Below are 51,100 nucleotides of genomic sequence, written 5' to 3'. Positions count from 1 at the left end.
GGCGGGTGCCGGCCGTGCCGCGCCCGGGGGCCGGGCCCGGCCGGCGGGGGCGGCCCGGCGGTCTCGGAGGGTGCCGGAGGTCAGGCCAGGTGGAAGACCTCGGTGAGGGGCTTCATCGCCTCGTCGGGCGCCGCGCCGTCCAGCGCCTCGAAGAACCCGCCCATCTCGGCCTGCCAGCGCTCGTTGACGGAGGTGGCGGCCATGGCCTCGCGCGCGGCGTCGAAGTCCTCGGTCTCCAGGTAGCCGACGAGCAGTCCGTCCTCGCGCAGGAAGAGGGAGTAGTTGTGCCAGCCGGAGTCCGAGAGGGCCGCCAGCATCTCCGGCCACACCTCGGCATGGCGCTCGCGGTACTCGGCGACGCGGTCCTCGCGGACCTTCAGCAGGAAGCAGACACGCTGCACTTCGGGCACCGCCCCACGGCTCGTCATCGTCGGGCCGCGCCCAGCCGAGCCGGCACCCTTGATGAAAGGTTTCAATCGATCACAGCGGACGCTAACCGGGCGGCGCCGCGGCGTCAATGGGAGCGCGACAGCGACAGAACGACCACCCGCCCGCCAGGGCCGCTCCACCCTGCCGACGGGCTGCCCGCGCGACGCATCCGACTTCGACCCGAATGAAACGATTCACGACTCCGCGCCTCCCGCACCGGAACGCACGCCCCCTCGGGCGCGCCCCGATCCGGAGGACAGCCCGTAGACTCGCCGGATGGCGAAGTACTTCGACGTGCACCCCGAGAACCCGCAACGGCGCATCATCGGCAACGTGGTCGACGACATCCGCTCCGGCGCCCTCGTCGCGTATCCCACCGACTCCTGCTTCGCACTCGGCTGCCAGATCGGCAACCGCGCGGCACTGGACCGGATCAGAACGATCCGGCACCTCGACGACAAGCACCACTTCACCCTGGTGTGCCGGGACTTCGCGCAGCTCGGCCAGTTCGTGCACGTCGACAACGACGTGTTCCGCGCCGTGAAGGCGGCGACGCCCGGCAGCTACACCTTCATCCTGCCCGCGACGAAGGAGGTGCCCCGTCAGCTGCTGCACCCGAAGAAGAAGACGGTCGGCGTGCGCATCCCCGATCACGTCGTCACGCAGGCACTCCTCGCCGAACTCGGCGAACCGCTGCTCTCCAGCACCCTGCTCCTCCCCGACGAGGAGGAGCCGCTGACGCAGGGCTGGGAGATCAAGGAGCGGCTCGACCACGTGGTGGACGCCGTGGTCGACTCGGGCGACTGCGGTACCCGGCCGACCACGGTCATCGACTTCTCCGGCGGGGAGGCCGAGATCGTGCGCCGCGGCGCGGGGGACACCACCCGCTTCGAGTGACGCACCGGTGCGCAGCTCCTCGGACGGCGGGACGGCGGCGGCATCAGTAGGCGACGGGCCAACCACTGCTCCAGTTCAGGAGGTTGACGCCGAGCTTGGGCGTGCCGTTGTCCAGGCCGTCGTAGTAGTGATAGACGATCAGGTCCCCGTCGACGTCCTTCATGACGGACTGGCCCCCGGGCCCGACGACCCTGCCGTGCGACTCCAGGACCGGCGTCCCGCCGTTGTTCGTCATCGCGACGCCGTTCCTGTCGCGATAGGGCCCGGTGACGCGGGTGGCGCGGCCGACCTTGACCTTGTACGTGGAGCCGGTGCCGGCACAGCACGTGTCGTACGAGGCGAAGAGGTAGTAGTACCCGTTCCGCTTGACGATGTACGGGGCCTCGACGGCCTTGGTGCCGCTGGGGCGTGAGGCGAGCGAGCGCCGGGTGGTGTCGGAGGCCGACTGCTTGCCGGTGGAGGGGTCGATCCGGATCATCTTGATCCCGGTCCACCAGCTGCCGAAGGACAGCCACCACGACCCGTCGTCGTCGACGAAGAGGTTCGGGTCGATGGCGTTGAAGTCGCTGGAGGAGTTCGAGGTGTACACGATGCCGTAGTCGCTCCAGCTGCCCGGCAGACCGGTGGTGGAGCCCGCGAGCCCGATGGCGGAGGTGTTGGAGCCGAACGACGAGACGGAGTAGTACATCAGGTACGTGCCGCCGTGGTACGAGATGTCGGGTGCCCACGCCTCCGGGACCGAGGAGTAGCGCGACCACCAGCCCGGCCGGGAGGAGAAGGCGTCCGCGCTCGCGGTGAACGCGATGCGGTCGGACGACGCCTTGCCGGCGATGCCGCCGCCGGTGGCGTAGAGCAGGTACTGCCCGGAGGCGGTCCGGATCATCGTCGGATCGTGGGTGATGACCGAGCCGGTGACATGACCCGGATTCGGGTATGCGGACGCCGTACCCGGGATCAGCGCGAGCAGGACTGCGGCGGGTAAGGCGACAAGAGCGGTTCTCCTGCGCATCATGGGATCCCCTTTGTTCGACATATTGAACAGCGATCGCCTATCTGAACGGACGGTAGGAGTGGAGCCGCGCTCCGTCAACAGCCCGCGCGGCACATCCTCGACGCCGCCCCGGGCTCGGGTTCCGCGCGGTGGCGGCCTGCTAAGGTAGAAAGCGCTTGCCATCCCCATGGCATCCGCCGAGCAGCCGCTCCGGACCCCCAGTCGCGCCGGGCCCGGAGCGGCGAACCATCCGCCGCCCCCGCGCGTGACGACGCGGTCGCCCGCGGCGCGCACCGGGAGGTCGCCGCCCCCCGATTCCGGCAGTTCCCGCCGAGCAGGACGCCGCGATCGTCACGATCGACAATCCGATTACTCACCGTCAGGAGTGACACGAAGAGTAATCACCCCGGGGGCCGGGGATGACGCCGGAGCACCGTGTTCCCCGCCCTCACCCCGGGATGTGCCCATGCGCCTGCCCACCGCCGCGACCGGCGTCGCCGCCCTCGTCCTCGCCCTGTCCGCCGTCCCGGGCCCGGCCGCCGCCGCGCCCGGTCAGGCGTGCTTCTGGTCCGGGCCCGGGCAGACGGGGCAGGTGTGGTGCTACTCCCCGGGCGGGTACACGGAGGCCGAACCGCCGGTCCGGCGGCACGCCCGCTCCTTCGACAACCGCTCGGCCGGCAGCGTCTACGCGATCCACTTCGGTGACCGCGGCTGCTTCCACCGGGAGCTGCGCACCGACGACTACGACGACGACTGGACGGCCTGGGCGGCCCGCCTGGACGGGGTGAGCGACAGCACGATGGGCTGCGCTCAGGGCTGACACGTCGATGCCCCGCCCCCGCTCCCGACCGCGTCCGCCGCGCGCCGCGGCGGCCCTTCTCCTGCTGCTGGCCGGTGTGGCGGCCTGCGCCGCGCCCCAGGGCCCCCCGCACCCCGACGACCTCGTCAAGGCCGCTCAACTGCGGCTCACCGACGCCTGCCTGACCCGGCAGGGGCTCACCCCGCCCCGGCCCGGCCCCACGCCGCCGTCCGAGCGCGAGGCCCTGCGGGTGAGCGACGCGCTGTTCGGGACGGGGCGCGCCGAGCTCTCCCTCACCCTGGCCACCGGACACGAGATCCGCGCCCATACCGACGGCTGCCTCGCGGCCGCCCACCGCAGGCTCTACGGCGACGAACGGGCCTGGTTCCGCGCGTCGGCCGTCGTCAACAACCTGAGGCCGGAGGCCGCACACCGCGGCACCGATCTCGCCTCCGTCCGCCGCACCCACGGCGCCGAGATCGCCGACTGGGAGCGGATGCGCGCCCATGCGCTGCGGCAGGCCGAGGCACTGCTCGACCGGCCGCCCGGCCGGTGACACCCCTCCGCACGACGTCAGGAGACACCCTCGTGATCCACCGCACCGCTCTGCTGACCGCAGCCCTGCTCGCCGCGGGCGCGGCTCTCGCCACCACGGGTTCCGCCCAGGCGGCCCAGTGCCCGAGCGGCCACTTCTGTGCCTGGACCGACGCCGACTACGGCGGACAGCGCACCAACTGGTCGGGCGACGACCACGACTGGGAGCCCGGCATCCAGGACCTGGACTCGTCCTGGGCCAACCACGGCATCTCCGGCCCGGGGATCAAGGACCATGTCCGGGTGTACGAGAACCCGGGCCTGATCGGCCTCGGCACGGTGTGTCTGGCCCCGGGGCAGGAGATCGCGCACGACGGCTGGGGCAACGACAGCGGGGACTCCCACACCTGGACCATGGGCTGCTGACGGATCCGCCCCCCGCCCGCGTGTCACGCGGGCGGGGGGCGGCGTCGTCTCAGCCCAGCCGGACGGTGATCCGCTGGGTGGCGCCCGCCGCGCCGGTCAGGCTGCCGAAGGTCAGCCGCAGGGAGCCGCCGGTGGCCGCCGAGGTGACCGTCGCCGGGCGGGAGAGCACGGCGGCGACGGGCCGGTTCCAGGTGACCGTCACGGATGTCGCCTGCCGGGCCGGGTCCGCCACGCACACCACCGCGGTGCCGTCCCCCCGTTCCCGGACCATCACCGCGCACGGCGCGCTCGCGGTCAGCGTGCCGGCCGTGCCGGCGGCGAAGAAGTTGGCAGCGGTGAACCCCGCCGACGGCACCCGCACGCCCTGGACGTCTCCCGTGTTCGCGAGCACCTGCATCCAGGAGCCGTCCGCGGCGCGCCGCGCGGTCCTCGCCGCGTCCGCCCCGGGCAGCATCTGGTACGCGTAGGACGCGTTCACCGGGTCGGTGCCGTGGTCGGCGTAGAGGGTGAGGTAGCGCCGGGTGACCGGGGTCGTCGCGCAGGTCTTGTTGATGTCGCTCCAGCGCCCGGTGCGCTGCTCCCGCAGGCCCCTGACACCGGTGGTGCCGCCCAGCACGTAGCCGCCGAAGCCGCCGATGTGCGCCCAGCGGGCGCCGGTGAGCGGGGCGGACCAGGGCGCCGCGGCGGGCGCCGCGATGCCGTCGACGGTCAGCGGGTGGACTCCGCTCGCCCCCAGATTCCGGTTGTCGATCACCGACTCCACGGCGGTCCCGTCGGTGCAGGTGATGCCCGCGCCGAGGCAGACGACGGTGTCGTCGACGAAGAACCACGACTTCTTGGCCTGGAGTGTGCTGCCGAGTCCCCGCAGGTGCTGTCCGACGCCTGCCATGGTGCCGTCGGTGGTGCCGCCCACCCAGTCCACGGCCGGTCGCGAGGCGCCCCAGTCGCCGCCCGCGGCGTCGGCCAGGCGCTTGGCGGAGACGGTGGTGCCGGGCAGCCGGTAGGGGTCGACGGTGGCCCAGAAGGCGTCGGAGTACTGCCCGTTGGCGTAGCTGTCGCCCCACCAGTAGAGCATTCCGCTGCCGGTGTGCCAGCCGCGCAGGTTCTCGGTGTTGCCGGTCTCGTAGTGGGTGATCCGCCGGGAGGCCATGCTGACGGATCCGGTCCAGGTCGGCCGCCGGTGGACGGCGCGGTCCATCGCGGCGAAGAGGCGGTGCCCGGGCGGATGCACGGCGGCGGGGACGGAGGTGTCGTTCTGCACCCCGGCGAGCCAGGCGAGCGAGGCCAGGGACAGGGTGCGGTCCTCGAGGACGGGACTGTAGTAGTCGCGGCGCATCCATCCCTTCACCAGGCCGCGCCAGCGGGCCCGTTCCGCGGCGCTCGCCCCCTCGGCGAGCAGCACCACGGAGGCGAGGATGCCGTGTCCCCGGGTGTGGTCGTCCTGCTGGATGCCCCGGGGGTCGGAGAGCATGACGCCGCGGCTCATGCCGCGCCCGCTGACGCCGTCCATGACCAGGCCGTTGTGGATCAGCGGGGCCCAGGCGTGCTCCACCGCGTCGAGCACGATCTGCCGGGCGGGGTCGGTCACGGCCCAGGGCGAGCCGGTGAGCAGTGCGAGGAGCAGTCCGATGCCGCCGAGCAGCACGGCTCCGTAACTGCCCGTGTAGGGCACGTAGGTGTGCTGGACGAAGGATCCGTCGGTGTAGAGGCCGTCGCCCGCGGTGACGTACGGGAAGACGGGCGAGAGGGCGTCCCTGGCGAGGGCGGTCTTCGCGGGGTCCTGGCCGACGACACCGCGCAGTGCCAGCACGCGGCACAGGTCGACACGGTTCGCTCCGGTGCTGGTACCGGTGTAGGAGGCGACGGCGGAGTCGGGGACGAAGTGGTCCACCGCGGCGCAGTACGCGGCGAGCCGGCCGGCCGGGATGTCGTCGTACATCAGCACGCAGAGGTCGAGCAGCCGCTGGGGCGCGCCGATCTGCCAGCTCCACCAGTTGCCGTAGGGCGGCTGGGCGGCGTTGTACGCCGTGTCGTGGAGGTGGTCGAGCCCGGCCAGGATGCCCGTGGCGAGCGCGGGGTCGCCGGTGAGGCCGGTCCCGGTGCGCACATAGGCCTCGGCCATGGTCCGCAGCCGTGCGTAACTGTCCACCAGGCGCGCGGAGTAGCCGTAGGACTCGGTGTCCTTGTCGGGCTCCGGGTCGGCGTAGGCGAGGTCGGGCCAGAGCGATCCGTCGGCCGGTGCCATGGCGGCGAGGTGGCCGGCCGCCTCCGTGCCCAGCTCGCGCAGACGGGTGGCGAAGGGCTCGGCGGTGGGGCTGAAGCCCGCCCCGAGGACGAGGTCGCGCCAGACGGCGCGCAGCGCGGCGTAGTCCTCGGCGGTGGCCTGTGCGGTCGCCGCCGGGGTGGGGGCGGACGGCGCGCGGGGGACGGCGGCGGCCGGGCCGGCGGCACCCAGGGCGAGCGCGGCGCCGCCCGCGGCGTGCAGGACTCCGCGGCGGGTCCAGGAAGGGGTCATCAGGTCCTCCGGTGGCAGGGAGAGCAAGTGACCGCTTTCTAGCAATGGATCAGTTTTCAATCAATGGATACGACACGATCATTTTTCGATCCTTACAGATCGTTCGATCACTCACCCGTCCCGGGCAGCGGCCGGGGGTGCGGTCCGGCACAGGAGCGCGGACACGCCGAACCGGCCGCCGGGGCCCGGCAGCCGGTTCGTTCCGGGGTGCGGAAGTGGCCGGTCAGCGGCGGAGCAGCGCCAGTTCGCGGTTCATCTCGGCCAGGAAGCGGACGACGACGCGGAGTTCGGCGGGGGTGAAGCGCCCGCGCGCCGCGTCGGTGCCACGGGCCAGCGGCATGAAGTAGTCGCGAGCCAGCTCCTTGGCCGCTTCGGCGTAGTGGAGATGGACCACGCGGCGGTCGTCGGCGGACCGGACGCGCCGGATGTGCCCCGTCCGCTCCAGCCGGTCCAGGCAGGCGGTCATGGCGCCGGAGGTGAGGTTGAGGCGCTTGCGCAGCCTGCCGGGCGTCATGGGCAGCCCGGCCTCCCCGCCCGCTTCGGCGTCGCTCTCGCTGTCGGCGTCCAGGATCGCGATCAGCGCCTGCACGTCGGTCAGATGCAGGCCCTGCGCATGGGCGAACTCCTGGGCGATCCGGTTGAACTCGCCGTTCATGCGGCGCAGCAGCACGGCGAACTCCTGGAGCCCGGTCGGGTCCGGGGAGGGGAACGGGGAGGAGGAGCCGTCGGCGGTGCGCATTGCTGCAGTCTAATATTTCTCCACAACGGACATACTTCCCTATCGAGACATTCGCCCCGAGCGGGCGTCCGGAAATCGCCGGACCGGCGGAGGGCTGCCCGAAAGGGCGGCCGGCGCCACGAAGCGGACCGGCGGCGGTCGGTGACGGTGGCCCGAGACGGCGGCCGCCCGGTCACGGACAGGGGTGCCCGGCCTCACCCCAGGTCCGGCGCACGTCGCCGCGCGCGACCGTCCCGCACAGCAGCATCGTCCGCGCCCCCCGGGCCCCGCCGCGCTCGACCGCGATCAGCTTGCGCTCGCTCACCCGGCCGCCGCCCGCCGCGCCGTGCGCCTCGATGCGCCCGGTGGCGCCGTCGAAGCCGCCCCCGCCCAGCCCCTGGTAGAGCACCGCCTGGAGAAGACCGCGGTCGAGCCGCTCGTCGTGCCCGCCGGTGCTCCGCCATGCCTGGTCGACGCCCTCCGCGAGATAGCGCATGGCGTCCCAGGCCAGCGCCACATGGGCGTCCTGCCGCATCGCGCCCGTGCGGGTGCCGTGGTCCTCGGCGTAGGTGCGGTCGTACGCCGAGAGGAAGGCCGCCGCCTCCCCGCTCACGTCGGCCAGGGCGGGGGCCCGGCCGTGCGAGACGTAGTGGAGGGTCAGGCCCCCGAAGACCTCCCACGGGCGCCGCTCCTCGGTGAGGGCGTTGGTGACGTCGTCGCCGCCGAGCACACCGAGCCGGGGGCAGTCGCGGGCGTCGCGGCTCAACTCCTCCAGGAACAGCTGGAAGTGGCTGCCCCGGCCGGCCCACACCACGGCGGTGCGCGGCTCCTCGGCGACGGCCCGGCAGACCTCGCGGGCCAAATCCTCCACCGCGGCCACGTGCGTCCCGGACGGGGCCCCCGGCAGGGGCGAGGGTTCGGGCGCGTCCGTCGGCGTGTACAGCAGCGACTCGGTCCGCGACGCGCCGTACGCGGCACGGAAGGACGAGGCGAGACTCGCGCTGTACGCGTCCGACGGGTCGGCGACCAGCCGCACCCGGACGGCCGGCTTCCCGTCCACCATGGGGGCGTGGGCGGCGAACGCCGCCATCACCTTGCCGGCCCGGGTGTCCGTCGGCGCGGTCTGGTAGTAGTGGCCGCCCTGGCGCAGCAGTTCGTCCGCGGTCCCCGAGGTGCCGACCATCGGAAGCCCCGCGCGGTCGAAGACGCGGATCGCGTCGTAGGTGCGCCGCCTGCTCTGGCCGAAGCCCACGACACCGACGATCGAGCGGTCCCGGGCCGCCAGTTCGACGATCCGCTGGGCCACGGCGGGCGCGTCCTTGAAGCGGTCGCCGGCGTTCGCGGCGAGGACGCGCAGCGGCACCCGTTCGCCCGAGCGCAGCGCCTGCGCGTTCGCGTAGGCCTGGGCGAGCGCGAGTCCGCGCAGTTCGGCGAGGGTGCCGCCGCGGACGGGGTCCTCGGCATCCTTGCCCCCGCTGAGCGGGCCGAAGTAGACGACGGTACGGGCGCCGGGCCGCGGGTCGTCGCGGTCGCGGCCGGCGAGTTCGCTCTCGACCTCCTTGTTCTGCCGCTCTATGCGCTGCAGCACGTCCCGTACGGCGCGCTCGCTGTCGCCGGCGGAGAAGGACGCCGCACCTTCCGCCACCCCGACGCACTGCCCGTCCGTGCCGAGGAACGTGGAGCCGAGGCACGGGTCGGGACCGGTCCGGTCGAACGGGACGCCGGCGACCAGCCCGGCCACCACGGCCAGGGCGATCAGGCCCGCGACGGCGGCCATGCCCACCTCGGTGCCCGGTCCCCAGCGCGTCGCCGGCGGGGCGAGCGTGGGCCAGCGCCCCAGCCAGTACGTCGCGGCCTGGTCGTCCGCCGCCTCCTCGGCCACCGGCACGACCATCCCGGAGGGGCGGCCGGGCGGGGTGCCGCGCTGGGCGATGTTCGCCAGGTCGGCCCCCGCGGCGGCGAGGCCGGGCACCTCGATGTCGGGGATCCGGCTGGCGAGCGTGCGCACACCGGCCGCGACCACCACCACCGACGTGCACCGCAGGTCCTCCATGGCGGCGCGCAGTTCCCGCAGGAAGCGCTGGAGGCGCGACTCGGCCGGTCCGGCCTCCTCCACCAGGATCACGAAGCGGCTGACACGCCGGCGGCGCCACGGTCCGAACAGCCGCTTGCGGGCGGCCGATTCGAGGTCGGCGAGGAGGGCGTGCACCAGGATCCGGTCGAGCTGCTCGGGATCGCCGTCGGGGCCGCCGCCGACCAGGTCGACGGCCGAGCGGAAGAAGTCGGACGGCGGTGTGCCCTGCTGCTGGCGGACCCATTCCGCGTACCAGCGCCGTCCCCCCGCGCGGCTCCTGCCCAGCATCCGGCGGCCCGCGCGCCTGCCGTACAGGGCGCGCGGCAGCCGCTGGAAGAGAGGGCCCGCCACGAAGTTCCACAGCAGTTCGAGCAGGGTGCCGCCGCTGGCCTGGTCCCGGCCGCCCAGCCACCACAGGCCGCGGGCCGGACCGGAGACCTCCCGGTGCGCGGCGTAGCAGTGGTCCCGCAGTTCCCCCGGGCGCCGCTCCATCAGACCCTCGACGGCGGGCGCGGTGACCACCGCCCGCAGCAGGCGGTAGGACGGCAGCCGCAGCCGTCCGGTGCCGCGCGGCATGGTCGCGTCCAGCTGGTAGGCGATCTGCTCGTAGAGGTCGAGCGGCGGCGCGGCCGGGTCCGCCGAGGTCCCGTCGAGATACGCGTGCGGCGCGAGTCGGCCCTCCCGGCCGCGCAGCCGGGACCGCAGTCCGGCGACGATACGGCGGCCGGCCTGCCCGTCTCCCGGCTCGCTGAGCAGCACCACCGGCACGCGGCTGCGGGTGCGGCGCGGCTGCACCACGAGTGTGTCGAAGGCGTCGACGAATTTCTCGACGCCCGGATAGGCCGGCACCCGGCTCTGGTCCCCCGCGGACATGTGTTCCTCCCCCGTCACGTGATCACGTGAGTGTCAAGGGTCGTGCCCCGCACGGAGACCGCGCAACCTCCCCGTCACCGGACCGTGGCCCGCCGCTACGATGGCGATCATGGTGGACTGGGAGCTCACCGCGGCCGCTGCCGCGGACGTCGAGGCCCTGGCCGGGATCCGCGCACGGGTGATGAGGGCGGATCTCGAACGGCTCGGCCGCTACGACGAGCAGCGCGTGCGGCAGCGCCTGCGCGACGGGTTCGAGCCCGCCCACACCTGGACGGTCCGCGTCTCCGGCGCACTGGCCGGCTGTGTGGCGCTGAAGCCCGCCGGGCACGGGTACCGGCTCGAACACTTCTATCTGGCGCCGGAGCTCCAGGGCCGGGGCGTCGGGACCGCCGTGCTGCGCCGGCTGCTGACGCGCTGCGACGCCGAGAACGCGCCCGTCCGCCTGAACGTGCTGGTGGGCAGCGCGGCGGCGCGGCTGTACGAGCGGCACGGCTTCACCGTCGAATCCGCGGATGCGGTGGACGTGTTCATGGTGCGTGCCCCGTCCGGTGACCGGGCCGGGGCCGGGCCCGGCCCGGCGCTTCGCTGACCCTTTGGGCCGCCCCGGCGCGGCAGGCAACCGGAGGGCGGCGAACGGCGTCCTCCTCTCCGAGCAGACCCCACCACGGACACCGGGAGACGAGCGTGAGCGAGAAGGCGCGCAGGCTGTTCGACGCGCTCGACCTCGACGGCGACGGGACGCTGACCCGGGCCGAGGTCATCACGGCCCTGCGCACGAAGGGGCCCTCCCTGGCCGCCTCGGGCGACCTGCCCTTCTGGGGCGTGACGGACGCGGACGCCTCCTCGGCCCTCTTCGACGCCGCCGACCAGAACGGCGACGCCGTGCTGACGCCGGAGGAGTTCGCCTCCGTCGTCGACCGCAGGTTCGGCTGGCACTGACCCGGCGCCGGCCGGCCGCACGTCCCTGCCGCGCGGCGCTTTCCGGCCGTGGCCGCCGAAGCGTCGTTGACCGGGTGCGCGGGGCGTTCCACCATGCGGTGGCCGCCCCGCCGCGGGGTGGCCGTCGATTGGGGAGGGACGATGATCCGAGGTGGATCCCGTGTGCTGTCCGCCGTCGCCGTGGCGGTGGCGTCCGGCCTGCTGGTGGGCACGGTCGGCGCCGGAGCGGTGCAGGCCCGTGAGGCGGAACGGACGGTGTCCGTCACCGGCGCCGCGCCGGCCGCGGTGCCGCTGAGCGATCCGACGCCCGAGGAGCAGGAACGGCTCCGGGAGGTCGCGGGCGCGATCTGGACGCCGGAACTGGCCGCGGGCTGGAACATGAACGCCGAGGTCGAGGCGGTGCTCTCGACCGTGACGGGTGAGATCCTGCGGTGCTCGGAGGCGTTCGCGCTGGTGCCGCGCCCGCCGGCGTTCTTCCCGGGCCCCGGCTATCTGCGCCAGTACTGGAAGCAGGTGCGCGACTACTTCCTCGTGGTGAAGGAGAACCGCAGCTACCGCGCCTGTGTGGTGACGGCCGCGGCGAACCACCGGTCCGCGATCGAGATGGCGTCGATGGGCATCTGAACGGACGGGTACGGGGGCCGTCACGCCCGGGGCGGCCCCCGCTACAGCCGGACGGTCAGCTCCACGGACACCGCGTCCCCCGCGACGAGACCCTGCGGCCGGCGCACCGCGCTCTTCACCGGCAGCAGGTATCCGCCGTCCTTCGGGAAGAGCGAGGTCGTGAACACCGTCCCGCCGATGCGCGCCTCGACGGGAACGACTCCCCAGCCGTAGGTGGCGGCCGCCGCCACGTCGCGGACCTCGTCGGCCCGCTCCGGCGGAAGGGGCACGAACCAGTACGGGGACGGCCCGCGCCATTCGATCACCCTGCCGGTGAACACCATGTCCATGAGGCCGATCACCCGTTCTTCCGGCGGCAGTCGGGCCCAAGCGTACCCAGGCACCGTCGCCTGCACGCCCGCGCCGGGGACGGGGGCGCGCGGTGCCGGGGACCGCCCCGGGGCGGTCAGGGCGTGGCGCCCTCGGGGGCGCCCGTGTCCACCAGGGTCCGGGCCAGCTCCGTCCTGGCGAGGGCGAAGACGCCGATCGCGACCAGGGCGACGCCGCACGCCTGCGGGACGACCCACCACCCGGTCCGGACGTGCTCCTCGTACAGGGTGATGCCGAGGGCCAGGCTGACGGTGGCGTCGCCGAGGGTGAGCGCCGGCTGGGAGGCGACCAGCGGGCCGGCCTGCATGGCGTGCTCCAGCAGGAAGAGCGCGCTCGCGCCGAAGGCGGCGAAGGCATAGGTGTGCCAGGTGGTGAGGAAGGCGAGGATGCCGTCGTCGTCGAGGATGTGCATCGAGGACTTCATCAGCGCGGCGGTGACGGCATAGCCGATGGCGGTGGCCGACGCCAGGCACGCCGCCCGCGTCCGTCCCTCGGGCTGCCGCAGTGCGGCGGCCACCAGCGCGGCCATGGCCCCCGCGCACACGGCGAGGGCGACGATCCAGCGGTCCAGCGGCACCTGTGTCCGGTTGCCGGACGGGTCGGCCGCCGCCAGGGCCACCCCGAGACCGACGACGACCGCCGCCACGGCCGCCCAGGCACGGGCCGGCAGCCCGGTGCGGAACATCAGCGAGGCGATCATGAGGGCGAGCGGCAGTTCGAGGACGAAGAGCGGCTGCACGATCGTCAGCGGCCCGGTGGCCAGGGCGACGGCCTGGCAGACACCCGCCGCGACGACCGCCACGATGCCTGCCAGCCACACGGGTCTGTGGAGGAGGTCGAGCAGCAGACCGGCCCGCAGCCCGTCCGATCGCGGCACGCTCAGCGCCGCCTTGCGCTGGAGCACGGTGGCGAGGGCGTTGCTGAGCGCCGCGAGCAGTGCGAAGAGGACCGGCAGCAGGAGGTGCACGGTGAGGGCCTTCCCGGGTCGAGGAACGGGGCCGCCGCCGATCGGGAGGCGGCCCCCGGTACACGATGGGCCGCCGGCGGGGCGGGCACCGCGGATTGCTCCGACAGCGGGCAGGGGCGGACGGGGCGCGGACGACGGCGCGGTGCTGCGCGGACGAGGGCGCGAGGACAGGGGCGGACGCGGCGCGGGTGGGGCGCGGGTCCGGGGCACGGTGCTGCGCCGGCGGWCCGCCGGGCGGACGGGTGCCCGTTCGTCCAGACTCGTAGGAGAGGGGGAGCCCGGTTCCGCCGGTCGTCTGTGAGGTCCGCCCCGTGCACGACGTGCCGTACTGGCTCTGGCTCGTCTTCGCCGCCACCGTCCTGGTCTCGCTGGCGGTGGATCTGCTGGCCCACCGGGAGGCCCATGTCATCGGCTTCCGGGAGGCCGCGGCCTGGAGTTGTGTGTGGGTGGGGCTGGCGCTGCTCTTCGGCGGGGTCGTCTTCGTCGTGGTCGGCACGCAGGCGGGGGTCGAGTACTCGACGGCGTGGCTGCTGGAGAAGAGCCTGTCGGTGGACAACCTCTTCGTCTTCGCGCTGATCTTCGCCTACTTCAAGGTCCCGCGGGCGTATCAGCACCGGGTGCTCTTCCTCGGCGTTCTCGGGGCCCTGGTGTTCCGCGGGATCTTCCTGGCCGCCGGTGTGGCCGTCGTCAGCCGCTTCACCGCCGTGCTCTTCGCCTTCGCCGCGATCCTCTTCTACAGCACGTACAAGATCCTCAAGGGGGAGGAGGAGAGCTTCGACCCCGGCAGGAGCCTCGCCGTGCGGCTGCTGCGCAGGATCGTGCCGGTGACCGACGACTACGCGGGAACGAAGTTCTTCGTGAAGGAGGCCGGCAAGCGCCTCGCCACCCCGCTGCTCGCGGTGGTGGCCGCGATCGAGGCGGCCGACCTGGTCTTCGCCGTCGACAGCGTGCCCGCCGTACTGGCCGTCAGCAGCGACGCGTTCATCGTCTACACCAGCAACGCCTTCGCCATTCTCGGCCTGCGGGCCCTCTACTTCATGCTGGCGGGCCTGCTCGACCGGTTCCACTACCTGAGCAAGGGCCTGGCGCTGATCCTCTCGTTCATCGGCCTCAAGCTGATCCTCCAGGCGAGTCACGAGCTCTTCAGCACCGCCGTCCCGGAGATCCCCTCTCCCCTCAGCCTCGCCGTGATCGTGGTGGTGCTCGGCGCCTCCGTCGCGCTCAGCGTGCTGAAGCCACCGGCCGGGGAGCGGGAGGGCGGCCGGGAGAACGGAGGGGAGCGCTGAGCCGAGGCCGTGCTCTCCTCCGGCGGGCCATCAAGAGGCGTTCAAAAACACGCAAAGCGGGCGTAAAGTGGCCGTATGTCCGAAAAGCACGCGGCGGCCTCGGCGTCCGGGCATCTGTGCCCGTCCTGCCGGCGTCCGCTGCCCGCCACGGTGGAGCGGCACAAGACGATGGGTGTCTTCGTGCCGGTGTACAGCGAAGGGCCCTGTGACAACAGTGCCTGCTCCCGCGGGCCGGCCGCGAAGCGGCCCTCGCGGACGTCCGAGGCGTCGTCGAAGGAGGGCGGCCCCTGACCGATTCGCCCCGCGGTGGTGCCGCCCGCTGCACGGCGGACGCCGCCGCGGGGCGGTTCACCGCTCCGTCCCCGCCCCGAAGCCGTGAACGGCGCGTCCTGCCCCCGCCCCGGCGCGAACCGGAGCGGGGGCCGGGAGCTGCCGCTCAGGGAGTGAGATGCCCCAGGGTGCGCTCCAGGCGGGGCAGATACACGCCCGCGACCTCCTCCCCCATGGCGGCGATGTCCGCCATCAGCGCGCGGACGCGTCCGGCCGCCTCGCCCCCGAGGTCCAGCTCGCTCTCGGTCCAGGCGGCGCGGACGGCGCAGCGGACCCGCTCGTCGAGCACGGCCTCGCCGAGGGCGGCGAAGGCGGGGACCGCCAGGTCGAGGAGGGCGAGGGCCTCGCGGCGGACACCGGCGGCGTCCGCCGCGCTGCGCGTCACGGCGCCGTCCTCCGTGCCGTCCTCCTCGGACTCCTCCCCGCCCACGCCGTCCAGCAGCAGTTCCGCCGTCTGCGTCCAGGTGCGGGCGCGCTCCAGGAGGTGGGGGGGCTCGTCGCCGTCCGCCACGGCCGCGAGGGCTTCCTCCATGAGCGTGCGGGCCGTGGCGGAGTCGTCGTCGCGGACGTGCAGCCAGGCCAGCGACCGCAGCGCCCTGGCCAGCGGGACGGCTTCGCCGACCGCCTGCCAGAGCTCGATGGCGCGACGGTAGGCGGCCACGGCCTCGCCGCCCATGCCGGCCGCCGCGAGGCTCTCGGCGGCGAGGGTGGCGGCCTGGGCGTGGGGACGGTCGTCGTCCCAGCCCTTGGCCACGTCCGCGGCCAGCAGGTACTGCTCGGCCGCGCCCCGGTGGTCGCCGAGGTCGCGCAGGCAGCGTGCCAGGGTGTCCCGCGCCCGGACGGCCGTGTCCTCGCCGTGCCCGGTGAGGGCCGGCAGAGCCGACTCCAGCACCTCGGCCGCCTCCGCCGCGCGGCCGGCCCCGGCGTACGCCTGGGCGAGGGTGAGCCGGGCGTACGCGCCCGGGCCCGCGGACTGCCCGGCCTCGTCGAACCAGTGGGCGGCCTCCAGGGCGTGCTCCGCGGCCTCCCCCTCCCTGCCGTCCTGGGCGAGGACGGCTTCGGCGAGGGTGAGGCGGATCCTGCCGAGCTGCTCGCCGTCGACGAGTTCGGCGCCCAGCACGAGCGCCTCGCGGGCGAACTCCTCCGCCTCGCCGGGACGCCCGAAGGCCATCCGCAGCTGTGCCCGGCGGGCGAGCGGCCCGGCCGCGTCCCAGGGCCGGCCGGCCTCGGCGCAGCGGCGGGCGGCGGAGGCGTAGAGGGAGTCCGCGCTCTCGGGGTCGCCGGTCTGCCATGCCCGGTCGGCGCGGGTCTGCTCCGCGTCGGCGACGAGGTCGCAGACGTCGGGCACGTCCGCGTACTCCCCAGCGAAGGCGGCGAGCGCCGCGTCGAGCCGGGCGTGGGCCTCCTCGTGCCCGCCCTCGTCCTCGGTGGAGGTGAGGACGACGGCCAGTTTGGCCCGGGTCAGCGCGGCCGTGGCGATGCGCCGGGTCCTTTCGGGGTGGGCGGGGCCGAGTGCGCCGGCGGCCGCGGCCGCCGCGTCGAACAGACGCAGCACCTCCTCGGGGGCCTCGCCGGCCTCGAGGGCCGCGTAGACGATCCGCAGGTCGTTCAGTGCCGCCCGGCCCTCCTCCCCCACGGCCCGGTAGCCGGCCGCGACGTCCTCGAACCGCGCGCGGGCGTCGTCGGCGCCGGCGCGGCCGGCCGCCAGGGCGTGCTGCTCGCGCAGTTCGAGGGCGAGGAGCCGGTCCGGCTCCTCGCCGGTGCGCTCCAGCACGGCGCCGGCGCGCTCCCACAGGGCCGTCGCGCCGGGGTGTCCGGTGGCACGCAGCTCGCGGGCGCGTGCGGCGAGCGCGGTCACGTCCTCATCCGCCGCGGCCTCGCTCACGGGCGCGGGGCGGACGACGGGGCGAGCGGTGCCGACGCCGAGCGGCAGCCGGCCGGTCAGCGGGGCGGCCTCCAGGCGGCGCCGGAGCCCGGAGGAGACCGTGTCGTTGCCGTTGCGCAGGTCGAAGGCGGCCGCGAGCGAGGCGGTGAAGGTGTCCAGCGCGTCGTGCAGTTCGCCGACGGTGTGCGGGCGGCCGCCGTAGGGCACGGCGGGCTGCCCGGCCAGACCGAGGGCGACGAGCCGGCGCAGCAGGACGAGGGTGCCGCCGCACAGCTGGAGCCGGGTCCACGGGTTGCCCTCGGTGTCGAGGTGCGCCGCGTGCTCGGCGAGCAGTTCCAGGCCGCGGGCCTCGTTGCCGGTCAGGGCGCAGAACTCGATGTGCTTGCCGACGGAGGCGAGCAGGCTCTCGTTGCCCTTGGCCATGCGGTAGCCGCGCAGGTGGTGCGCGCGGGCCTCGTCGGGACGGCCGGTGCGGACGAGGGGCAGCAGGGAGTGGGCGAGGACGCGGTGGGGCTCCTCCATGCAGGAGGTGCTGCCGTCGAGGACGGGCGCCCAGGTGGCCAGGGCCCCCTCGTCGTCGCCCTGGTCCATCCGGTACATGCCCTGGTCGTTCAGCTCGCAGGCGTGGCAGTTCGCCATGCTGTCCCGCTCCGCCGCCGTCCACGCGGCGAAGGCGGCGGCCGCCCGGGCGCTGTCGCCCACATGGTCGGCGAGCTCGAACTCCGCCTGGCGCACCGCCCGTTCGCTGTGTCCGGCGGTTCGGTAGCGGTACTCCATCTCGGCGAGCCACTTCTCCATCGTGGCCAGCGGCATCTCCGGCAGGGTGAGCATGCCGGAGCTGACCCACTTGAACAGCCAGTGGAACGTGTGGGTGTCGTGGGCGTCGAAGGCCGAGGGGTCGTCGTCCCATTCCCGCATCAGGCGGGCGAACGGGACCATCATCTTGCCGCGTTCGGTGCTGTACTCGTACGCCTGGATCAGGCCGAACAGGGCCGCGCGCAGCAGGTCGCGGTCCCCGGACGCCTCGGCGGCGGCGACCAGTTCCTCACCGCGGGCGTTGCGCAGGAGGCCGTTGGGGGCGGACCTGTTCTCCCACAGGGCGCGGCGGATCTCGTCGGGGGTGGGTGCGGTGGTCACTTGTCGTCCTCCTCGGCGGCGGCCGGCGCGGGGGTGGTGGCGTGGGTGGCCCATTCCAGGAGTCCGAGGAAGGCCCGGTTGAGCAGGGAGGCGTCCGAGGGGCGGAGCGGGCGCTGGGACATCAGCAGCGCCTGGCCGTAGAGCGACTCGACGGCGGTGCCGGCGAGTTCGGGATCGGTGACGGCCGCGATCCGGCGGACGAGGGGGTTGTTGTGGTTGAGCACGAGCCGGGCACGGGGCGCGGAGCCGCGCAGGGCGCCGAGGATGTCGGTCCACAGGCTGTCGGCGCTCTCCTCGGCCGCCGCGCGGTCGCGTTCGTGCCGGGCCTCGCGGTCGTCGAGGAAGAGCGCGGGCACGGTCACGGGCTGGAAGGCGCGCAGGGCGACGTCGCAGCCGAGGGCGTCGAGCCGGGCCCGGGCCGTCGCGAGGAAGCCCGCGAGTGCCAGTTCCTGGGCGGGGTCGACCGGGTCGAGGTGGGCGGTGACGGCACCCGCGTCGAGCTCGCCGACGGTGACGCCGTCCCGGATCTGCGGCAGCAGGGCGATCAGGTCGGCGTCGTAGGTGTATCCGCCGTTGACGACGCCGAGTCCGTGCGCGGCGGCGATCGGGGAGACCTGGCGGAACTCCTCGACGGTGCGGGTGAAGTGCACATGGGGGTGGGCGCGCACGAAGTCGTCGAGGGTGGTGCGGCCGTCGGTGGTCTCGAACGGCAGCCAGGGCAGCATCAGCGCGAACAGGTCCGGATCGTGCCGGGCCATGGACTTCACGCCGAGGTGGTGGACGCCGAGGAAGGCGGCGAGCCGGTCCGGGTCACCGGCGGCCAGCTCGGCGAGCCAGTCCCGGATGCGGGCGCCGAGCGCCTCCCGGACGGCGGCGAGGGTCTCGTCGTCGTAGAGGTTCTCGCGGGACGCCGTGGGGCGCAGGGTGTCGGTGTCCAGGACGACGCGGACGAAGAAGGCCCAGTCGGGCAGGAGGTTGTCCGCGCGGTCGGTGAGCAGCATGCCCTTGAGGTAGACGCGGTGCGCGGCGCGGCCGGCGGGGCTGGTGGCCTCGGGCAGGACGTAGGCGACCCCGCGGACACCGGCGACGGGCAGGTCGAGGTCGATGGAGTCGAGCGGGGTGAAGCCGAACTGGCGCGCGCAGTGCCCGGCGAGGGCGACCCGGCGGGCGGTGGGCGTCGGGTGGGGGCGGTCCCAGACGGCCGGCCGGTCGGTCAGCGGCCGGCCGGTGACCCCGGGGCCGCTGAAGGTGACGTCGTACGGCAGCAGGGAGCCGTAGTCGGTGGCCAGCTGGGCGACGCGGTCGGGGCCCGTCCACTCCTCCGCACCGGGACGCGGTTCCAGGCGGACGGTGGTGCCCGGTTCGGGGCGCGCCTCGTCGGGCAGGGTGCGCACGGTGTAGGAGCCGTCGTCGTTCGCCAGCCATTCGACGGGAGGTTCGCCGGGCCTGCGGGCGGAGCGGGTGACGACGCGGATCTGGCGTGCGACGACGAAACAGGCGAGCAGGCCGATGCCGAACTGTCCGAGGAACTCCGCGCGGGCGCTCTCCAGCGCGTCGCGCTTGGAGCTGCGGCCGATGGTGGCGAGCAGGGTGTGCACCTCGTCGGCGGTGAGGCCGACGCCGCTGTCCTCGATGACGACGGCGTCGCCGGTGGCGCTGAGCCGGATCGTCGCGGGGGCGGCGGGATCGTGGGCCCGGCGGGCGGTGACGGCGTCGACCGCGTTCTGCAGGAGTTCGCGGACGTAGACGCGGGGGCTGGAGTAGAGATGGTGGGAGAGGAGGTCGACCAGGCCGCGCAGGTCCACCTGGAAGGAGTTCACCGCGGGATCACCGGCGGTGTCGGGCGTGTGCAGATTCATGGGCATGAGGGGGCTGCCGCACGGCCGGCACCGGCCGCGGGAGCGGGTCGGGCGATCGCGGGGTCCCCCCCTCACGATGCGCGATTGGCCCGGCCCTGACCTCGGCCGGAGCACACGAAGGCGCAGGTCGAGCAGGACTCGGAAGGTGATGACCATGGTAGGGAGCACCACCGACAATGCCCAGGGCTTTCCCCGCCCGGAACGACGGCCGCCGCCCGCCCGTCCCGGCGCTCGGGGCGCCGGGACGGGCGGGCGGCCGGTTCGGGCACCGGGTCAGGCGGGGTTGCGGATGCTCTCGAAGATCCGGGCGAAGCCCTCCTTGCCGTGTCCGGCGTCGATCTGGCGCCGGATGAGCCGCTGGACCATGGCGACGGCGTCGGGGGCGACGCCCTGCTCGGCGCCGGCGGCGAGGATGTCGCCGAGATCCGAGAACTCCAGGCTCTGCTGCCCGGGAACGGTGTAGTCGCCGCCGTCGACGACCTCGGCGAACCCCTGGAAGCCGCCGGTCATCGCGGCCAGCCAGGGCGCCGCACGGCCGGCGAACTCGGTCGCCGTCACTCCGGCCGGCGCGACCATGGCGGCGCCGTGCAGGAAGCCGGCGAACATCACGTACATGCCGGCGAGCAGGGCGAGGTCGTACAGCGGGGCCAGGCCCGCGTCCTCGCCGAAGTAGTCGGCGTCGCCCCAGCGTTCCAGCAGGGCCCGGTGCTCCTCGAACACCGGGGCCGAACCGCTGTAGAGCACGGAGGAGCCCGGGCGGCCGATCATCGCCGGCACCGCCATGATCCCGCCGTCCAGGTAGGCGATGCCGTGGGCGGCCGCCCACGCGCCGAGTTCGCGGGACTGCTCCGGGGACGTGGTGGTCAGGTTGACGACCGGCCTGCCCGACAGGTCGCCGGCGAGGGGGTCGAGCACCTCGTGGACGGAGGCGTGGTCGAGCAGGCAGACGACGACGGGACCGCCGGACCGGACGGCCTCGCCGGCGGTGCCGGCGGCCACGGCGCCTCGCGCGACGAGGGCCTCGGCCTTCCCCGGCGAGCGGTTCCAGACCGTGGTCCGGTGCCCGGCGTCGACCAGCGCCGCCGCGAGCGCGCTGCCCATCGCTCCCAGTCCGAGAACGGTCACCCGGGTGTGGTCTTCGGTGGTCATGTTCGGGTTCTCCCCCGTATTTCCTTGGTTTTCCGCGATGTCTTCGCTTCGTGGAAATCCTCTCGCGCGCCGGTAGTGTTGACGAGTACGCACTGAATAGTCGGATACTCACCTTCCGGTAAGTGACCCTGGGGGAACGATGGCGAGCGCGGGACGGCGCGGCCCCTATTTCTGCGGAATCGACGCGGCCATGGACGTGGTCTCGGGAAAATGGAAATCGCTGATTCTCTGGGAACTCCATCAGTACGGGGCACGCCGCTTCGCCGAATTGCGGCGGGGTCTTCCGGGGGTCAGCGAGAAGATGCTGACCCAGCATCTCCGGGAGATGGAGGAGGACGGGCTGGTGCACCGCGAGGTGTTCGGGGAGGTGCCGCCGAGGGTGGAGTACTCCCTGACGGAGCACGGCGTCACGCTCAACACCGCGCTGGAGTCCCTGGCGCAGTGGGGTTCGGCACGCATCGAGCGGATCGGGGCGGTACGGCTCGACGCGCAGGGGGATTCGGGCGCACCGCCGGCCCCCGGCGCGGCGGTCGCGGGCCGGGGGCCGTCCCGGCTGTGACGTCCCGTCAGTGGTGGTGCCGCCGCGACCTGCGGAAGGCCGTCACGGCGAGAAGGGGGAAGCACAGCACCCCGACGAGGCCCGGCAGCGCGGTGGTGGCGGAGGCGCCGGTGCCCAGCAGGCCCGCAAGCAACTGGGCGGCGGCCAGGGCGCCGAGGGCGGCGTAGATCCAGCCCGTCCAGGCGGGGTCGTCCGGAGTGCCGCTCCCGCGGCGGGTCGTGGTGACGTGGTGTCGGTCCATGGGAGGTCTTCTGCCCCGCCGTCCGCGTTTCAGCGCCGGGACGGCCCGAGGCGGCGTGTCCAGGCTGCCGGGCGCCCGGCGCGCGCTCCCGCGCACGTCCCGGCGCGGACGCGGCTGCCGCGGCGTCCGCGCCGGGGTCCGCGTCAGCCCGTTCGGGTGGGGACGAGGTCGCCGGTGACCCGGGGCGTGGGGTGCGGCGCGGGCCGGCAGGGTCCGGCGCGCGCCGCACCCCACGTAACCGCCCGGCCCCGTCCCGCAGCGCCCCCGGGAGCCCGCCCGGGCGCCGGGAGACCGCCGGGACGGGTCCCGCCGGGACGGGTCCGGGCGGTGCCCGGCGGGCGCCCGCCCCGGTCGGCGTCGTCGAACGCCTCGGCGGCGCGCAGCAGCGCGTCGTCGAGGGCGCGCAGGCCGGGGGCGGTGCGCGGGGGCGCCGGGAGCGGGCCGCACGGGGCGCCGGCCCGCACGGCCGCCGCCAGCCGCCGTGCGCCGCGGACCGCGCGCCGCGGCACGGGCTCCCCCGTCCACGCCAGCGCGGTCGCCGCCTCGGCGAGCGCCGCCGCGGCGCCGTACCGGGCACCGAGTCTGAGCTCCTCCGGCGAGGCACGAGGTCCGGACCGGATGCCGCCGAGCGCGTCCTGGGCATGGTCGAGCGCGGCGGTCAGCGCGGCGCGCCGGGCGGTGGCCGTGGCGCCTCCCGCCGCCTCCAGCAGCGCGGCCGTGCGCTCGTAGACCACGGCCACCGCCTCGTACTCGCCGTCGAACCGGTACGGGATCCGGCCGCGCCGCCGGGGAGCCGGCACCAGCCTGCGCAGCAGCAGCGGCCAGGCCGCACCCGTGAGATAGGACAGGCAGCGCAGCCAGGCCGGTTCGGGCAGGTCCATGCCCGCGCCGATCACGGCGGCGATCAGCAGCTGGGTTCCGCAGGCGGAGGCCAGCGGGCCGGTGGAGCTGACCGCACCGGCCACCAGGCCGAGCAACCCGAGGAGGACGGGCAGCACCGGCGTCGCGAGGCCCTGCGGGACGGCCGCGGCGGCGAGCGTCCCCGTCAGCAGTCCGCAGGCGCCGGCGGCCGCCGGTACACCCAGGGCCGTCACGGCGGTACGCCGGCTCCCGGGCCGGTCGTTGATGCCGGCGAAGAGCGCCCCGATCGCGGCCGGCACCCCGGCGGTGGGCGCCCCGGCGAGGACGGCGACGAGCAGCGGCAGCACCGCCGCCGCGCCCCGCGCCATCGCGCTCCACGGGACGGGCCCGGCCTGGGCTCGCAGGGCGTGCCGGAGCCAGAAGGGTACGGCGGGCCGTTCGACGGGCATCGGGTGCACTCCTGTCCGCGGTCTTCGTTCGGTGCGGACGTCGTCGGCCTGGCCGTTTCCCGCACCGTACGGGGCCGGTACGTCGCCCTCGTTACCCCGGCATGACGAGACGATGATCTCCTCGCGGCGGCGGGCGCGGCCGGGCTCCGGGGGCGGATGTGCGCGGGGGCGCCGGAAGATGCCAGGATGCAGACATGAGCAATGTGTTCTTCGACATCACCATCGACGACCAGCCCGCGGGCCGGATCGTCTTCACCCTGTTCGACGACGTCGTCCCGAAGACGGCGAGGAACTTCCGCGAGCTCGCCACCGGCCAGAACGGCTACGGCTACGAGGGCTCGTCGTTCCACCGTGTCATCCCGGACTTCATGCTCCAGGGCGGTGACTTCACCGCCGGGAACGGCACCGGGGGCCGCAGCATCTACGGCGAGAAGTTCGCCGACGAGAACTTCCAGATCAAGCACACCAAGCCGGGTCAGCTCTCCATGGCGAACGCCGGCCCGAACAGCAACGGCTCGCAGTTCTTCATCACCACCATCGTGACCGACTGGCTGGACAACAAGCACGTCGTCTTCGGCGAGGTCGTCGAGGGCATGGACCTCGTCAAGCAGATCGAGAAGCTGGGCTCGCGCTCCGGCGCCCTCAGCTCCAAGGTCACCATCGCCAAGTCGGGCGTGCTCGACGCCTGAGCCGGCAACGACCACGGGACGGCCGTGGCCAGGGAGCGCAGCCCGCTCCCGGCCGCGGCCGTCCGTCGTCCCCGGCCCGTCCGGCGGGGGATCACGCGCCCGGGCGGCGGGGGACCACGCGCCCGGGCGGAAAAGCCCGGCCCGGAAAGCAGCGCCCGGAGTCCTCCGGGCCTCATATCGGGCACGGTGGCGAGGCGGTGAATACCTTGCGCGAAATCCGGTCCGTTTGGCGCGCGCCTCAGCGGACAACCGTACCTTCGGGAACGTCAACCGGAGGACGAAATGATCATTCTGGGTCTGATACTGCTCATCGTGGGTGCTGTCGCGGGCATCGGTATTCTGTGGACCATCGGCATCGCGCTGATCGCGATCGGCGCGGTTCTCTGGATTCTCGGGGCCGTGGGGCGCCCGGTCGGCGGCCGCAAGACCTATTGGTGACCTGTACGTCACCTGCCGCGACACGCGTGTGCCACGGCGTGACGCCCACGTTTGCCGTGGGATCCGCCGGGCAACCCACTGAAGGCAAGCAAGCGAAAGGGTGCTTCTCATGGGCGGACACGAAAAGGCCAAGGCAAAGGCCGAACAGGCCAAGGGAAAGCTCAAGGAAAACACCGGACGCTCGGTGGGGAACGAAAGCATGGCCGCCGAAGGCCGTGCCGAGAGTTCACAGGGCGCTCTGCGTGACGCGAAGGAAAAGGCGAAGGGGAGCGTACGCAAGGTGGGCGACGCCCTCAAGAACGACTGATTCGACGACACGCCACCCGCCTGCACGGCCGGCGTGATCGGGCGCAACGAGAAATGGTGYGGGGCCCGGGAWTCCCGGGCCCCRCACCATTTCTCGTTGCGCCCAGCGTTGCGCGTCGCGCTCAGCCGGGTTGCGCTCAGCCGGACGGCTCGCCCGGTTCCGGCCCCTCGGTGGGCTCGGTGTCGTCCGCACCCGGGACCTTCTCCCTCTGCTCCCGCTGCGCGTCAGATTCCGCGTCCTTCGCGTCGTCGTCCACGTCCGGCTCCCAGAGGTCGTCGTCCCCTCCTGCCTGCTGGTCCGGCATGTCGCGCGGCAGCGGGTTCTCGGTGTCCTCGAAGCCCTCGGGCCTGTACTCTCCGCTCACTTCGTTCTCCTGTGACGTGTCTCGGGGGCGGGTTCTGGCGCGTACCCGGAAGGGCGTGGCCCACACCGTGGGCCACGAGGGCAGAGGCGGATCTCACCTCCGGACCCGGTCCGCCTCCTCTTCCTCCTCGTCCTCGTAGCCGTCCTCGGCGTCGCCCTCCTCGTCCTCGTAGTCGTCGTCCTCCTCGTCCTCGTAGCCGTCCTCGGCGTCGCCCTCCTCTTCCTCGTAGTCGTCGTCCTCGTCGTCCTCGTCGCCCTCTTCGCCCTCTTCGCCCTCGCCTTCCTCGCCTTCCTCGCCTTCCTCGTCCTCGTAACCGTCCTCGTCCGCGTACTCCTCGTCGCCCTCCTCGCCTTCGCCTTCACCCTCCTCTTCCTCGGCGCCTTCCGCCGCCTCGGCTTCCTCCGCCTCCTCCGCCTCGACGGCCTCCTCGTGGCTTCGGACGACCTCACCGTCGCGGATCTCCCCACGCCAGCCCTCGGGCTCGTCCTCGGTGAGCGTCACGTAGCGCTGGAAGTGCTTGAAGTCCAGGCGCAGACGGCGGCCCTGGGCACGCCAGATGTTTCCGGTCTTCTCGAAGAAGCCCGACGGGTAGTACTCGACGACCAGCACGATGCGGGTGAGTTCAGGCGCGAGTTCATGGAACGACACACAGCCCCGCGTGGTGCCCTTCGCACCCTCGGACGTCCAGACGATGCGCTCGTCGGGTATCTGCTCCTGGACGGTCGCCTTCCAGCCACGGGTGGACGGACCCACCTTCACCTTCCAGTCGCTGCTGACCTCGTCACCCTTCGAGACATTGCGAACTCCCTTGGTGAAGCTGCCGAACTGCTCGAACTGGGTCCAGTGGTCGTATGCCCTGCGCAGGGGAACACCGACGTCCAGGACCTCGACGATGTTCATCACCTTGGTGCTCCCGGACTTGCGCCCGCCTCCGCCGCCCCCTCCCCCTCCGCCGTCGCCGTCGCCGTCACCCTTGCCGAAGAGGCCCCCGACCTTCGAGAACACGTTGTCCTTGATGCTCTTCGTCTTCTCGCCGACGATCGCCTTCAAGGGGTTGTCCCCCTTGAGGACGCGCAGACCGGCCCGTGGCAGCGGTCCGCCGTTCTCGGCGGTGTCCATGAGCTGGTCCGTCAGGCCGGCGAGCTTGTCCCCGGCTTTGTCCGCAAGCCCTTCGACCCGGGCACTGAGGTGATCGATCAGCTCGTCCCGCAGCCTTTCCAGCCCCGAGTCCTCTCCGCTGCCGTTGTCGCGCTCCTTGGTGGCCATGGCCCTACCTCCGTCGCGTCGACGTCTTCTTGGCCGCGGACTTCTTCGCGGGTGCCTTCTTCGCTGCCGTCTTCCTGGCGGGAGCCTTCTTCGCCGGCTTGCCGGCCGTCGTCTTCTTGGCCGCCGCCTTCTTGGGCGGCGCCTTCTTCGCCGGGGCCTTCTTCGCCGCCGTCTTCTTCGCCGCCGTCTTCTTCGCAGGGGCCTTCTTCGCGGGGGTTCTTCCGGCTGCCGACTTCTTCGCCGGCGCCTTCCTCGCGGCGCCGCCCGCACTCGCCCTCCGGCCACCCTCCGGCTCGTCGGCCGCCCGTCGCGGACGTCGCCGCCCGGCAGCGGGCTCCTCCGGCTCCTCCGGCTCCTCCTCCTCTTCCGGCTCCTCCTCGTCCTCCTCGTCCTCTTCCGGCTCCTCCTCGTCCTCCTCGTCCTCTTCCGGCTCCTCCTCGTCGTCGTAGGCCTCGTCCTCGCCCTCTTCGCCCTGCTCCTCGTCGCCCGCCCCCCGGTCCTCGTCCGCGTCCTCGGCCGCCCGCTCGTCCTCGTCCTCGCCCTCTTCCTCGTCCTCCTCGCCGAGCTTCAGCGTGCGCTCGTGGAGCGAGTCGGCCAGACCTGCGAGGCGGCGGTCAGCGGTGGCCGTGAGCGCCTTGCGTCCGGCCTCGAACACTTCACCCTTCAACTGATCGTTCAATTCGGCGACCTGCGGTATGTCCTTGAGCCAGCGCACGCCCTGGGTGAGCAGTTGCTGGGGGTCGAGGCCGATGCGGCGTCCGGCGACGAACGTCGCCAAGGAGAAGGCGAGTTTGGCCTTCTTCGTCCGCCCGAGCACATAACCGCCCGCAACGGCGGCCGCGAGCGTGATCTTGGTCGTGTCGTCCATGGAAAGTTCCCTTCGGATGGCGGGGGACGGGCTTGCGCCGCGCACCCCTCGCGCCACGGCCCGTCGGAGCGGGACCGGCGCGCCTCACCGGATGCCCCAGGGCCTCGGGTAGGCCGATTTCAGCCGGTTTAACCCGACTGTCATGGAGCAAACTTCCCCGCGACGTACTGAACATCCCTCTATGATGTAATTGTCCGCTTGTGGGTGGAATGTTGCCCACGCTGCGACCGGAGAGGAGACCATGGCCTCCGAAGCAGGACACGAACGCCGCTCCGGCACCGGCCGCGCGCGGAGCGGATCCGGCAGATCACGGAGCGGGTCAGGCAAGGGAACGGCGGCCGGGGCCATGCGCTCGGCGGCGGTCCAACTGCAGGAACTCCTCGGCCGGCCACCGGAGTCGGTGTCGGCCCTGCGCCCCACCGACGACGGGTGGGAGGCGTACGTCGAGGTGCTGGAACTGGAGCGCATCCCCGAGACCACGAGCGTGATGGGCAGCTACCGCGTCACGCTGGACACGGACGGCGATTTGGTGAGCTACGAGAGAACCCGGCGCTACACACGTGGGCAGATCGACCGGCGCGACTGAGCGCACGGTTGCGAAGGGAGGCACCATGACCGTGGTGCCGCAAGGCAACAGCAGCGTTTCCCGCGGCGGTACGGGCAGTCTGTACGACGTCCTGGAACTGATCCTCGACCGCGGACTCGTCATCGACATCTTCATCCGGGTGTCCCTGGTCGGCATCGAGATCCTGAAGATCGACATCAGGATCGTCGTGGCCAGCGTCGACACCTATCTGCGGTTCGCGGAGGCGGTCAACCGGCTCGACCTGGAGGCCGGGAGCAGGCAGCCGGCCCAACTGACCGACATCGTCGGCGACACCCTGGAGAGCGGCGCCAAGGGCAAGTCCAAGGGCGCGCTGTCCGGAGCGGTGGAAGCCGTCACCGATTCCGTCAAGGGCGTCACCGGGCGTGACGACGACGCCGAGGACGACGGGGACGAGGACGAGGAGACCCGGGAGAAGGAGCCCGCCGAGCGGCGTCGCCGCCCGGCCAGGCGCACCTCGCGCCGGGAACGGGAGCCGTCCCGCGAGAAGGAATAGGACATGGCCGTCTACATCTACTCCGTCATCGGCAAGCAGCACCCCGCGCACCTCGACGACCTGCACGGGGTCGGTGATCCGCCCGCCGCGCTGCGCGTCGTGGCAGCCGGACCGCTGTGCGCGGTGGTCAGTGACGCCCCCGACGACCTGCGCGCCAAGCGCCGCGATCTCGGGGCCCATCAGCAGGTGCAGGACGCCCTGATGTCCGACGGCACGGTGCTGCCGCTGCGGTTCGGGCTGATGGCTCCGGACGACGAGGCCGTGCGTCTCGCGCTCGAGGAGCGGGCCGACGAGTACCTGGACCGCCTGCGCGCCCTGGAGGGGTGCGCGGAATACAACCTGAAGGCCGCGCAGGAGGAGGAGTCGCTGCTGCGGCAGATCCTCGAATCGTCGGGGGAGGCCCGCCGGCTCAACGAGGAGATCCGAGGCGGTTCCGCCGGCCCCGACGCCCCGGTGCGGCTCGGTGAGATGGTCGCGGCCGAGGTGCAGGCCCGTCAGGAGGCGCTGGCCTCCGGGGTGGTCGAGGCCCTGCGCCCGTTCGCACGGGACCACATGCAGACGGCACCACTGGGCGAGGACTTCCTCAACGTCTCCTTCCTCGTGCCCGCGGACAAGGAAGAGCTCTTCCTCGCCACGGAGTTGAGCGTGGCCAACCAGATGGGGGAGGACCTGGACTTCCGGCTCACCGGGCCTCTTCCGCCGTACAGCTTCGTCTGAGGGATCACCATGGGACTGTTCACCCAGCTCGTCACCCTGCCCCTGGCGCCCGTGCGGGGCGTCGTGTGGGTGTCCGAACGCGTTCTGGAGGCGGCGGAGGACCAGTACTACGACCCCGCGCCGATCCACCGGGCACTCGCCGGCCTGGAACAGCAGCTGCTCTCGGGTGAGATCGACGAGGCGACGTTCGACCGGCGCGAGGACGAACTGCTCGACCGGCTCGACGAGATCAGGGCGTTCAGGGCCGGCGAACGGACCTGACCGGCGCCGGCGGGAGGCCACACCCCCGACCACGCGGCGTACCTGCGCGGAAAGGCGAGGACACATCGTGAGCGACCAAACCCCCGGCGGACTCGGCTCGTATCCGACCAGGGCGGGCCCGTCGGCCGTGTCGCCGTACGCGCAGCAGGGCTCGTCCGCCAATCTCGCCGACATCCTCGAACGGGTCCTGGACAAGGGCATCGTCATCGCGGGTGACATCCGGATCAACCTGCTGGACATCGAGCTGCTGACCGTGAAACTCCGTCTCCTCGTCGCATCCGTCGACAAGGCGAAGGAGATGGGCATCGACTGGTGGGAGCACGATCCCTCGCTCTCCTCGCGGGCGAGGGACGAGGAGATGACGTCCGGGCACCGGGCCGGCCGGCAGTCCCTGGCGGAGGAGAACCGCCGGCTGCGGGCGGAGATCGAGGCGCTGCGCGGCGAGGCGGAGCTCCCCGCACGGGAGAGCCGCACCCGAGGCGAGCGGGACGCCGATGAGTGAACGGGTCGTCTACGCGTACGCCGTTCTCCGTGCCGCCGACGGGACCGAGGCGGTGGCGGACACGCTCAGGGGTGTCGCCGGTGCCCCCGTGCGTCTGGCGGCCGGCAGCCGGGAGCCCGCGGTGCTGCTCGCGGTGAGCGACGTCCCCGCCGACGACTTCCGGGAGGAGGCCCTGCGGCGGCGTCTGGAGGAGCTGGAGTGGCTGGAGACCGTCGCCCGCGCCCATCACGCGGTCGTCGAGGCCCTGACGGCGGTGACCACCGTGCTGCCGCTGCGGCTGGCCACCGTGTACGTGGACGACGGCAGCGCGCGCACGGCGCTGGACGAGGGGGCGCCCGCGTTCGCCGAACGTCTGGCGCTGCTGGCCGGGCACCGGGAGTGGGGAGTGAAGGTGTACGCGGACCCGGCGGCGGCCGCCCCTCCCCCGGCGCCCGTGGAGGACGGCCTCTCCCCCGGCCGCTCGTACCTGCGCCGGCGGCGCGAGCAGCGGAGCGGGCGGGAGGAGGTCTACCAGGACGCCAGGACGGCCGCCGGACGTGCGGAGGAGACCGCTCTGCGGTACGCGACGGGCCGGGCCCGCCACCGGGTGCAGCAGGGGTCGCTCGCCGGTGGCGCCGGCGAGAACGTGCTCAACGACGCCTATCTGGTGCCCGACGGCCGCGGCGAGGCGTTCCGTGCCGACGTGGAGAGTGCCGCGGAGGGGCTCACGGGCGTGCGGGTGGAGGTCACGGGGCCCTGGGCGCCGTACTCCTTCGCCGTGCCGCCCGAGGAGCGGGAACAGCAGGAGCGGGCGGCAGAGGGCGGGAGCGGACCGTGACCGGGCCGGAGGCCGGCGGCGGGGCGAGGCGGGCGGAGACCCGCGGGCCCCTCCCGGACCGGCCGGTCACGGCGTCCACCCCTCGGACGCCCTCCGCGCGCCGGTCACCTGCCCGGGAGCCGCTGCCCGAGCGCCGGGCGCCGGCACCTCCCCGGGAGCCGCTGCCGGAACGGCAGGTGGCGCTGATCGACCTCCTCGACCGGCTGCTCACCGGCGGGGTCGTGATCACCGGGGACGTGGTGCTGTCGATCGCGGACATCGATCTGGTGCGGGTGTCGCTGCGGGCCCTGATCGTCTCGATCGGGCCCGACACCCCCTCCCCGTGGCCCGCGTCCCGCCCGCCGGAGGACCGCAGCGACGAGGACCGCAGCGACGAGGACCGTGATGACGGCTGACCGGCCGGACGGCCGCCCCCCGCCGCGCTTCGACGAGGTCGCCGAGGCCGCCGCGCGTGCCTTCCGCCTGCTGCCCGCCATGGAGGGCGACCTGCCCGCGCCGGGCGACCGGGCCCGCACGCCGTCCCGCCGGATCGCCGCCGACCCCGACACCGTGGAGCGCGACCTCGTCCGGCTCGTCCTGACCCTGGTGGAACTGCTGCGCCAGCTCATGGAACGGCAGGCCCTGCACCGCGTGGACCAGGGCGACCTCACCGATGAGCAGGAGGAGCGCCTCGGGTCGACGCTGATGATCCTCCACGACCGGATGAGCGCGCTGTGCGCGGAGTACGGGCTGACCCTGGGCGATCTGAACCTCGACCTCGGTCCGCTCGGCCCGCTGCTGCCCCCGGACGACCCGCCGCGCTGACGACGGCTCCGCGCCCCGCCGGAGAACGCCGCGTCCCGTCTCGCCCGAACGGGCTCCGGGTACGCCATAATTCTCCGGTGAAAGACGATCAGGTGCTGCGTCCGGCCGGGCGGGAACACGTGCCCGGCAGTGCGCATCCGCTGCCGCCCCGGGCGGTCGCCTGGCCCCAGTGGCGCGAGGACCATCCGGTCAACTCACCCGCGGGCCATGCCTATGTGCTCGCCGCGCTGCGCATGACCGTGCCCACGGGCCGGAGTTGGCAGCAGCACCGGCTGGTCGAGAACGACGCGCTGCGCACCCGGCTGGCCCCGCTGTTCGGCGCGCTGCCCATGAGCCATTCGCTGCTCCAGGAACCGCACGGGGGCCAGCACTGCCGGCACAGCGCGGGCGAGCTGCGGATCTGGCACGACACCGACCCCGACCGCTGGCCGAACACCCTCTACCGGATGCTCGCCGAGGCGGACGGGCCGCGTTCGGGCCTCGGCGAGGTGACGGTGACGCTGCGCCTGACCGCGCGGGACGGGGAGACCAGCACGGCCGAGCGGGTCATAGCGGAGTGCAACGTCCGGTCGGACGGCCGGCTGCTGCTGACCCAGGTGCCCGAGCGGCTGCCCCCGGCGCGCTGACGGTCCGCGCCGCGGGGCGCGCAGGCCGCTCCAACTCCCCTGACCGGGCTGTCGATCAAGGGCTTCACCAGGCCGTATCGCGGTCGGTGACCGTTCGACATGCGCGGTGACCGGAGCCCTGTTTCTCTGATGTGGCCCGCTCACCCCCATCACAAAGGAGTGATCATGAGCGCTGCAGACGAGTTCCAGGCCCGTGCCCAGCAGGTCCGCCGCAAGGCCCAGGAGATGGAGCAGGCGGCCGAGCGCACGTCCGACCCGCAGGAGCGCAGGCGGCTCCAGGACAAGGCCCGCCAGCTGCGCGAGCAGACGGAGCAGCACGAGTCGCGTCGTCGCACCGAGGACCTCGACCCGATGATGTAGGGCCTCCCGCAGCACCGTACGGCCTCCGGTCGGCGGCGTCCCGCGCAACCCTTCCGTGCGCGCGGCACGCCGCCGGCCGGCTGTCGTTCACCCGTGACCCCCGCCGGGATCGGCGGGGGCCACGGGTGCGGTACGGAGTCCGGTCACAGGGACCGCAGTTGCGGCAGGAGCTTGGCGCCCGCCCACTCCAGGAAGTCGTGCTGGGTGTCGCCGCCGATCTGGACGAGCGCGACCTCGGTGAAGCCGGCGTCCGTGAACTGCCGTACGGCCTCCACGACGGCCTGCGGGTCGTCGCCGCAGGGGATCGACTCCGCCACGTCCTCCGGTCGTACGTACTGTGTCGCGGCGTCGAAGGAGTCGGGGTGCGGCAGTTCCGAGTTGACCTTCCAGCCCCCGCTGAACCAGCGGAACTGGTCGTGCGCCCGCTGCACCGCCCGGTCGCGGTCGGTGTCCCAGCAGATGGGGAGCTGCCCGACGCGCGGCTTGCCCCGGCCGCCCGCCCGGTCGAAGGCGTCCACCAGGGAGGACTTCGGCTCGGTCGCGACGAGGACGTCGGCGAGTTCGCCCGCAAGGCGGCAGGACCGGCCGCCGGAGGCGGCGACGCCGATGGGCGGGGCGACGTCGGGCACGTCCCACAGCCGGGCCGACTCCACGGTGAAGTGGCCGCCGCGCCTGCTGACGTGTTCGCCGCGGAAGAGCGCCCGGATGATCTCGACCGCCTCCCGCAGCATGTCGATCCGGACGTCGGCCGGCGGCCAGGCGCCGACGATGTGCTCGTTGAGGTTCTCCCCGGAGCCGAGGCCCAGCCGGAAGCGGCCCTCGGACAGCAGCTGCACGGTGGCCGCCTTCTGGGCGACGACCGCCGGGTGGTAACGCATCGTCGGGCAGGTCACGTACGTCATGAGCGGGATCTCGGTGGTCGCCTGCGCGGCGGCGCCGAGAACGCTCCAGGCGTACGGCGAGTGGCCCTGCGACCGCAGCCAGGGGAAGGCGTGGTCGGAGGTGACCGAGAAGTCGAAGCCGACGTCCTCGGCGTGGACCACGTGGTTCACCAGCTGCCGCGGGCCGGCCTGCTCGGTCATCATCGTGTATCCGATTTGCACCATAGGCGGCGAGTGCCCGGGCTCGGTCGCCCGAAACACGCGCCGCCTCTCAGACGGCCAGCGGTGCGGTGTCCATGCCGGCCCGGTCGCGCAGCCCGTCGAAGAACTGCTGCATCGCCTCCACGGCCGTCCAGCGCGGCTGCCAGTCGAGCTCCGCGCGCGCCCGTGAGCTGTCCAGCAGCGGCAGGCGCAGCACGGCGTCGAAGAGGTCGGGCGACGCGCCCACCATCCGCAGCCGCCACGCCGCGGATATCGCGGCCCGCACCGGCGGCGACGGCAGCCGCAGCGGCCTGGCGTGCAGCAGCCGCCCCAGTTCGGCCGCGTTCAGCGGCGGGTCGGCGGCCAGGTTGAACGCGCCGCGGACCGGCCGCAGCACGGCCTCGCGGTAGGCGTCCGCCGCGTCGTCGGTGTGCAGCGCCTGGAAGGCCAGCCCGGGCAGATCGGGCACCGCGGGCAGCAGACCCCGGCGCACCAGCTGGGGCGGGAGGAGCCTGTTGCCGAAGATGCGCAACTGCTCGGCGGCCGCCTCCCGCTTGAAGAGGAACCCCGGCCGCATCCGGACCACCCGGACGTCCCGGTGCGCCTGCTCGTAGGCGTCGAGGAGGCGTTCGAGGTAGGCCTTCTCCCGGCAGTAGGCCGCCTGGGGCCAGCCGTGCGTCGGCCAGCTCTCGTCCACCCTGCGGTTCTTGGGGCCGGGCGAGTACGCGCCGACGGAGGAGGCGTGGACCAGCGCCGGCACACCCGCGGCGGCGACCGCGTCGAAGACCCTGACGCTGCCCAGCACGTTGGTGCGCCAGGTGGTCGCCGGGTCATGGGTGGGCCGGAACTTCCAGGCCAGATGGACGACGGCGTCCGCGTCCGCGAAGTGCGGTACGAGGTCCTCGCCGCCCGGCTCGATGTCCACCGCCGCCCAGCGCACCCCCTCCGGACGCCAGCCCGGCACGCGGCGCGCGATGCCGAGCACCGAGGAGACCCGCGGGTGCGCCGCGAGGGCCTGCACCACGCTCGTGCCGGCGTTGCCGGTCGCGCCGACGACCACCACGCGCAGGCCGTCCGTCCTGTGGTTCGCACCGCCGCTCATGTCGGCCGCCTTTCCGTCGTGATCGCCGGGATGTCCGGGAGAGCCGAGGGGGACCGGCCCGGGACGGACCGGGTACCCGGGGGCGCGGGCACCATGCGCCGGGGGCCGCTCAGGCCGGGTCGCCGGCGCTGACGCGGATGGTGCGCAGCGCGCCGTCCGCCGTGTCGGGGATGTTCATTCCCGCGTCGACGCCGGAGCGCAGATAGCGCAGCACGGGCTCGGTGAGGACCTCGCCCGGCAGCACCGCCGGGATGCCCGGCGGGTACGGGGTGACCATCTCCGCGGCGACCCGGCCGGCCGCCTTCTCCAGGGGCACGTCCTCGGTGGCGGCGAAGAAGGCGTCGCGCGGCAGGCACGCCTGCTCCATGCGCAGTGCGGCGGGGTCGGGCACCTCCACGCGCGGCGGCGGCCGGAGGTCCTGCGCGTGGCGCACCAGGTCGCGCAGCGCGGTCAGCAGGATGCCGGTGGTGTCCTCGTCGTCGGCGTGGGTGAGCTGGGCGCTGATGCGCCGGTGGTCGAAGAGGTGCATGTCGATGCGGTGGTGCTCGCGCAGCCAGTCGGCGGCGTCGTAGCCGCTGATGTCGAGGTCCGCGATGTCCATCACCACGGGCAGCGGATCGAACTCGGCGGCCAGGCCGGGCCCGCAGAAGTCGGCCGCGTCGTGGACGTGCAGCCCCTCGATCGCCTCGATGTCCCGCCGCACCCGCGCGGCCAGGTCCAGCGTGCGGGAGAGGATCCGTTCGCCGTCCAGGGCCATCTGGCGCCGCCAGCCGTCGATTCCCGCGTACATCAGCACCGACGGGCTGGTCGTGCCGAGGAGGTCGGCGCGGGAGGCGAGGGCGTCCGGGTCGACGAGATCGCCCTGGAGGTGGAAGACCGAGCTCTGCTCCAGGCCGCTGCCCATCTTGTGGACGCTGGTGACGCAGACGTCCGCGCCCGCGTCCATCGCCCAGGCCGGCAGGTCGGGGTGGAAGGGCAGATGGGCGCCCCAGGCCTCGTCCACGACCAGCGGCTTGCCGCGCCGGTGGCACACCTCGGCGACGGCGGGGAGGTCGGCGGCCGATCCGTAGGGGGTGGGGCTGGTGACCAGGGCGCCGCGGGCGTCGGGGTGCTCGCGGAACGCCTTCTCGTAGGAGTCCGCGGTGGGCGGGTGCGCCAGGTGCCGTTCGGCGTCCCAGGCGGGCTCCACCCACACGGGCTCGATGCCGCAGAGGATCAGGCCGGACACCACCGACTTGTGGGCGTCGCGGCCCACGAGGAGCTTCTCGTGGGGGTGGGCCACGGTCAGCATGGCGGCCTTCACCGACAGCGAGCTGCCGCAGGTGGTGAAGAAGGTGTGCTCCGCGTGCACGGCCTCGGCCATCAGCCGTTCCGCGCGCTCCAGCACCCGGTTGCGCTGCCGCCGGTCGTCCAGCCCGCCGCTGGCGAGGACGTCGCCGTGGAAGACCGCGTCCCCCAGGATTTTGCGCACCTCCGGGTCCGCGCCGCGGGCCCGTTTGTGGCCGGGTGGCGTGAAGCCGATCTCGTCCGCCGCGGCGTAGGCCGCGAGGGCCTCGAGTACGGGTGCCTCGCGCTGGTCCAGTGCTTGTCGCCGTTGTCGCCGTTCCATACCCATGCCGTTACCCCGATCCCGGCGCTCCCCACGTCCCTTTCGTCACGGGCGGCGCCCCGGAGGCCGGACGGACCGGCGCGCTCATGAAAACCGGCATACCGGGTACTCGGCGCCGGGAGACGAAAGCGCCGGGCGGCGCCGCCGCCGAACGAGACCACAGCGGGAAGCGATCATGAAAGCTCTGACCTGGCACGGGAAGCGCGATGTACGCGTGGACACCGTCCCCGACCCCGCCATCGAGGACCCGACGGATGTGATCGTGAAGATCACCACCACGGGACTGTGCGGCTCGGACCTGCATCTGTACGAACTGCTCGGGGCCTACCTGGATCCCGGCGACATCCTCGGGCACGAGCCCATGGGCGTCGTCGAGGAGACCGGCCCCGAGGTCACGGCACTCGCACCGGGCGACCGGGTGGTGGTGCCGTTCAACGTGTCCTGCGGAACCTGCCACATGTGCGGTCACGGACTGCACTCGCAGTGCGAGACGACGCAGGTGACCGCCTACGGCAAGGGCGCCTCCCTGTTCGGCTACACCAAGATGTACGGGCAGGTGCCGGGCGGGCAGGCGGAGTACCTCCGCGTACCGTTCGGCGACCACCTGCCCGTCAAGGTCCCCCACGGCCCGCCGGACGACCGTTTCGTCTACCTCTCCGACGTGCTGCCCACGGCCTGGCAGGCCGTGGAGTACGCCGCGATCCCGCCCGGCGGCAGCGTCGCCGTGCTCGGACTCGGGCCGATCGGCGACATGTGCGCCCGGATCGCCATGCACCGGGGCGCGGGGCAGGTCATCGGCGTCGATCTGGTGCCGGAGCGGCTGGAGCGCGCCAAGGCGCGCGGGGTGCACGTCTTCGACCTGGAGAGCTACGGCGACAAGCTGGCCGACGCCATCCGTGACGTCACCGACGGACGCGGACCGGACGCGGTCATCGACGCCGTCGGCATGGAGGCGCACGGCAGCCCGGCGGCGAAGGGCGCCCAGCAGCTGACGACACTGCTGCCCGACGCGCTGGCCACCAGGATGATGGAACGGGCGGGGATCGACCCGCTGCCCGCCCTCCGCCTCGCCATCGACCTCGTCCGCAGGGGCGGGACGGTCTCGCTCTCCGGCGTCTACGGCGGCATGGCCGACCCGCTGCCGCTGCTCAAGATGTTCGACAAGCAGATCCAGCTGCGGATGGGGCAGGCGAACGTACGGCGCTGGATCGACGACCTGCTGCCGCTGGTCACCGACGGCGACCCCCTCGGAGTCGAGGACTTCGCGACCCACCGGCTGCCGCTCGGCGACGCGCCGGCGGCCTACGAGATGTTCCAGAAGAAGCGGGACGGCGCGGTGAAGGTGCTGTTCCAGCCCTGACCGGGGACACCCCGCCCCTCGCCCGTACCCCACCCCCCATCGCCCGAGAGGCAGGAGAGCATGACGGAGACCTCGTCGCGGACCGCCCGTCCGCCGGACCACCGGCCCGCGGACGGCTCGGAGGTCTATGCACCCCAGGCCGACACCCGACTGCTCGCCGAGGCGGTCCACCGGGCACCGCCCCGGCCGGGGTCGGACGTGCTCGACCTGTGCACCGGCAGCGGCGCGCTGGCCCTGGTCGCCGCGGCCTACGGTGCGCGGGTCACCGCGGTCGACCTGTCGGAGCAGGCCGTGGCGGCCGCCCGGCTCAACTCGGCCCGCGCGAGCCTGCCCGTACGGGTGGTGCGCGGGGACCTGTTCGAGCCGGTCGCCCGGTGCCGCTTCGACCTGATCCTGTGCAACCCGCCCTATGTGCCCGCGGATTCGCCGAGGCTGCCGACGTCCGGACGGAGTGTCGCCTGGGACGCGGGTCCCGACGGCCGGGCCGTCCTCGACCGCGTCTGCGCGGGCGCGCCGCGGCTGCTGAAGCCCGGCGGCGCGCTGCTGCTGGTGCACTCCGCGCTGTCCGGCACAGTGCCGACCCTCACCCATCTGAGACGGCAGGGCCTGAAGGCCGAGGTCGTCTGCCGCCGGCAGGTGCCGTTCGGCCCGGTGCTGCGCTCCAGAGCGGCCTGGCTGCAGAGCCGGGGCCTCATCGCCCCCGGCGAGACCATGGAAGGACTGGTGATCATCCGTGCCGAACGCCCCCGCTGACCCGACGCCGCCGCGGCGGATGGTGCTGACCGGCGAAGGCCCGCTGCTCGTCGACGGCCCCGTGGAACTCACCCTCGACGACGGCACGGTCGTCGCGTCGGACCGGTTCAAGGTGGCCGTCTGCACCTGCCGCCGCAGCCGCACCTATCCGTGGTGCGACACCAGCCACCGCCGCAGGAGCCGCTCATGACCAGCGCCCCGACGACATCCGCCGCCCCGGCCATCCGGAGCGCGCCGCTGCCGGACGGCCGCGGGGAGGTCTCGGCCGGCCTGCTCGGCGCGCTGCGCGGCCCGGTCGGCCGGGCCGTGCCCGGCCCGGCCCTCGCCGCGCGTGCCGACCCCCTCGGCGACGACCTGCAACTCGCCCTGTACCTCTGCTACGAACTGCACTACCGGGGCTTCACCGGCGTCGATCCGACCTGGGAGTGGGACCCGGAACTGCTGCGCCTGCGGGCCGCCCTGGAGCGCCGGTTCCTCGACGCCCTGCGGGAGGGGACCGCCGGGCACCCGGATCTGGACGCGGTGCTGGACGCCATCCTCGTCGAGCCCGTGTCGGGCACCGGCGTCTCGTACCATCTGCGCGACGAGGGCACCCTGGCGCAGATGCGCGAGTACGCGGCCCACCGGTCCCTGTACCACCTCAAGGAGGCCGACCCGCACGCGTGGGTGATCCCGCGGCTGCGCGGCAGGGCCAAGGCCGCGTTCGTCGCGGTCGAGTACGACGAGTTCGGCGGAGGGCGCGCCGAGCGGGTGCACGCCGAACTCTTCGCCGCGCTGATGCGGGACCTCGGGCTCGACGACTCCTACGGGCGCTACGCGGACGCCGCGTCGGCCGAGATGCTGGTCACCGTCAATCTGATGTCGCTCTTCGGGCTGCACCGGGCGCTGCGCGGCGCTCTCGTCGGCCATTTCGCCGCGGTGGAGACGACGTCGTCCCCGGGCTCCCGGCGGCTGGCCGGGGCGATGCGGCGTCTGGAGGCGGGGCCGGCTGCCGAGCACTTCTACGCCGAGCACGTCACCGCCGACGCCGTGCACGAGCAGGTGGTGCGCAGGGACGTGATCGGGGGGCTGCTGGAGGACGAGCCCGCCCTGGCCCGGGACATCGCCTTCGGAGTGGCGGCCACCGGATGGGTGGAGGACCGTTTCGGGGTACAGCTGATGTCCGCCTGGCAGGCCGGCCGCAGCAGCCTGCGCGTGCCCTTGGACCGGGCCCCCGCCGGCGCGTGATCCGGGCGGGCGCCCTCGGCCACGACGTTCGAGAAGGAGGAGAGACGTGACAGCGCACCAGGACGGGGACGACCCCGTCACCCGGCACCCCCGCCCCGACTTCGCCGACCAGGAGCAGTCCCCGCCGGGCTGGACGGGCCCGATGGACCCGCCGCCGGACCACGGCGAGGACACCTATGTGGGCCATGGGCTGCTGGCCGGCCGCGTCGCCGTCGTGACGGGCGGCGACTCCGGGATCGGGCGGGCCGTCTCGCTCGCGTTCGCCCGCGAGGGCGCCGATGTGGTCTTCACCCATCTGGCCGAGGAGAAGCAGGACGCGGCGGAGACCACCCGGCTCGTCGAGGAGGCCGGGCGGGAGGCGGTGGCCGTCGAGTGCGACATCCGGTTCGAGGAGAACTGCGACGCGCTGATCGAGGCCGCCGTCGACCGGTTCGGCAGGATCGACGTGCTCGTCAACAACGCCGCCTACCAGATGTCGCAGCCCGGCGGCATCGAGGACATCGGCACGGAGCAGTTCGACCGGGTGGTGCGGACCAACCTCTACGGCATGTTCTGGCTGTCCAAGAAGGCGCTCCCCCACGTCCCCCGGGGCGGCTGCATCATCAACACCACGTCGGTGCAGGCCTACAAGCCCAGCCCGCATCTGCTGGACTACGCGACGACGAAGGGCGCCATCGTCACCTTCACGCAGGGTCTGGCCCAGATGGTGGCCGAGCGGGGGGTGCGGGTGAACGCGGTGGCGCCGGGCCCGGTGTGGACGCCGCTCATCCCGGCGACCATGCCCGACACCACGGAGTTCGGCAAGCAGTCCCCGCTCGGGCGGCCCGCGCAGCCGGCGGAGATGGCGCCGGCGTACGTCTTCCTCGCCTCGCCCGCGGCGAGTTACATCACCGGGGAGATCGTCAACGCCACCGGGGGCACTCCGCTGCCCTGACGCCGCCCTCGCGCACACCGCGGCCCCGGGCGGGGGACCACCCCCGCCCGGGGCCGCGGTGTGCGCGCCGCCGTCCGCCCCGTGCGGGGCTGTTGACACCCCTCGGCGATCTCCTTACTGTCACGGCAGCATTTCGAACGTCAGTCGAAATATCGAACGAGGAGGGAAACGCCGTGCGCATCACGGGCATCAGCACGCATGTGATCGGAACGCCGTGGCGGAATCTGACCTATGTCCAGGTGCACACGGACGAGGGGCTCACGGGCATCGGGGAGACCCGGATGCTCGGGCGCACCGACGCGCTGATCGGCTATCTGCGCGAGGCGGAGGCCAACCACGTCGCCGGGTCCGACCCCTTCGCGATCGAGGACCTGGTGCGCCGGATGAAGTACGGCGACTACGGGCGGGCCGGCGAGATCGTCATGTCGGGCATCGCCTGTGTCGAGATGGCCTGCTGGGACATCAAGGGCAAGGCGCTCGGCGTGCCGGTCTGGCAGCTGCTCGGCGGCAGCGTCACCGACCGGGTGAAGGCGTACGCCAACGGCTGGTACACCACCGAACGCACCCCCGAGGCCTACCACGCGGCGGCGCGCGGCGTGATGGAGCGCGGCTACCGGGCCCTGAAGATCGACCCGTTCGGCACCGGCCACTACGAACTGTCGCACGAGCAGACGCTGTACGCCGTGTCCCTCATCGAGGCCGTCCGCGACGCGATCGGGCCGGACGCCGAACTCATGCTGGAGATGCACGGCCGCTTCTCCCCCTCGACGGCGGTGCGGCTCGCCCGTGAACTCGCCCCCTACCGGCCGGCGTGGCTGGAGGAGCCGGTGCCGCCGGAGAACCTGAAGGCGCTGAAGAAGGTCGCCGACAGGGTCGACCTGCCGGTGGCCACCGGCGAACGCATCCACGACCGGATCGAGTTCCGCGAGCTGTTCGAGTCCCAGGCCGCCGACATCCTCCAGCCGGACGTGGGCCACATCGGCGGCATCCTGGAGACCCGCAAGCTGGCGGCGACCGCCGAGACCCACTACATGCTGCTCGCCCCGCACAACGTGGGCGGCCCGGTGCTCACGGCCGCCTCGCTCCAGGTCGGCTTCTCCACCCCGAACTTCAAGATCCTCGAACACTTCAACGACTTCGCCGACGCCGAGATCAAGAAGGCGGTCAAGGGCGCCCCGGAGGTCGTCGACGGCCACTTCGAGCTGTCCCACGCCCCGGGACTCGGCGTCGAGTTCGACGCGGAGGCTGCGGCCGAGTTCCCGCAGCAGCAGGCCAGGTTCGACCTCTGGGCCGAGGGCTGGGAGAAGCGCGACCCCAGCGGCGGCCGGTGATGGGCACCGGCGCGCGGGCCGCGGTGCTGGACCGCCCCGGGGCCTTCCGGCTGGCGGAGCACACCCCCCGGCCGCCGGGGCCCGGCGAGGCCCAGGTCGGGATCGCGGCCGTCGGGGTCTGCGGCAGCGACCGCGAGGTGTACCGGGGCAGCCGGCCGGCCGGCTACGTCCGGTACCCGGTCACGCCCGGCCACGAGTGGTCGGGCACCGTCGTCGCGGTCGGCGAGGGCGTGCCGTCCGCGCTCGTGGGCCGCAAGGCGGTGGGCGAGGGGTTCCGCAACTGCCAGGTGTGCGAGCGCTGCCACGCCGGTGAGACGACCCTGTGCGAGGCCGGGTACGAGGAGACCGGCTTCACCCTGCCCGGCGCCATGGCGCCCACGCTCACCCTGCCCGCCCGGCTGCTGCACCCGCTCCCCGACGACGCCGATCTGACGGCGGCCGCGCTGCTGGAGCCCGCCGCCTGCGCCGCGGCCGCCGCCCTGCGGGCCGCGGTCCGGCCCGGTCAGCGGGCGGCCGTCGTCGGCACGGGCACCCTCGGGATGCTGGCGGCCCAACTGCTCGCGGCCTGCTCCCCGGCGGAACTGCTGATGGTGGGTCTGAGCCGGGAGAGGGCCGCGCTCGCCCGGACCTCGGGCGCCACCCGATTCCGCACGGCGGACGAACCGACCGGTGACGTCGGCGGCTACGACGTGGTCGTCGAGGCGGCGGGCGCGCCGACCGCGGCGCGCACGTCCGCCGCGCTGCTGCGGCGCGGCGGCCGCCTGGTGCTCACCGGGATCCCCGCGCCCGGCGCCCACGGGCTCGACCCCACCGATCTCGTGGTGCGGCAGCTGGAGGTGCGCACGGTGTTCGGCGCGACGCCCGCGGCATGGGCGCACGCCGTGCGCGCCTTCGCCTGCGGACTGCTGACGCCGCTGCCGCTGGTCACCCACGAGCTGCCGCTCGACGGCTTCGAGCAGGCGATCGCGCTGGTGGGATCCGGCGATCCCGGTGTCGGCAAGGTCCTGCTGCGCCCCTGACCCGGGGCGGCCCCCGCGGGGGCCGCCCCGCACCACACGTTCCGAACACGATCCGACATGTCGAACGACTGCCCGCGAGGAGCCCCATGTCCCCGTCCTCCACGCCCCGCCGCCCCGGCGAACCGGCACTCGCCGCGCTCGGCCTGGGCGGCCCGGACCCCGACCCCGCCGACGCCTCGCCGCACACGTTTCCCGACGGCGGCCGCTGGCGCGTCGAGATCCCCTCCGTCGAGGGACCCGAGGCGCTGACCGCCGTGCTCGCGGAGGCGTCCGCGCTCGACGTGCCGGTGCACCGCGTCAGCCAGGGCAGCGGTGTCTGGATGCTCACCGACGCCGAGATCGCGGAGATGGCGGCCGCCACGGCCGAACGCGGAGTCGAGCTCTGCCTGTTCACCGGTCCGCGCGGCACCTGGGACACCGGTGCGGCCACCCGGACGGACTCGGGCGGCGGCGGTCTGCGCGCCCGGGGCCACGACGCGCTCGCCGGCTGCGTGGAGGACGCGGTCCGGGCGACCTCCCTCGGCGTCGGCTGTCTGCTGGTCGCGGACGAGGGCGTCTTGTGGACACTGCACCGGGCGAGGACGCGGGGCATCATCCCGGCCGGCACCACGCTCAAGGTGTCCGCGCTGATCGGGCCGGTCAACCCGGCGGCGTACGCGGTGTTCGAGGGGCTCGGCGCGGACTCGCTCAACGTGCCCAGCGATCTGACGCTCCAGCATCTGACCGAGATCCGCCGGGTCAGCGCGGCGCCCATGGACATGTACGTGGAGGCCCCGGACGACCTCGGCGGGTACGTCCGGATGTACGAGGTGGCCGAGCTGATCCGGCGCGGCGCGCCGCTCTACCTCAAGTTCGGCCTGGCGAAGGCCCCGTCCGTCTACCCGTCGGGCCGGCATCTGCGCGAGACGGTGCTGAGCACCGCCACGGAGCGGGTGCGGCGCGGGCGGCTGGTGCTGGACCTGCTGGCGCGGCACGGCGCGGACGACGGCATGTCGCCGCTCGGCTCCCGTCTGCCGGGCGAGCTGCGCCGCTTCGCCGACACGGCGGGCCGGCCCCCCGGCTGACGGCTGACGGACGGCGGGCGGCGGGTTCGGACGGCTGACGGCCGCGGCCGGCGCGCGGCCGGCGGACGGCGCGCGGCCGGCGGACGGCGCGCGGCCGGCGGACGGCGCGCGGCCGGCGGGCCGGGTTGCCGGACCGACGGCCGGACGACGGGTGCCGGGACCGGGGAGAGCGGGTCCCGGCGTCCGTCGGCGTGCGTCAGGCGTTCCGGGCCAGTCGGATCACGTTCCACGACAGGGGTTCGAGGGTGACCTCCAGGGTTCCCGCCGCCAGCACGGCCCCCTCCCCCGCGTGCGGCGCGACGCGTCCGGGGTCGGCGAGGGTGTTGCGGGCGTCCGGGTCCGCGTCGGCCAGCACGCTGTGCTCCACGACCGTGCCGACGTCCAGTCCGCTCAGCGCGACCCGCAGCGGCAGCGGCCGCAGCCGGCTGCGGTTGACGGCGAAGACCGTGACGTCGCCGGTCTCCGGGTCCCGCACGGCGGTGGCGTGCAGCAGCGGCACCTCGCCGTAGCGGGCGGTCTCGTACGTGGGCGAGTCGACGCGCACGTCGAGGACCTCGCCCCGGCCGTGGCGCGACGCCTGGGCGAACGGGAAGAACGTCGTCTGCCGCCACGCGGGGCCGCCGGGCTCGGTCATGATCGGCGCGATCACGTTGACGAGCTGGGCGAGGCAGGCGACGGTCACCCGGTCGGCGTGCCGCAGCAGCGCGATCAGCAGGGAGCCCACGACCACCGCGTCGGTGACGCTGTAGCTGTCCTCCAGCAGCCTGGGCGCCTCGGGCCAGTCGAGAGGCGCGGCCTCGGACTCGGCCTGGAAGCGGGTCATGTACCAGACGTTCCACTCGTCGAAGGAGAGCTGGATCCGCTTCTTCGACTTCAGCCGGGCGCCCACGTGGTCGCAGGTGGCGACGACGTTCTCGATGAAGGACTCCATGTCGACGGCAGAGGCGAGGAACGAGTCGCGGTCGCCGTCGTGCTCCTCGTAGTAGGCGTGCAGGGAGACATGGTCGACGAGGTCGTACGTCTCCTCCAGCACCGTCGCCTCCCAGGCGGCGAAGGTGGGCATGGCCTGGCTGGAGCTGCCGCAGGCCACGAGCCGCAGGTCCGGGTCGATCTGGCGCATGGCGCGGGCCGTCTCCGCTGCCAGCCGGCCGTACTCCCGGGCCGTCTTGTGGCCGGTCTGCCAGGGGCCGTCCATCTCGTTGCCCAGACACCACAGGCGGATGCCGTACGGCTCCGGGTCGCCGTGCGCCGCCCGCAGGTCCGACCACGCGGTCCCCGAGGGGTGGTTGGCGTACTCCAGGAGCGCGACGGCCTCCGCGACACCCCGCGTGCCCAGGTTCACGGCCATCATCGGCTCGGCCTGCGGGCCGGCCTTGGCGACGAAGGAGACGAACTCGCTCAGCCCGAAGCGGTTGGTCTCGGTGGACCGCCACGCCGGGTCGAGGCGCCGGGGGCGCTCGTCGACGGGGCCGACCGAATCCTCCCAGCGGTAGGCGGAGACGAAGTTGCCGCCGGGGTAGCGGATCGCGGTCACGCCGAGTTCGCGGACCAGTTCGAGGACGTCGGTGCGCAGACCGTCCTCGTCGGCCGTGGGGTGGCCCGGCTCGTGGATGCCGGTGTAGACGCAGCGCCCCAGGTGCTCGACGAAGGAGCCGAAGAGCCGGGGGTCGACCCTGCCGACGGTGAACGCGCGGTCGAGTGTGAACCGGGCGGCGGGGAGCGCGGTGGCCTCGGGCATGCTGTCCTCTCGATCGTTCGATATATCGCACAGTGATCGCGATTCCGAACGGGACCGTATGCGCGGACGGGCCGGGCGTCAATGGGCCCCGGGGGGACGCCGAACGGCGTCCGGCCCCGAGGGCGGGGGCACCCGGCCCGCGCGGCGGATCAGCCGGCGAAGGCGGGCTGCTCCAGCCCCCGGCCCGCCCCGGGGATCACCAGCAGGGAGCCGGACAGCGGATGGGGCCCGCCGAGCCCGGTACGGGCCGAGGTGATGTAGAGATCGGTCAGGTCCGCGCCGCCGAAGGCGCACGCGGTGGGCCTGCGCACCGGCAGGGCGACGACCCGGTCCAGTCGTCCGTCGGGCGTGTACCGGCGGATCGCCCCGCCGTCCCAGAGCGCCACCCACACGCAGCCGTCCGCGTCCACGGCGAGGCCGTCGGGGTATCCGGCGCCGTCCTCGACGACCGCCAGCGGGCGGCGCGCCTCGTGGAAGGGGGCGCCGGAGGTCAGGTCGACGACGTCTATCCGCCGGGTCGGGGAGTCGATGTAGTACACACGGCGGCCGTCGGGGCTCCAGCCCGTGCCGTTGCTGACCGTCACGGACGGGAGCAGCGGTGTCGCGCCGCCCACCGCGTCGTACCGGGTGAGCGTCCCGGCTCCCGGGGCCTCGTCGTACCGCATCGTGCCGGCCCACAGGGATCCGTCCGGGGCGACCGCGGCGTCGTTGCCCCGCCGGCCGGGGACGGGCTCGTGGTGGAGCCAGCCGAAGGAGCCGTCGGGGCCGTAGAGCCCCACCCCGTCCCGCAGGTTGACCACCAGCCCGCCGCCGGCGCGGGGCTTGGCCGCGCCGACGTGCTGCCCGGTCGCCGTCACCGTGCGGCGCCCGCCGGCGGGTTCGAAGGTGTGGACGCGCGAGCGCAGGATGTCCACCCATATCAGCCGGCGCGCCGCCGCGTCCCAGGTCGGCCCCTCGCCGAGGGCCGCGTCGTCGCGGACCGCCACCTCGACCGCGGTCGTCACGCCGGCCCCCGGAAGCCCAGGCGCCCGGACAGTTCGGCCGCGCCCTTGGCCGCCAGCTCGGCCAGCTCCGCACGGCGCCCCTCGCTCCAGCGGATCATCGGCACGGAGACGGACAGCGCGGCGACGACCCGTCCCGCCCGGTCGCGCACGGGCGCCGCGACACAGCTGACGTCGGCGTTGGACTCCATGCTCTCCAGCGCGGTCCTGGCAGCCCTGATGCCGGCGAGCTCGGCCCGCAGGCGGGCCGGGTCGGTGATGCTGTTGGGCGTCATGCCCGCGAGTTCGCCGTCCTGCGGGATCCGGGCGTCGAGCTCGGCGTCCGGCAGGGAGGCCAGCAGCATCTTGCCCACGGCCGTGCAGTGCGCCGGCAGGCTGCGCCCGGCGGCGGACACCATGCGCACGGCATGGGTGGAGTCGACCTTGGCGATGTAGAGGACGTCCGGGCCGTCGAGGACGGCGACATGGACCGTCTCGCCGCAGGTGTCGGCGACCGTGCGGGCGACCTCCTGCCCCTCCCTGGCGAGATCGAGCTGCTCCGCGTAGCGGCTGCCGAGCTGGTAGGTGCGCACACCGAGGCGGTAGCGGCCCTGGCGCCCCTCCACCGGGACGATGTAGGAACGTGCCGCGAGGGTGGTCAGCAGCTCGTGGACGGTGGTGCGGGGCAGCTGCAGTCTGCGGACGATGTCGGGCGCGCTCAGGGTGCCGTCGCCGTCCAGGAAGAGTTCGAGGATGTCGAAGGCCCGGGTCACGGCGGGGACGAGACGTCCCATGGTGTTCCCCCTTGTTTCCGCTTGTTCGGTATTTCAACAGGTGGTCGACAGGGCGAACAGTGTAGCGGCGCACCGGCCGCCCCGGGAGATCTTCACGGGCACGGGCGCCCCGCGCCGCGCTGGTCCGTACGGCCGCACAGGCCCGCACGCCGCGAGGGCCCGCGCCTACGATCGACGCACCTGCGATCACGATCCGGCCGGAGCAGCCGGCCCCCGGCCGGGGTGAGGGAAACCGCATGATGCTGCCCCAGTCACCGGACATCGCCTCGCTCAAGGCCCTCGTACGGCGCGAGATCGAGACGCTGCGCGCCGAGGTGGGCCGGCGCGCCGCCGCGGCCCCGGCCGTGCGGGACGCCGACCGGGCCGTCGCCGTGGACACCGCGCAGGAGTGCGCCTGCGGCCTGGGCACCGGCCCCTCCCACAGCTGCTCGGACGGCGGCGAGGACCACGACCCGTGGGCCTGCCTGTGCGCCACGCTGCCTGCCGTGCCGGTCTCCGCCGCGCTGCTCTCCCCGGTGCGCGGCGACGACGGGGAGATCACCGACTTCCTCATCAGGGCGGGCAACCACGTGCGCTCGGTCGAGTGGCTCCCCTCCCCCGACCAGCTGGTCGGCCGGCTGTTCACCGACGCCCGGCCGGGCGTCGCGGCCGGCGGCCTGATCGGCGCCCTGCGCGAGGTGGTGGAGACGGGGCGCGCCCTCACCGGGCGGGTCGTCGACTACACCGAGGAGCGTCAGGGGGAGCTGCGGCGGGTGCAGCTGGTGCACTACGCGGCCTCCTGCGACGGACAGGTCCTGACGACCTGGCACGCCGTGCGCAGCCAGGCGGAGATGCTCACCATCGACGCCCAGCACCTGGCCTCGATGGGGTGGGGCCGCTGGGACCTGCTCTCGGGGGCAGTGACCTGGTCCGAGGGCATGCAGCGGATCTTCCGCAGCGATCCGGCCCTGCCGTGGACGCTGCTGGAGATGTGCGACGCGCTGGTCCCCGCCGACTCCGGACCGTTCGGCGAGTTCCTCGCGTCCGTCCTGGCCGGCGAGGAACCGGCCTGGACCCGGGTGCGGTTCACCGTGCTGGGCGAGGAGCGCACCGTCGACCTGCTGGGCCGGCCGGTCACGGACACCGACGGACGGTCCTGGGCGATCCAGATCGTGGCGCACGACCTCACCCCGCAGATGCGCAGCCGCCGCCGGGTGGTGGAGAAGCAGGGCGAGGCCGACCAGCTGCGGCAGCAGGCCGCGGCGGAACGGCACGTGGCCGGCGCCCTGCGCGAGGCGCTGCTGCCGTCGTACTCCGAGGGGCTCGCCGATCTGGGGCTGACCGCGGCGGCCGCCTATCTGCCGGCCGAGCAGGACGCGGCGGTCGGCGGCGACTGGTTCAAGTGCCGGCCGCTGGCCAACGGACAGGCGCTGATCGCGATCGGGGACGCGAGCGGCCACGGACTGGACGCCGTGGCCCGGATGGCCCAGCAGCGGTACGCGGTGGCCGGCCTCGCGCAGACCGGGGCCGGCGCCGGAGCGGTCACCACCTGGCTCAACGAGCTGGTGGCGGGCGACTGGGCGGTCGACACGGCGACGGTGGCGATCTGCTTCTACGGACGGGACCGCGTGCTGCGCTGGTCCAGCGCCGGTCACCCCGCTCCCCTGCTGCTGCGGGGCGAGCGCGCGTTCCCCCTGCCGACCGGGCACCGGGGGCCGCTGCTGGGGGCACTGCCCGGGCATCCCTACGAGACCGCCGAGTTCCCGATGCTGCCGGGCGACGTGCTGCTGCTGTACACCGACGGCGTGGTCGAGCGGCGCGGCCAGGACATCGAGGTGGGCATCGACCAGCTGACGGCCTCGCTGGCCGAGTGCCGGGGCGTCCCGCCGCGGGACGTCGTCGACCGGCTGGCCGAGGAGTACGTGCGCTCCGCCCACGACGACGACGCCTGTCTGCTGGCCGTTCGCTTCGACTGAGCCGGATCGGGCACCTCAGGCGCGGCGCAGGGGTTCCTCGCCCTCGGACGACGGCCCGCCGGGCAGCGGCCACAGGTGCGCCGTCTCCCCGGGGGCGAGCTGGTCGACCACGCCGGCCAGCGCCACGCAGGCCTCCTCGATCCTGCGGCGTACCGCCAGCTGCTCGGTGACGAGGGCTCCCAGCAGCAGACCCGTGAGCGCGCAGGCGCCGTTGAGCGCCTGGAGGAGAGCCATGGTCTCCAGCATCGAGCGGTCCTCGAACGGCCCCTGCCCGGACGTGGCGGCGGTGACCGCGAGGACCGAGATCAGCAGGGTGCAGGGCGCGGAGCCCGCCAGCTGGTAGCGCAGCGCGGCCCAGATCAGCACGGGGAAGACCAGGAAGAGGAGGGAGGACTCGGTGCGGGTGGCGGCCCAGGCCACCGCGAAGGCCACCACGGCGAGCACCACCGCCTCGGTCCAGAAGAACTCCCGTTTCACCTCCGGCCGGACCGTGCTGCGCAGCACCAGCAGCATCGGCGTGACCACGAGGACGCCCATGGCGTCCCCGGCCCACCAGGCGGCCCAGATGGTCCAGAAGTCGTGCGCCGCCAGCGAGCCGCTCACGACGAGCGTGCCCGCCCCCGCCGTCGCGCTGATCGTCATCCCGGCGAGCGCGCCGAGGAACACGAGGGCGACCCCGTCCCTGAGCCGGTCCAGAGCCGGCCGGAAGCCGGCGATCCGCAGCATCAGGTACGCCGAGACGGGCGCGAGGGTGTTCCCGGCGAGGATGGCCAGGGCCTCGACGCTCACCGTGCCGATCGTCGCGATGGTGGCCAGCGCCCCGATCAGGATGCCCGGCCACACCGAGATGCCCCTCCACAGCAGAGCGGTCAGCGCGATGCCGGTGGGCGGCCAGAGCGGGGTGACGACGGAGCCGTCGACGATCACCCGCTCGGTGAAGCCGATCCGGCCGCCCAGCCAGTAGGCGCCCGCGACGACGAGGATGCGCAGCGCCGCTGCGGCCGGACGTCTCAGTTGCTCGCTGCCGATCACGCATGTCATCACACAACGCCGTGGGCCCCCCGTCGCCGTGACACGCGCTGCGGCGCCGATCCCGGGACCGTCCGGGCCTCCGGCTCACTCCCCGGCGGCCCCGGCGGCGGCGCCCATGAGCACCAGGACCGCGGCGTCGTCCGTGTGGTCGGTGCGCGCCGCGACGCCCATCACCCCGGCCGCGAGCTCGCCCGCCGACGCGCGCTCCCCCACCGCCCGGCCGACCAGCTCCGCCACTGCGGCGAGGCCCGCCTCGATCGGGTAGGCGGGCCCCTCGACGACCCCGTCGGTCACCAGGACGAGGGCGGCGCCCTCGGTGAGGCGGCGGCGGACCACGGGATAGGTCTCGCCGGCCATGATCCCCAGCGGCACCCCGGTCTCGTCCTCGGCGATCCCGCACCCCTCGCCGGACGCCCAGACGGCCGGCACATGGCCGGCCCGGGCGCTCTCCACCACTCCGGTCACCGGGTCGAACCGCAGGAAGCTGCAGGTGGCGAAGAGGCCTTGGTCGACGGAGAGCAGCAGGTCGTTGGCGCGGCCCAGGATCTCGCCGGGGTCCGCCGTCGCGGTCGCGACGGCGCGCAGACCGATGCGGATCTGCCCCATCACGGCGGCCGCCTCGACGTCGTGCCCCTGCACGTCGCCGATGGAGAGCCCGAGCGAACCGTCCGGGAGCAGGAAGCCGTCGTACCAGTCGCCGCCGATGTCGAGACCGTTGCGGGCGGGGGCGTAGCGGGCGGCCACGCGCAGGCCCGGCACCGCGGGCAGGTCGGAGGGGAGCATGGACCGCTGGAGTGCCTCGGCGAGCTCGACACGGGCCTTCTGGCTCTCGGCGCTCTTGCGTGCCCGGTCCGTCAGCCTGTCGAGGGCGGTGAGCAGGTCGTCGGCGGAGGCCGACCGCGGATGACGTCGCCAGGTCATGGGCCTCTCCGCGCCACCTTGACCTCCTCCTGGCCCCGTCCCCTGATCCGCCCGCTCGGCCGGCCCGGCAGGGCTCCACAGCCCGCCCTCAGTGTATTTCCGCCCACTCCGTTCCGCCGCGCGGGCGGAAGGGGCGCCTGGGGGCGCCGGGGGCGGACGCACCACGGCG

Annotated in this window: 55 protein-coding genes; 32 read left to right on the top strand and 23 right to left on the bottom strand. The window is 73.7% G+C overall.

Going from position 1 to position 51,100, the window contains the following annotated elements; translation table 11 throughout:
- Positions 1-80: 80 nt before the first annotated feature.
- Positions 81-401 carry an L-rhamnose mutarotase gene (locus EAO77_RS18885; RefSeq protein ID WP_147989520.1) on the bottom strand — a complete coding sequence of 107 codons (321 nt, stop codon included), beginning with the start codon at positions 399-401 and terminating at the stop codon, positions 81-83.
- Positions 402-705: 304 nt separating this feature from the next.
- On the opposite strand from EAO77_RS18885, the gene EAO77_RS18880 reads away from it, so the two are divergent.
- Positions 706-1,326: an L-threonylcarbamoyladenylate synthase gene (locus tag EAO77_RS18880; protein ID WP_147989464.1), complete on the top strand. Its 621-nt coding sequence runs from the start codon at positions 706-708 to the stop codon at positions 1,324-1,326.
- A 43-nt stretch (positions 1,327-1,369) separates the two neighbouring features.
- Here the strand turns inward: EAO77_RS18880 and EAO77_RS18875 are convergent, their stop codons facing one another.
- The gene (locus EAO77_RS18875; RefSeq protein ID WP_147989463.1) at positions 1,370-2,338 is read right to left on the bottom strand and encodes an arabinan endo-1,5-alpha-L-arabinosidase; all 969 of its coding nucleotides are present in this window, start codon (positions 2,336-2,338) and stop codon (positions 1,370-1,372) included.
- A 445-nt stretch (positions 2,339-2,783) separates the two neighbouring features.
- Here EAO77_RS18875 and EAO77_RS18870 point away from each other — a divergent pair, with 445 nt between their 5' ends.
- Genes EAO77_RS18870 through EAO77_RS18860 form a run of 3 tightly spaced genes read left to right on the top strand, consistent with a single transcriptional unit; the run spans position 2,784 to position 4,076 of the window.
- The gene (locus tag EAO77_RS18870; protein WP_147989462.1) at positions 2,784-3,137 is read left to right on the top strand and encodes a hypothetical protein; all 354 of its coding nucleotides are present in this window, start codon (positions 2,784-2,786) and stop codon (positions 3,135-3,137) included.
- A 7-nt stretch (positions 3,138-3,144) separates the two neighbouring features.
- Entirely contained in the window at positions 3,145-3,672 is a 528-nt protein-coding gene (locus tag EAO77_RS18865) for a hypothetical protein (protein WP_147989461.1), read from the top strand.
- A 32-nt stretch (positions 3,673-3,704) separates the two neighbouring features.
- Complete coding sequence (locus tag EAO77_RS18860) at positions 3,705-4,076, top strand: peptidase inhibitor family I36 protein (RefSeq protein WP_147989460.1); 372 nt, start codon at positions 3,705-3,707, stop codon at positions 4,074-4,076.
- A gap of 49 nt (positions 4,077-4,125) precedes the next feature.
- On the opposite strand, the gene EAO77_RS18855 is transcribed toward EAO77_RS18860, so the two are convergent.
- The 3 genes from EAO77_RS18855 to EAO77_RS18845 form a co-directional block, all read right to left on the bottom strand.
- On the bottom strand, positions 4,126-6,591 hold the full coding sequence (locus EAO77_RS18855; RefSeq protein ID WP_147989459.1) for a polysaccharide lyase 8 family protein: 2,466 nt from the start codon (positions 6,589-6,591) through the stop codon (positions 4,126-4,128).
- Positions 6,592-6,814: 223 nt separating this feature from the next.
- Positions 6,815-7,330, bottom strand: a complete 516-nt coding sequence (locus tag EAO77_RS18850) for a MarR family winged helix-turn-helix transcriptional regulator (protein WP_147989458.1) — start codon at positions 7,328-7,330, stop codon at positions 6,815-6,817.
- Positions 7,331-7,502: 172 nt separating this feature from the next.
- On the bottom strand, positions 7,503-10,256 hold the full coding sequence (locus tag EAO77_RS18845) for an ABC transporter substrate-binding protein (RefSeq protein WP_261994019.1): 2,754 nt from the start codon (positions 10,254-10,256) through the stop codon (positions 7,503-7,505).
- A gap of 109 nt (positions 10,257-10,365) precedes the next feature.
- On the opposite strand from EAO77_RS18845, the gene EAO77_RS18840 reads away from it, so the two are divergent.
- From EAO77_RS18840 to EAO77_RS18830, 3 genes are all read left to right on the top strand, one after another.
- Complete coding sequence (locus EAO77_RS18840; protein WP_147989457.1) at positions 10,366-10,845, top strand: GNAT family N-acetyltransferase; 480 nt, start codon at positions 10,366-10,368, stop codon at positions 10,843-10,845.
- A gap of 95 nt (positions 10,846-10,940) precedes the next feature.
- Positions 10,941-11,195, top strand: coding sequence for an EF-hand domain-containing protein (locus EAO77_RS18835; RefSeq protein WP_147989456.1), 255 nt, complete (start codon positions 10,941-10,943; stop codon positions 11,193-11,195).
- Positions 11,196-11,336: 141 nt separating this feature from the next.
- Positions 11,337-11,819 (top strand): hypothetical protein, encoded by a 483-nt coding sequence (locus EAO77_RS18830; protein ID WP_147989455.1) that lies wholly within the window; start codon positions 11,337-11,339, stop codon positions 11,817-11,819.
- 41 nt (positions 11,820-11,860) lie between these two features.
- Here the strand turns inward: EAO77_RS18830 and EAO77_RS18825 are convergent, their stop codons facing one another.
- Complete coding sequence (locus EAO77_RS18825; RefSeq protein ID WP_147989518.1) at positions 11,861-12,148, bottom strand: DUF1905 domain-containing protein; 288 nt, start codon at positions 12,146-12,148, stop codon at positions 11,861-11,863.
- A 116-nt stretch (positions 12,149-12,264) separates the two neighbouring features.
- Positions 12,265-13,155: a DMT family transporter gene (locus tag EAO77_RS18820; protein ID WP_147989454.1), complete on the bottom strand. Its 891-nt coding sequence runs from the start codon at positions 13,153-13,155 to the stop codon at positions 12,265-12,267.
- A gap of 311 nt (positions 13,156-13,466) precedes the next feature.
- On the opposite strand from EAO77_RS18820, the gene EAO77_RS18815 reads away from it, so the two are divergent.
- Together EAO77_RS18815 and EAO77_RS18810 are read left to right on the top strand one after the other, a co-directional pair.
- A complete protein-coding gene (locus tag EAO77_RS18815) occupies positions 13,467-14,441 on the top strand; it encodes a TerC family protein (RefSeq protein WP_147989453.1) in 975 nt (324 codons plus the stop codon).
- Between the two features lie 75 nt (positions 14,442-14,516).
- Positions 14,517-14,732: a hypothetical protein gene (locus tag EAO77_RS18810; protein WP_147989452.1), complete on the top strand. Its 216-nt coding sequence runs from the start codon at positions 14,517-14,519 to the stop codon at positions 14,730-14,732.
- Positions 14,733-14,877: 145 nt separating this feature from the next.
- Here the strand turns inward: EAO77_RS18810 and EAO77_RS18805 are convergent, their stop codons facing one another.
- The 3 genes from EAO77_RS18805 to EAO77_RS18795 all read right to left on the bottom strand — a co-directional run bounded on the left by EAO77_RS18805 (position 14,878) and on the right by EAO77_RS18795 (position 20,801).
- Entirely contained in the window at positions 14,878-17,793 is a 2,916-nt protein-coding gene (locus EAO77_RS18805) for a tetratricopeptide repeat protein (RefSeq protein WP_147989451.1), read from the bottom strand.
- Complete coding sequence (locus EAO77_RS18800) at positions 17,790-19,652, bottom strand: HSP90 family protein (protein WP_147989450.1); 1,863 nt, start codon at positions 19,650-19,652, stop codon at positions 17,790-17,792. The genes EAO77_RS18805 and EAO77_RS18800 overlap by 4 nt, the downstream gene beginning before the upstream one ends.
- A 273-nt stretch (positions 19,653-19,925) precedes the next feature.
- Positions 19,926-20,801 (bottom strand): NAD(P)-dependent oxidoreductase, encoded by an 876-nt coding sequence (locus tag EAO77_RS18795; RefSeq protein WP_147989449.1) that lies wholly within the window; start codon positions 20,799-20,801, stop codon positions 19,926-19,928.
- A 139-nt stretch (positions 20,802-20,940) separates the two neighbouring features.
- On the opposite strand from EAO77_RS18795, the gene EAO77_RS18790 reads away from it, so the two are divergent.
- Complete coding sequence (locus EAO77_RS18790; protein WP_147989448.1) at positions 20,941-21,360, top strand: winged helix-turn-helix transcriptional regulator; 420 nt, start codon at positions 20,941-20,943, stop codon at positions 21,358-21,360.
- Between the two features lie 7 nt (positions 21,361-21,367).
- On the opposite strand, the gene EAO77_RS18785 is transcribed toward EAO77_RS18790, so the two are convergent.
- Positions 21,368-21,601 carry a hypothetical protein gene (locus EAO77_RS18785; RefSeq protein WP_147989447.1) on the bottom strand — a complete coding sequence of 78 codons (234 nt, stop codon included), beginning with the start codon at positions 21,599-21,601 and terminating at the stop codon, positions 21,368-21,370.
- Positions 21,602-21,744: 143 nt separating this feature from the next.
- Entirely contained in the window at positions 21,745-22,911 is a 1,167-nt protein-coding gene (locus EAO77_RS18780; protein ID WP_147989446.1) for a hypothetical protein, read from the bottom strand.
- A gap of 194 nt (positions 22,912-23,105) precedes the next feature.
- On the opposite strand from EAO77_RS18780, the gene EAO77_RS18775 reads away from it, so the two are divergent.
- The 3 genes from EAO77_RS18775 to EAO77_RS18770 all read left to right on the top strand — a co-directional run bounded on the left by EAO77_RS18775 (position 23,106) and on the right by EAO77_RS18770 (position 24,345).
- Complete coding sequence (locus EAO77_RS18775) at positions 23,106-23,600, top strand: peptidylprolyl isomerase (protein ID WP_147989445.1); 495 nt, start codon at positions 23,106-23,108, stop codon at positions 23,598-23,600.
- A 282-nt stretch (positions 23,601-23,882) separates the two neighbouring features.
- Positions 23,883-24,038, top strand: coding sequence for a hypothetical protein (locus EAO77_RS38685; protein ID WP_187283302.1), 156 nt, complete (start codon positions 23,883-23,885; stop codon positions 24,036-24,038).
- 109 nt (positions 24,039-24,147) lie between these two features.
- Positions 24,148-24,345 carry a CsbD family protein gene (locus tag EAO77_RS18770; RefSeq protein WP_147989444.1) on the top strand — a complete coding sequence of 66 codons (198 nt, stop codon included), beginning with the start codon at positions 24,148-24,150 and terminating at the stop codon, positions 24,343-24,345.
- 136 nt (positions 24,346-24,481) lie between these two features.
- Here the strand turns inward: EAO77_RS18770 and EAO77_RS18765 are convergent, their stop codons facing one another.
- From EAO77_RS18765 to EAO77_RS18755, 3 genes are all read right to left on the bottom strand, one after another.
- Positions 24,482-24,709 carry a hypothetical protein gene (locus tag EAO77_RS18765; RefSeq protein WP_147989443.1) on the bottom strand — a complete coding sequence of 76 codons (228 nt, stop codon included), beginning with the start codon at positions 24,707-24,709 and terminating at the stop codon, positions 24,482-24,484.
- Positions 24,710-24,802: 93 nt separating this feature from the next.
- Complete coding sequence (locus tag EAO77_RS18760; RefSeq protein ID WP_147989442.1) at positions 24,803-25,975, bottom strand: SRPBCC family protein; 1,173 nt, start codon at positions 25,973-25,975, stop codon at positions 24,803-24,805.
- Positions 25,976-25,979: 4 nt separating this feature from the next.
- Positions 25,980-26,843 (bottom strand): histone H1-like repetitive region-containing protein, encoded by an 864-nt coding sequence (locus EAO77_RS18755; RefSeq protein WP_147989441.1) that lies wholly within the window; start codon positions 26,841-26,843, stop codon positions 25,980-25,982.
- Between the two features lie 241 nt (positions 26,844-27,084).
- On the opposite strand from EAO77_RS18755, the gene EAO77_RS18750 reads away from it, so the two are divergent.
- The 10 genes from EAO77_RS18750 (at position 27,085) to EAO77_RS18705 (ending at position 32,030) form a co-directional block, all read left to right on the top strand.
- On the top strand, positions 27,085-27,429 hold the full coding sequence (locus EAO77_RS18750; protein WP_147989440.1) for a gas vesicle protein: 345 nt from the start codon (positions 27,085-27,087) through the stop codon (positions 27,427-27,429).
- A 25-nt stretch (positions 27,430-27,454) separates the two neighbouring features.
- Positions 27,455-27,943 carry a gas vesicle protein GvpJ gene (gene gvpJ / locus EAO77_RS18745; protein WP_147989439.1) on the top strand — a complete coding sequence of 163 codons (489 nt, stop codon included), beginning with the start codon at positions 27,455-27,457 and terminating at the stop codon, positions 27,941-27,943.
- 3 nt (positions 27,944-27,946) lie between these two features.
- Positions 27,947-28,660: a GvpL/GvpF family gas vesicle protein gene (locus EAO77_RS18740; RefSeq protein ID WP_147989438.1), complete on the top strand. Its 714-nt coding sequence runs from the start codon at positions 27,947-27,949 to the stop codon at positions 28,658-28,660.
- A 9-nt stretch (positions 28,661-28,669) separates the two neighbouring features.
- Entirely contained in the window at positions 28,670-28,921 is a 252-nt protein-coding gene (locus EAO77_RS18735) for a gas vesicle protein GvpG (protein WP_147989437.1), read from the top strand.
- Positions 28,922-28,988: 67 nt separating this feature from the next.
- On the top strand, positions 28,989-29,423 hold the full coding sequence (locus EAO77_RS18730) for a gas vesicle protein (protein ID WP_147989436.1): 435 nt from the start codon (positions 28,989-28,991) through the stop codon (positions 29,421-29,423).
- Positions 29,416-30,240 (top strand): GvpL/GvpF family gas vesicle protein, encoded by an 825-nt coding sequence (locus EAO77_RS18725; protein WP_147989435.1) that lies wholly within the window; start codon positions 29,416-29,418, stop codon positions 30,238-30,240. The genes EAO77_RS18730 and EAO77_RS18725 overlap by 8 nt, the downstream gene beginning before the upstream one ends.
- Before the next feature lie 122 nt (positions 30,241-30,362).
- Positions 30,363-30,635, top strand: a complete 273-nt coding sequence (locus tag EAO77_RS18720; protein ID WP_147989517.1) for a gas vesicle protein — start codon at positions 30,363-30,365, stop codon at positions 30,633-30,635.
- Positions 30,625-31,044, top strand: a complete 420-nt coding sequence (locus EAO77_RS18715; protein WP_147989434.1) for a gas vesicle protein K — start codon at positions 30,625-30,627, stop codon at positions 31,042-31,044. Before EAO77_RS18720 ends, EAO77_RS18715 begins: the two co-directional genes overlap by 11 nt.
- Positions 31,045-31,121: 77 nt before the next feature.
- Positions 31,122-31,670 carry a hypothetical protein gene (locus EAO77_RS18710; protein WP_261994018.1) on the top strand — a complete coding sequence of 183 codons (549 nt, stop codon included), beginning with the start codon at positions 31,122-31,124 and terminating at the stop codon, positions 31,668-31,670.
- Between the two features lie 165 nt (positions 31,671-31,835).
- On the top strand, positions 31,836-32,030 hold the full coding sequence (locus EAO77_RS18705) for a DUF6381 family protein (protein WP_147989433.1): 195 nt from the start codon (positions 31,836-31,838) through the stop codon (positions 32,028-32,030).
- A 143-nt stretch (positions 32,031-32,173) separates the two neighbouring features.
- Here EAO77_RS18705 and EAO77_RS18700 read toward each other — a convergent pair whose 3' ends face one another.
- The 3 genes from EAO77_RS18700 to EAO77_RS18690 form a co-directional block, all read right to left on the bottom strand.
- Positions 32,174-33,136 carry an LLM class F420-dependent oxidoreductase gene (locus EAO77_RS18700; RefSeq protein WP_147989432.1) on the bottom strand — a complete coding sequence of 321 codons (963 nt, stop codon included), beginning with the start codon at positions 33,134-33,136 and terminating at the stop codon, positions 32,174-32,176.
- 46 nt (positions 33,137-33,182) lie between these two features.
- Positions 33,183-34,214 carry an NAD-dependent epimerase/dehydratase family protein gene (locus EAO77_RS18695; protein WP_147989431.1) on the bottom strand — a complete coding sequence of 344 codons (1,032 nt, stop codon included), beginning with the start codon at positions 34,212-34,214 and terminating at the stop codon, positions 33,183-33,185.
- Between the two features lie 109 nt (positions 34,215-34,323).
- Complete coding sequence (locus tag EAO77_RS18690) at positions 34,324-35,823, bottom strand: aminotransferase class I/II-fold pyridoxal phosphate-dependent enzyme (protein WP_147989430.1); 1,500 nt, start codon at positions 35,821-35,823, stop codon at positions 34,324-34,326.
- Positions 35,824-35,998: 175 nt separating this feature from the next.
- On the opposite strand from EAO77_RS18690, the gene EAO77_RS18685 reads away from it, so the two are divergent.
- From EAO77_RS18685 to EAO77_RS18650, 8 genes are all read left to right on the top strand, one after another.
- Entirely contained in the window at positions 35,999-37,183 is a 1,185-nt protein-coding gene (locus EAO77_RS18685; protein WP_147989429.1) for a zinc-dependent alcohol dehydrogenase, read from the top strand.
- A 60-nt stretch (positions 37,184-37,243) separates the two neighbouring features.
- Positions 37,244-37,936 (top strand): HemK2/MTQ2 family protein methyltransferase, encoded by a 693-nt coding sequence (locus tag EAO77_RS18680; protein ID WP_147989428.1) that lies wholly within the window; start codon positions 37,244-37,246, stop codon positions 37,934-37,936.
- On the top strand, positions 37,917-38,126 hold the full coding sequence (locus EAO77_RS18675) for a CDGSH iron-sulfur domain-containing protein (protein ID WP_147989427.1): 210 nt from the start codon (positions 37,917-37,919) through the stop codon (positions 38,124-38,126). The genes EAO77_RS18680 and EAO77_RS18675 overlap by 20 nt, the downstream gene beginning before the upstream one ends.
- The gene (locus tag EAO77_RS18670; RefSeq protein ID WP_147989426.1) at positions 38,123-39,163 is read left to right on the top strand and encodes an iron-containing redox enzyme family protein; all 1,041 of its coding nucleotides are present in this window, start codon (positions 38,123-38,125) and stop codon (positions 39,161-39,163) included. The genes EAO77_RS18675 and EAO77_RS18670 overlap by 4 nt, the downstream gene beginning before the upstream one ends.
- 46 nt (positions 39,164-39,209) lie before the next feature.
- Positions 39,210-40,097 carry an SDR family oxidoreductase gene (locus EAO77_RS18665; RefSeq protein WP_147989425.1) on the top strand — a complete coding sequence of 296 codons (888 nt, stop codon included), beginning with the start codon at positions 39,210-39,212 and terminating at the stop codon, positions 40,095-40,097.
- Positions 40,098-40,270: 173 nt separating this feature from the next.
- Positions 40,271-41,428, top strand: a complete 1,158-nt coding sequence (locus EAO77_RS18660; protein WP_147989424.1) for a mandelate racemase/muconate lactonizing enzyme family protein — start codon at positions 40,271-40,273, stop codon at positions 41,426-41,428.
- Entirely contained in the window at positions 41,428-42,447 is a 1,020-nt protein-coding gene (locus EAO77_RS18655) for a zinc-dependent alcohol dehydrogenase (protein WP_147989423.1), read from the top strand. The genes EAO77_RS18660 and EAO77_RS18655 overlap by 1 nt, the downstream gene beginning before the upstream one ends.
- An 86-nt stretch (positions 42,448-42,533) precedes the next feature.
- Positions 42,534-43,511, top strand: coding sequence for a hypothetical protein (locus EAO77_RS18650; protein ID WP_147989422.1), 978 nt, complete (start codon positions 42,534-42,536; stop codon positions 43,509-43,511).
- Positions 43,512-43,707: 196 nt separating this feature from the next.
- Here EAO77_RS18650 and EAO77_RS18645 read toward each other — a convergent pair whose 3' ends face one another.
- The 3 genes from EAO77_RS18645 to EAO77_RS18635 all read right to left on the bottom strand — a co-directional run bounded on the left by EAO77_RS18645 (position 43,708) and on the right by EAO77_RS18635 (position 47,023).
- A complete protein-coding gene (locus EAO77_RS18645) occupies positions 43,708-45,249 on the bottom strand; it encodes an alpha-N-arabinofuranosidase (RefSeq protein ID WP_147989421.1) in 1,542 nt (513 codons plus the stop codon).
- A gap of 149 nt (positions 45,250-45,398) precedes the next feature.
- Positions 45,399-46,253 (bottom strand): SMP-30/gluconolactonase/LRE family protein, encoded by an 855-nt coding sequence (locus EAO77_RS18640; protein ID WP_147989420.1) that lies wholly within the window; start codon positions 46,251-46,253, stop codon positions 45,399-45,401.
- Positions 46,250-47,023: an IclR family transcriptional regulator gene (locus EAO77_RS18635; RefSeq protein WP_147989419.1), complete on the bottom strand. Its 774-nt coding sequence runs from the start codon at positions 47,021-47,023 to the stop codon at positions 46,250-46,252. The genes EAO77_RS18640 and EAO77_RS18635 overlap by 4 nt, the downstream gene beginning before the upstream one ends.
- Before the next feature lie 236 nt (positions 47,024-47,259).
- Here EAO77_RS18635 and EAO77_RS18630 point away from each other — a divergent pair, with 236 nt between their 5' ends.
- A complete protein-coding gene (locus tag EAO77_RS18630) occupies positions 47,260-48,978 on the top strand; it encodes a PP2C family protein-serine/threonine phosphatase (RefSeq protein ID WP_147989418.1) in 1,719 nt (572 codons plus the stop codon).
- Positions 48,979-48,993: 15 nt separating this feature from the next.
- On the opposite strand, the gene EAO77_RS18625 is transcribed toward EAO77_RS18630, so the two are convergent.
- Positions 48,994-50,010, bottom strand: a complete 1,017-nt coding sequence (locus tag EAO77_RS18625; RefSeq protein ID WP_147989417.1) for an MASE1 domain-containing protein — start codon at positions 50,008-50,010, stop codon at positions 48,994-48,996.
- A gap of 84 nt (positions 50,011-50,094) precedes the next feature.
- Positions 50,095-50,931 carry a PP2C family protein-serine/threonine phosphatase gene (locus EAO77_RS18620; protein WP_147989416.1) on the bottom strand — a complete coding sequence of 279 codons (837 nt, stop codon included), beginning with the start codon at positions 50,929-50,931 and terminating at the stop codon, positions 50,095-50,097.
- Positions 50,932-51,100 lie beyond the last annotated feature (169 nt).

It is taken from the genome of Streptomyces sp. T39 (assembly GCF_008042045.1).
Taxonomy (GTDB): Bacteria; Actinomycetota; Actinomycetes; order Streptomycetales; family Streptomycetaceae; genus Streptomyces.
The sequence above is the reverse complement of the archived record's forward strand: the minus strand, read 5'-3'. Positions and strand labels throughout refer to the sequence as shown.

Coding starts and splice junctions, on each gene's coding strand:
- EAO77_RS18790 (WP_147989448.1), top strand. CDS start 20,941: ATGGCGAGCGCGGGACGGCGCGGCCCCTATTTCTGCGGAATCGACGCG.
- EAO77_RS18845 (WP_261994019.1), bottom strand. CDS start 10,256: ATGTCCGCGGGGGACCAGAGCCGGGTGCCGGCCTATCCGGGCGTCGAG.
- EAO77_RS18800 (WP_147989450.1), bottom strand. CDS start 19,652: ATGAATCTGCACACGCCCGACACCGCCGGTGATCCCGCGGTGAACTCC.
- EAO77_RS18700 (WP_147989432.1), bottom strand. CDS start 33,136: ATGGTGCAAATCGGATACACGATGATGACCGAGCAGGCCGGCCCGCGG.
- EAO77_RS18735 (WP_147989437.1), top strand. CDS start 28,670: ATGGGACTGTTCACCCAGCTCGTCACCCTGCCCCTGGCGCCCGTGCGG.
- EAO77_RS18830 (WP_147989455.1), top strand. CDS start 11,337: ATGATCCGAGGTGGATCCCGTGTGCTGTCCGCCGTCGCCGTGGCGGTG.
- EAO77_RS18635 (WP_147989419.1), bottom strand. CDS start 47,023: ATGGGACGTCTCGTCCCCGCCGTGACCCGGGCCTTCGACATCCTCGAA.
- EAO77_RS18850 (WP_147989458.1), bottom strand. CDS start 7,330: ATGCGCACCGCCGACGGCTCCTCCTCCCCGTTCCCCTCCCCGGACCCG.
- EAO77_RS18645 (WP_147989421.1), bottom strand. CDS start 45,249: ATGCCCGAGGCCACCGCGCTCCCCGCCGCCCGGTTCACACTCGACCGC.
- EAO77_RS18655 (WP_147989423.1), top strand. CDS start 41,428: ATGGGCACCGGCGCGCGGGCCGCGGTGCTGGACCGCCCCGGGGCCTTC.
- EAO77_RS18670 (WP_147989426.1), top strand. CDS start 38,123: ATGACCAGCGCCCCGACGACATCCGCCGCCCCGGCCATCCGGAGCGCG.
- EAO77_RS18880 (WP_147989464.1), top strand. CDS start 706: ATGGCGAAGTACTTCGACGTGCACCCCGAGAACCCGCAACGGCGCATC.
- EAO77_RS18725 (WP_147989435.1), top strand. CDS start 29,416: ATGAGTGAACGGGTCGTCTACGCGTACGCCGTTCTCCGTGCCGCCGAC.
- gvpJ (WP_147989439.1), top strand. CDS start 27,455: ATGACCGTGGTGCCGCAAGGCAACAGCAGCGTTTCCCGCGGCGGTACG.
- EAO77_RS18695 (WP_147989431.1), bottom strand. CDS start 34,214: ATGAGCGGCGGTGCGAACCACAGGACGGACGGCCTGCGCGTGGTGGTC.
- EAO77_RS18650 (WP_147989422.1), top strand. CDS start 42,534: ATGTCCCCGTCCTCCACGCCCCGCCGCCCCGGCGAACCGGCACTCGCC.
- EAO77_RS18810 (WP_147989452.1), top strand. CDS start 14,517: ATGTCCGAAAAGCACGCGGCGGCCTCGGCGTCCGGGCATCTGTGCCCG.
- EAO77_RS18760 (WP_147989442.1), bottom strand. CDS start 25,975: ATGGCCACCAAGGAGCGCGACAACGGCAGCGGAGAGGACTCGGGGCTG.
- EAO77_RS18750 (WP_147989440.1), top strand. CDS start 27,085: ATGGCCTCCGAAGCAGGACACGAACGCCGCTCCGGCACCGGCCGCGCG.
- EAO77_RS18685 (WP_147989429.1), top strand. CDS start 35,999: ATGAAAGCTCTGACCTGGCACGGGAAGCGCGATGTACGCGTGGACACC.
- EAO77_RS18795 (WP_147989449.1), bottom strand. CDS start 20,801: ATGACCACCGAAGACCACACCCGGGTGACCGTTCTCGGACTGGGAGCG.
- EAO77_RS18855 (WP_147989459.1), bottom strand. CDS start 6,591: ATGACCCCTTCCTGGACCCGCCGCGGAGTCCTGCACGCCGCGGGCGGC.
- EAO77_RS38685 (WP_187283302.1), top strand. CDS start 23,883: ATGATCATTCTGGGTCTGATACTGCTCATCGTGGGTGCTGTCGCGGGC.
- EAO77_RS18780 (WP_147989446.1), bottom strand. CDS start 22,911: ATGCCCGTCGAACGGCCCGCCGTACCCTTCTGGCTCCGGCACGCCCTG.
- EAO77_RS18870 (WP_147989462.1), top strand. CDS start 2,784: ATGCGCCTGCCCACCGCCGCGACCGGCGTCGCCGCCCTCGTCCTCGCC.
- EAO77_RS18825 (WP_147989518.1), bottom strand. CDS start 12,148: ATGGACATGGTGTTCACCGGCAGGGTGATCGAATGGCGCGGGCCGTCC.
- EAO77_RS18630 (WP_147989418.1), top strand. CDS start 47,260: ATGATGCTGCCCCAGTCACCGGACATCGCCTCGCTCAAGGCCCTCGTA.
- EAO77_RS18770 (WP_147989444.1), top strand. CDS start 24,148: ATGGGCGGACACGAAAAGGCCAAGGCAAAGGCCGAACAGGCCAAGGGA.
- EAO77_RS18715 (WP_147989434.1), top strand. CDS start 30,625: ATGACGGCTGACCGGCCGGACGGCCGCCCCCCGCCGCGCTTCGACGAG.
- EAO77_RS18875 (WP_147989463.1), bottom strand. CDS start 2,338: ATGATGCGCAGGAGAACCGCTCTTGTCGCCTTACCCGCCGCAGTCCTG.
- EAO77_RS18680 (WP_147989428.1), top strand. CDS start 37,244: ATGACGGAGACCTCGTCGCGGACCGCCCGTCCGCCGGACCACCGGCCC.
- EAO77_RS18775 (WP_147989445.1), top strand. CDS start 23,106: ATGAGCAATGTGTTCTTCGACATCACCATCGACGACCAGCCCGCGGGC.
- EAO77_RS18620 (WP_147989416.1), bottom strand. CDS start 50,931: ATGACCTGGCGACGTCATCCGCGGTCGGCCTCCGCCGACGACCTGCTC.
- EAO77_RS18785 (WP_147989447.1), bottom strand. CDS start 21,601: ATGGACCGACACCACGTCACCACGACCCGCCGCGGGAGCGGCACTCCG.
- EAO77_RS18865 (WP_147989461.1), top strand. CDS start 3,145: ATGCCCCGCCCCCGCTCCCGACCGCGTCCGCCGCGCGCCGCGGCGGCC.
- EAO77_RS18740 (WP_147989438.1), top strand. CDS start 27,947: ATGGCCGTCTACATCTACTCCGTCATCGGCAAGCAGCACCCCGCGCAC.
- EAO77_RS18755 (WP_147989441.1), bottom strand. CDS start 26,843: ATGGACGACACGACCAAGATCACGCTCGCGGCCGCCGTTGCGGGCGGT.
- EAO77_RS18690 (WP_147989430.1), bottom strand. CDS start 35,823: ATGGAACGGCGACAACGGCGACAAGCACTGGACCAGCGCGAGGCACCC.
- EAO77_RS18705 (WP_147989433.1), top strand. CDS start 31,836: ATGAGCGCTGCAGACGAGTTCCAGGCCCGTGCCCAGCAGGTCCGCCGC.
- EAO77_RS18840 (WP_147989457.1), top strand. CDS start 10,366: ATGGTGGACTGGGAGCTCACCGCGGCCGCTGCCGCGGACGTCGAGGCC.